Raw genomic sequence first — 57671 nt, 5'->3', positions numbered from 1 at the left:
AAAAATAATTACTTCTCCAGCCTTGAGCAGACCCGCAGGTATTGCTCTTCCGGATGTCCGGGGGTTCTTGGCGTCACTGATCCGGTCAATTAACCGGTTAAGACCCATGGCTGCGCTGCGTGCACCGAACATGGCGATAACGATCCAGCCGATCTGGCTCCAAGAGGGTAATGCGCCAAACATAACGACTGAGCCAAGCAAGGCGCCCATAAAAGCAAATGGCAATGCAAAAACCGTATGTTCAAACTTGATCATTTGTAGAAAGATGCCCATTTTCTTAAACATCCAATTTCTCCTTGAGTCCAATATGTAATGCCGCGATGCCTCCGGTCAAGGGAAATGACTCCACTCTCTGCAGTCCGGTTTCACGAAATACTGCTTCTAGCTCCAGCCTGCCCGGAAAAAGTGCAAGGGATTCGGGAAGCCATTTATATTGCTCATAACTCTTCGCGAACAGCTTGCCCAGCATAGGCAGTACGCGCTGAAAATAGAAATAATAAATTCCTTTGAAGGGTTGAACCGTGGGTTTGGACAATTCTAGACAGACGACCATACCCCCTGGTCTAACCACACGTTTCATTTCTTTCAAGACTTGAACCAAATCCGGTACATTGCGGAGCCCAAAGCCGATAGTCGCATAATCAAAGGAATTGTCGCCGAAAGGAAGACTCATCGCATTGCCCTGCACCAGAGTGATTTGTTCCTCTAACCCACGTGCTTCAATTTTACGTCTTCCGACGTCGAGCATTCCGGGACTGAAGTCAAGGCCCACTACTGATCCGCTGCCCGTGGTCTCCGCCATGGTAATACTCCAATCACAGGTACCGCAGCACAGATCAACTGCTGTGTTACCGTGCTTCATGGACATTTTCTTCATCGCGAAATTCCGCCAGGCTTTATGACGGCGAAAGCTTAAAATATCGTTCATTCGGTCATAGTTCCCAGCAATCTTTTCGAATACGGAATGTACGTATTGTTCTTTTGGCTGTACGTTGTTCTCAGAGACGGCTGTTGTTTTTTCGATTGTCATGATTAACCCTCCCCGGCAGCTTGTCCTGAAATTTTCGTCTGCAGGAGAAAACGGTCTAATGCAGCACTTAGTTCTTTAATGAGACTCTCGTCCTTGATGCCTTGCAGCAGCCCCTGAATGGACTCGACAGACTTATGCAGCTTGTCCCGCAGAATGGATTCACATCTGTATTTCATATTGAGTTTCTTCCACTCTTTGAGGTCCATGTTGCGCTCTCGCAACTGCTGCTTCTCTTCTTCGGCCGCCGACTCCAGCAAATGCCAGTAGCAGTACCCGTCCAATGCCGCTGTAGGCTCCCCGTTTCGTCGCAGCTCAAGCGCCACTGTTTCACATTCACTAAACTCTCTCAGCAGATTATGCCATAGATCTACAAGCGGCTCCTGGATCATCGGTGTAAAAGAAAGAAACAGCCGCATATTCAGCTGTACCGTGTGCCGCAGATATTGTTCCGCAGAGAGAAGCATCCCTCTCATTCTGCTGAACAGATTGGCTTTCATCACGTTCACCTCAGCAATTGCCGTGCTAAGAGTGCCGACCATTTCAATTTCTCCATGTTTGGCCAGAAGCTGGTAGAACCAACTGCTGAAGTAATCTCCTGCAAGCACTTTAAGCTGCCGGGATCTCATCAAATCTCCTCCGGGATCACCGGCAGAGCGTTCAATATCTTCATGGGTATCAAGACCCATTTGTACCAATGCTGTTACTAAAGTAAATAACTCGCTATTTCGCTGTATTGCCGTTGTTCCATGATTCAGAAAGATATATAACAAAGTCCCGCGGACATCAGGAAACGGCGGCAATTCCGCATGCCGCTGAATCATGTCGTAGTCGGTATAAGGTTTAGCTAGCTGTGCTATGCGGTACGGTTTCATTTCAGCCTCCGAGCGAGTGACATTATGACAATATCTTTGTTCACAATCTTGTCTATTATATCACATGTTTTTTGGTCACGCACCGTGGATGGTCCTAGTTTCTTTTACCCTAATCAGGGAGTGGTGAACTGCTTTTTCCACAGATCGCTTTCACTGATCCTGAAACCGATCCTTAGCCGGTCTGGCAGCATAACGTCCCCCGTAGTTTCCAGATCCTGCAGTGAGTGCAGTGTCCATTCTGTCCTTCTGATATCTCCTGCCAGCAGCATACGTCGGCTGCCGATCCACTTATCCTCAGCGATGATCCGAAGGAGAAGCTGGTTAACATTGGTGGTATCCTGAAATGCAAAAGAAATGGCAAGTGCCATATCCTTGTAAATCTGCTGAGGCTCGAGATCATTACTGGTGACCCGCAGGTCCAATGATAGAACACTATTGTTCCAGCCGACATTATCAATCGTCAGTGTAAACGGCAAAGCACCCAGCAAATCTACGAGGTTGTTCTCATTAAGCGTTCTGGACTTATCGCCTCTAAAGGTCTCTACCACACCAGGCCCCTGCCGCATGACGGAATCCAGGTCTGCCAGCCTTGGCAGCACCACAGCAGATGCTGCGCTAAGCAGCAGTACAGCTCCTACCCACCATGCCCGCTCCATGGAACTTCCCCCTCAATTTCAGCGTAACCGCGCCATTGTATCTTTATACGGATTGTTATGACAACGTAATTCGTAATATCTGCTTCGGGTTTATGCCCATAACTCTTACTTCAGTTATATTTCAAAAAAAAGCAGGCTATGCCTGCTTTTCAGCTTTCACTTTCCAATTGTCCGTGCTTCGTGAATATTTCAGCTTTACCACGTATTTTCATCGCCGAGGTATGGTCGGTGAATTGTGCGATCAGAACCTCGCCCTTGTCCAGCTTTTCCGTATGGTGAAACCGGGTGTCGTGCCCTCGGGTCAACCCAATTACCTGTACCCCGTTTTCTTTCGCCTTGACCACAATGTAATCACTGCCAGTGGAAGCGGTACTGCCGGAATTATTGTTCATGCCCATCATTGTTCCTCCTCTGAATGAATTGGAATATCCCGGATATGCCCTTCAAAAAACAAATGCCGCCTTGAAGGGCGGCATAATTGTCTAAATGATTGATGATGTAAGTATGTAGAAATCTTTATTTGATTCCGTCTTTAAGCGCTTTGCCGGGTTTGAATGCCGGAACTTTGCTGGAAGGAATTTCGATTTCTTCACCGGTTTGTGGATTACGACCTTTACGTGCGGAACGCTCGCGCACTTCAAAGTTACCAAATCCAACCAATTGCACTTTGTCACCGCCTTGTAGTGCTCCTGTGATCGCTTCGAACACAGCATCTACAGCTTTAGTAACATCCTTCTTGGGAAGCTCAGTTGCTTCCGTTACCGCGTTGATCAAATCTGATTTGTTCATGTCTTCTCACCTCCCCGTCCAATCTGTCTCAATATCACTCACTGTTTCCGTTTCAGCGTAAAATATACGTGATAATCCCGCTACTAGCAAGACTTTGGTGCCCAATCGCCCCTGAAGCGCAACAAACTTATAGTAATACAGCCTATCCATAATTTCAAGGCGTTACTTAAAAAAGAGCAGAAAGTAGTATCTTTCCCCGTAAAAACAACTGATTTTCCAGACCTATTGTAACGTAAATAGCACTATTAAACGCAAAAACCGGAAAGCCGCCGTTACTTCCGGTGACTTTCCGATAGAATTGAAAGGGGTAACTCGCCCCATTTTCCTTATAGAATTATTGCGATTAAACCGCCCGAGCCTTCATTAATAATCCGTCCCAGGGTTTCTTGAAGCTTGTAACGGGCATTATCCGGCATCATGGCTATCTTGCCTTGGATGCCTTCACGAACGATGGAATGAAGTGATCTTCCGAAGATATCAGACTCCCAGATCTTGATCGGATCGTTCTCGAAATCCTGCATCAGATAACGTACCAGCTCTTCGCTTTGTTTCTCCGTACCGATGATTGGCGAGAATTCCGACTCGACATCTACTCGGATCATGTGAATGGACGGGGCAGTTGCTTTCAATCTGACCCCGAAACGAGAGCCCTGCCGGATCAGTTCAGGCTCATCCAAAGCCATTTCCGCAAGTGAAGGTGCGGCAATACCGTAACCGGTTGTCTTAACCATCTCGAGAGCTTCTGAGAAACGGTCATATTCCCGTTTAGCATGCGAGAATTCCTGCATCAGCTGCAGCAGATGATCCTTGCCGCGGATCTCTACCCCAACCACTTCCATTAGCACCTGATCATAGAGCTCTTCCGGTGCGTACAGGTCAATTTCAGCCACACCCTGGCCCATATTCATTCCGCTGAGGCCGGCACGGTCAATGAAATCGTATTCCGTGAACTGCGCCACCAGCCGGTCAACATCGCGTAAGCGGCGGATATCCTTAACCGTATCCCGAACTGAATTCTCGTAGCTGCTGCGCAGCCAGTGGTTCTCATCCAGCACCATAACCCAGCTTGGAAGATTAACATTGACCTCATGAACAGGAAATTCATAGAGAACCTCTCTTAAAACACCGGTTACATCATCTTCGCTCATGCTAGCTGCACTAAGAGTCATAACTGGAATATCATACTTGGCGGCCAATTCACCGCGCAGAATCTGTGCTTCCTCACTGCGGGGACGGGTGGAGTTAATCACTAGAACGAACGGCTTGCCGACTTCCTTCAGCTCGGCGATCACACGCTCCTCGGAATCCACATAAGAGCTGCGCGGGATTTCAGCGATCGTTCCGTCGGTAGTGACTACGACACCAAGTGTAGAGTGCTCCTGTATCACTTTTCTTGTGCCGATTTCAGCCGCTTCCTGAAATGGAATTGGCTCTTCAAACCACGGAGTTGAAATCATACGTGGTCCGTTCTCATCTTCGTAGCCTTTAGCGCCGTCAACGGCGTAGCCTACACAATCCACCAGCCGTACATTTACCTCAAGTCCCTCCGCCACTTTGATTTGAACGGCGTTGTTAGGGACAAATTTAGGCTCGGTTGTCATGATGGTTTTACCTGCTGCGCTTTGAGGAAGCTCATCAATCGCCCGAATGCGGTCGGATTCACTAGTGATGTTGGGCAATACAATGGTTTCCATAAATCGTTTAATGAATGTTGATTTCCCCGTGCGGACAGCGCCGACGACTCCAAGATAGATGTCTCCGCCGGTTCGCTCGGCAATGTCCTTGAAAATATCCACTTTTTCCAAAAGAGATCCCCTCCTCATATACTTCCGAAGAAAAAATGCCTGAAGAGCATCGACTTCGCGTTCCGCCGGGTCATGACCCTTGCAGGACATTACCGGACTTGTTGTATGTCCGCGCTAAACCCCGAATGCTCGGACATGCATTTGGACTAGTATCATCATATGTATCCAGAATGAATTTATGACCTGCCTTACGCATTTTGATTATTGATTTCCCAATAAAGAATCTGCGCACCGCAAATGTCCGGCATCCGGAAGCTCTCTCATCAAGCATATGAGGACGGGGTTTTGAAAAGAACTACGAAATATCCGTTAATATATAAAAAAACGCCTTTCTTCACCTGGAGCTTTCCTCCATTTGAACAAAGGCGATATTGATGGATGGACATTCAATTCGGAGCCTGAGGCACCGGCTGACTATTGATCCAATGGTAAGGCAAAGATTTAACCGGAACAAAGTAGGATGCCTGCTCCAATTGAATCCTAAGGTCAGTACCCTCCTCAGGGACAACTTCATTCTTGTCGATAGCCGCCATAATATCAAAAGCATAGTCGACATAGACATTACCACTCTTATCCACCAAATACGGAATGGATTGACCGGAATAGATACTTTCCAGCTCACCGGAGATGCCGCCAGCCTTCCTGGAATCTATACTGAACAAACCCGGGTACAGTTCGTCACCAGACGGAAGCCCACCTTGATGTGCGGCTTTATAACGCTGAACTTTAAGCTGAATATCATTTACCTTCTGGACAGTGATTAGATCCATTACCTTAACTTCAGGATCGGTCTCCTCATTTAAAAGCAGAAAGTATACACTCCCCCCCATTTCGAATGCTGTGGAAGGAATCTCATCGATATACCCTTTTTTGCGCAGCAGATCGAGATCAATCCGGAATTTCTCGTACCGGGGAGTGGATGTATCCGCATTAAGGATCGGCAGCAGTCCCACTTCCTTCTGATAATCGTCTACCGCAGATTGAATCCGCTGGATACTCTCCCTGTAGCTTACATTATTTGAATGGCTATTAGCCTCTGGATACAGACAGCTGGAGAGCATACAGGCAAAGGAGATCAGCACAATCGGCATCATTATCATTCTTAGCTGTTGAATAGGCTTATTCAGGCGCGTCACTCTCTTCTGATCCCTCCGTATCGATATTTCACAGGTCTACCAGAGTTCTTCCTCCCCGCCCCGTCTGGCTGCTTCCAGTCTGCGGCGGACCGCAGCTTTAAGCGGATCTTCAGGGACAATGACTGTAACATCATTGAGAATAGCGGTTTGGCAGGCAAGCCTTACACCCTTTTGAAGGAGACTACCCAGCTTGCGACGTTCAACTTCTCCCGGCGGGCGCACCGATTGCTCCTCTGTGATTTCCACAGTCACCTTGCACATCAGGCACCCAGCTTTACCACCGCATCGCGTAGAAATTGTCAGACCTGCTCTGCGGGCTGCCTCCAGCACTGTAACACCACTTGGTACTGTCGCACTTCGTCCGTCTGGCAGGAATACCGCCGTAACTCCCTTATGCGTTCTCATGTTGTCCCTGTCCCTTTCTATACATGAAGCAATGGAGTCTCCATTAAATCTTCAAATTGAGTGATGTGTTCAAGCTCCAGTGAATTGCGTTTAATTAAAGATTGTAATAATGGCAGATGCTTTGTTTTATTTGCTCTCATTACGGATGCAATCCGTTCATAACGGTCTCTCCGGCCACGAAGGACATTAAATACAAACTCATGAGCCAGCGGCATCAGCCGGAAGCACCCTAAATTTTCAACAATTTGAACCGGTGCATCCATAAGCAGCAGATTTGTCTCTACAGTATATCGTGATTGACCGCAGCAAATCCTAAAGCCGCTGACCAAATCCACAGGATAAGCGCCGATCCGGTAATGACTCATGAGTGAGTAGCAACCGCGGCTCCAGTCCTCCGCCGGCTTGTCCAGCGCCCACCCGCTTAATGCCCCGTGAAGAACATGGGCTTCACCTAAATCTGAATATAGATCGATATCTCGGGGCTCAGCAGTTAGGGGGACACCATGCAGAAGCAGCCCGCAGCTCCCTCCCAGCAGCCATAAAGGTGGATCTTCTTCTTGTTCAAAGCTTAGCAGCCTACTTAAACTTCCCAATGCTTCACGCAGTTCGATTGGCATATGTATTCCAGCCATCGGCACACGCTCCATTTCAGCAAAATTGGAGTACGATCGTTAAGCTGAAGGTTTCACTTAGAAGTAAGTTTTGTTTCTTGCGGTTATGGAGCCTGTGTTGTTGAGAACAGCCTGACAGGCCAGCCGGTACCCTTCCTCCAGCTCTTCCGGATCTAAACGCAGCTCCTCAGCTTTCGTAGGCCTTCCCAGATTCTCTGCTCCCGATTCGATATAACACCGGCATCTGGCGCAGGTACCGCGTGTACAGAGATTCTGAAAGTCCACGCCATTCTCCAGGGCATGCTCAAGCAATGTCTTCCCCACACGAGGAGTAACCTGCTTGGTAATGCTTCTCCCTTGCAATGTAAGCAATGTCTCCATGTCTGCCGCCTTCCAGGATATCAACATTTAATGCAACTCTTACATAATGGATGCGATTCCACCCAGCAACCCGATAATCATGATCACGAAAGCAACTAGCGACAGCATTAATCTAACCAGTCCTTTGGTCCGGCTGCGTGCGAAAGTAATCAAAAAAACAGATATTCCCATGATCAGAATCGCAATCAGGGACAACCACATTTTTGTCATCGGATCCACGTCTGTTCTCCCCCATCAGCATGCTGTATTGGCAACATTATAGCATTCATACCGCAAAAAAAAAGAGCAAAAGCAGCGAAGCCATTACGCTCCACCACTTTGCTCTTAACTTTGAATGCTCCGAACTATTTTTTCAGCATCATTTTCATCAGCATTTCCATTGTACCGGTATTTGCTCCGCCTTTTTTAACCGTATTGACAATCTCCTGTATCGTCTCTTCGCTCACAGGCACTTTCGCCATCGCTGACACCTGTTTGATCAACTGGCGGAGCTGGGTTTCATTCTGGGTTGTTCCCGGCTTGACCGTACTGGCCAGCTTTTTGATGGCGCCTTCGGAAATGTTCTTGCCCACCTTTTTATTAATGGCGCTGAGTGCATCCTTGGGTATATTTTTGCTCACCTTTCATCCCTCCTCCGTCAATCCCCAATACAACATATGAGGATTTCAGGTAAAAGGTGAAAAAGCTCAGGAATGCCACTGCTCCCATGTCTCCTGTGAAATGGCTTCCATTTCTGTCTTCCGGTCACGACCCATCAGTGCTTCCACGGCGTTTCGGGGACTTCTTCCCTGAAACAGCACATGGTAGATCTGATCGGTGATTGGCATCTGGACACCGAGTTCGGCAGAAATTGCATAGGCAGCCTGGGTTGTACGAATGCCTTCCACGACCATACCCATAGAGTCAAGCACATCCTGAAGCGGTTTGCCTTTACCCAGCATGGAGCCTGCCCGCCAATTTCTGCTGTGCTGGCTGGTAGCTGTAACCACAAGATCACCTATACCCGCAAGTCCCGAGAAAGTTAGCGGATTGGCGCCCATTTCGACACCGACCCGGGAAATTTCCGCTAGTCCGCGTGTAAGCAGAGCTGCCTTGGCATTATCCCCAAACCCGAGACCGTCCGACAGCCCGGCACCTAAGGCAATAATGTTCTTAAGTGCTCCTGCAAGCTCAACACCAATTAGGTCACGATTCGTATACACCCGAAAATCATTATTAATGAAGAGTTCCTGGGCTGCCTCCGCAGCCGCATCGTTAGGAGAGGCAACCACAACCGTTGTAGGACAGTGGCGGACCACTTCCTCCGCATGGCTGGGTCCAGAAAGCACAACAATATTACTCTCTGATATGCCGAGTTCTTCAGAGATTACGGTCGACATCCGCTTCATTGTTTCGGTTTCAAAGCCTTTGGTCGCATGCACACACAGCATGTCTTCCCGCCAATACTTCTTCAGGGAGCCTGCAATTTGCCGCATTCCTGAAGAAGGAGCAACAATCACCACTGCCTTCGAACCGGCTACAGCCAGCTCCATATCCGTTGTAGCAATAATGTTGGAAGCCAGTTGAATCTCAGGCAGATAGTGATGATTGGTATGGGAACCATTAATCTCCGCGGCCTGTTCAGGATTTCGCGTCCAAAGATAAACTTCCGAGTGGTTGGAGGCAAGCACAGTGGCCAGCGCAGTTCCCCAACTGCCCGCGACCAGTACGGTAACTTTATCAGACAACGCGGTTTCCTCCTTTAGCCTTGGAACCGATTTTATTCTCACGGCCCTCAAGGATCTTCACGATATTGGTGCGGTGCCGCCAGAAGGCAAACACAGCAATCAGAATACTGCAGAGTAGAACCGGAATCTCATATCCCCCGGCAAGAACCATAAATACTGGTGTCAACACAACAAAAATAAGTGAACCCAGTGAAACATAACGGGTAATCACAATGGAGACGATCGCAACAATTCCAGCAATTAATGCAGGCCAAAAACATAATGTTGCCATCACGCCGATTGTCGTGGCGATTCCCTTACCTCCCCGGAAATGAAAGTAAAGTGGCCAATTGTGGCCTATAATCGCCGCGATGCCGCAGGCTGCTGCAATCCAAGATCCCCAGCCGTCGGCCCAGGTGCCTAACCATACTGCAGCAATTCCCTTCAACACATCCAATAACAGCACCGTAATTGCGGGTCCCTTCCCCAGAATCCGCAATGTATTCGTAGCACCAGCATTTCCGCTGCCGTATTGACGGATATCAATTCCTTTTAAAAGCTTGGCAAGCAGTACGCTGAAGCTGACAGAGCCTAGCAAATAACTTGCAATGATAACCAGAAGTCGTTCAAGCGCCACAGTGATTCTCCCCTAACCCTCGTCGGATTTACGCCGCGTAAAGATACGAATCGGCGTCCCTTCAAAATTAAACGCTGCGCGGATTTTATTCTCCAGGTAACGTTCGTAGGAGAAATGCATCAGCGACGGATCGTTAACAAACACCACAATCGTAGGCGGCTTAACCGCGACCTGTGTAACATAGTTAATGCGCAGACGTCGGCCTTTATCCGTTGGCGGAGGATTGATAGCTACTGCATCAGACACTACATCATTAACCAAGTGAGTCGTAATACGCAGAGCATGTTGCTGGGCGACATGCTGCACTACTGGAAGCAGCTTTTGCAGACGTTGTTTAGTTAATGCAGACAGGAAGACTACAGGCGCATAGGTCATAAACAAGAAATGGTCACGGATATTATTTTCGAAGTTCTGCATGGTCTTGTCGTCTTTTTCAACTGCATCCCATTTGTTGACCACGAAGATTGCCGCTTTACCCGCGTCATGCGCATATCCTGCGATATGCTTGTCTTGATCAATGATACCTTCTTCACCGTTAATCACTACGAGTACTACATCAGCGCGTTCGATGGCACGCATAGCACGCATCACGCTGTATTTCTCCGTAGTCTCATAGACCTTGCCTTTTTTACGCATGCCGGCAGTATCAATCAGTACATACCGCTGGCCGTCACGTTCGAAAGGAGTATCAATTGCATCGCGTGTGGTTCCAGCTACGTCACTGACAATTACACGTTCTTCCCCCAGAATCGCGTTCACCAGGGAGGACTTGCCGACATTCGGACGTCCGATCAGCGCTACCCGGATCACATCTTCGTCGTATTCCTCATCCTTTGGCTCAGGCAGACGCTCAGTAACCGCATCCAGTAGATCACCAAGTCCTGTGCCGTGGCTGCCGGAGATGCCAATCGGATCACCAAACCCAAGGCTGTAGAACTCATAAATATCATCGGAACGCCGCATATTATCCACCTTATTGATGGCTAATACAACCGGTTTGCCGGAGCGGAACAGGATTTGAGCTACTTCTTCGTCTGAGTTCGTAAGTCCTGCTTTCGCCTCGCACATAAAGATGATGACATCTGCTTCATTAATCGCTAGTTCAGCCTGAACCCGAATCGATTTCAGAATAAAATCTTCACCATCAATTTCAATACCACCGGTATCAATAACGCTAAATGACTTGCCGTTCCAGTCCGATACCCCGTAAATCCGGTCACGGGTAATTCCCGGCTTGTCTTCTACAATGGCCAATCTATCACCAATCAGCCGATTAAATATCGTCGATTTCCCGACATTTGGCCTCCCTACAATCGCCACAACGGGCCTTGCCATATTCATTCCTCCTGTCATTCTTACGATTCTCATCATAGCAAAAAATATTTCAAATGGCTAACATTGCCGGTTACCGGCAGCTCCGCAAAAACACAATCGGCGAACCCCCGAATTGAGGGTCCGCCGATTACTTTACCCGTATGTTTGGTAAGGGATTAGTTATTACCCTTGAATTTGTCCAGCTTGTCGCCGAAACGTTCAGCCAGTGTGAAGCTAAGACCTTCATTGCTGAGTGAAACGTTAGGATTGTTCAGCACTTCTTTAGGAGCTTTGTCTCTGCTGTTCGACCGTTCTGGTCTTGGAGCAGGTGCAGGAGCTTCTTCTGTTTCTTTAATGCTGAGGCTAACACGTTTTTCAGAAGGGTTGAAGTCCAGAACTTTCACTTGAACCTCTTGTCCTTCTTTCAGTACTTCGTGCGGTGTACCGATATGTTTGTGGGAAATTTGGGAAATGTGTACAAGTCCTTCAACACCCGGAAGCAATTCAACGAATGCACCGAAGTTAACCAGACGTTTAACTTCACCTGTAACGATATCACCAATGTTGATTTTATCGCCGGCAGAGTCCCAAGGACCTGGTGCAGCAGCTTTGATGCTCAGGCTGATTTTGCCCTTTTCAGGATCAACTTTAAGAACCTTCACACGTACTTTGTCGCCTTCGGATACAACGTCGGATGGTTTATCCACGTGGTTCCAAGCGATTTCGGATACATGCACCAGTCCGTCAACACCGCCAACATCAACAAATGCGCCGAATTGGGTCAAACGTTGTACAGTTCCTTCAATAATTTGTCCTTCGGAAAGCTCGGACATAATTTTAACCTTGTTTGCTTCGAATTCTTCTTCAAGAACTTCTTTAGCAGAAAGGATAACCTTGCTGTTCTCACGATCCAGTTCTTTCACTTTGACGCGAAGAGTGCGTCCTTTGTAATCGCTGAAATCTTCAACAAAATGACGCTCAACCATGGAAGCCGGAATAAATCCGCGTGCGCCTACATCAGCTACCAGACCGCCTTTTACAACGTCTGCAACGGTAACTTCAAAGGTTTCTTGGGAAGCAAAGAATTTCTCAAGATCCTCCCAAGATTTTTCGCTGTCGATCGCACGTTTGGAGAGTACAAGGCTTTCCTTGTTGTCGTTGATGCTAACAACCTTGCATTCCACTTCTTGTCCAACTTCAACTGCTTCAGCCGCGTTGTCCAATTGTACGGAAGACAATTCGCGAATCGGAATCACGCCGTCGTATTTATATCCAATGCTTACATAAGCTTGGTTATCTTCGATTTTGACGATCGTTCCTTTCACGGTGTCGCCCTTTTTCACGGAAACGATAACTTCCAAATCCTCTTGACTTGCCGATTCTTCTTCATTACCGGCAACTTCAGCCACAGGTGATTCAACAGTTTCCGTAGTTTCTGCAGTCTCGTTGTTCTCAACATTCTCTGCAGCTTCCTGGTTTCTAATTTCTTCAGACATGTGATTACCCTCCTCGATTCAAAACCCCATTTATTTAAACCTGCGTATAGCAGAGTTCAAAACAAGCCCACCCTTCAGAAGCAGGCAGCAATCCATTTGAATAGTATGTTCCAAAATATAGCGGCTATGCCGTAATTTACACTTACATATTACTTACTGCTAGGTTTGCCGCTTGCGAGCATCTCACGGATTCGATCCATGATCACATCAGTTACAGCTTCCAGCGATTCACTGCCGGCACCTGCAAATTCACTGAGATCAATTGGTGCTCCGTAGATAATAGTCATCCGGCGAAAAAGCTTGTAGCGCCCGATGATTGCAGCCGGAACAACAGCAGCACCACTGCGAAGTGCAAAACTCGCTGCACCCTTCTTGGCCACCCCAACATCAGAGTTCCGCGTACCTTCCGGGAAAATTCCCATCACGTCGCCGCCGCGAAGTGTTTGTAACGCCGTTTTAATGGATTCCTTGCTTACGCCACCGCGTTTCACAGGAAATGCGCCCAATTGTCTGACAAGCCAGCCAAGGACGGGAACGGTGAACAGTTCCGCTTTAGCCATATATTTCACTTGACGTTTCAGCTTGATGCCCATTGTGATGGGATCCAGCAGGCTAATGTGATTCGCGCAGAGCAGCACTCCGCCTTCTTTCGGCACATTCTCCCTGCCCACAACTTTAAGCGGGAAAATAATAGCGTAAATACAGCGCAGCAATCCTCGGCAAATAACATAAATCATAAATGATTTCTCTCCCCGTCAACATGAGCTCGGCAGTATGACACTATAGCATCCACAACTTGATGGATATTCATCGACGTCGTGTCCAGAAGAATAGCATCTTCTGCACGGCGAAGCGGCGAAATTTCCCGACTCTCATCAAGCCGGTCACGCTCGGCGATATCTTTCTCAAGCTGTTCCAGCGTTACTGTCTCCCCTTCACTCAATTCCTTGTAACGGCGGAGCGCCCGTTCTTCAACGCTTGCCGTCATGAATATTTTCACTTCGGCATCCGGCAGCACGGTTGTACCTATGTCGCGGCCATCCATAACTACTCCCTTACGTAACGCCATCTGGCGCTGCAAATGACTAAGTCTGGATCTTACGCCTTCCAATTTGGAATACTGCGACACGAGGCTGTTAACCTTAAGACTGCGAATATACGGGGTTACATCCTCCCCATTAATCAGCACCTTCTGCACATCTTTCTCCGGTATTAATTCAATCACCATATCGTGCACCTTTTGACACACCAAATCGTAATTTTCCGGCTCGATGCCTTTACGGATCATATACCAGGTTATTGCCCGGTACATCGCTCCCGTATCAACATAGATATAAGACAGCTGCTGTGCTACCAATCGGGCTACGGTGCTCTTTCCTGCCCCAGCAGGTCCGTCGATGGCGACGTTAATTCTGTCGTTAATATGTGTACCCTGCCTATCCAACGGGGCATTCCTCCTCAAGAAAAAAGCAGGCATTGCCTGCGACTTTTAAAATTATACCACAGTTTGTACGTCAGTGCAAAAGCGCACACTGTAAAAAAATATTAAAAACAGAGCTTTACCGGTTCCGAAAATCAAACTGGCGCTCAAAACAGTACCGGATTATTTTTTGCCGCTCACTATCAGAAATAGAGGCGAATTTCAGCATGATTAAATTTTTTTTATTCTCCAACGTTTTGACCCTGACAACTTCACCTTCAAAATTAACATGCTCCATACTTCCGTTGCGGTAAGGGATAAGAAGCCAGCATGACAACTTGTCATTGGTCACTAACCGGACACCGGGGTCTGCAATAAACGCGACTCCCCCGCCTCCTACATCATCAGTCCGTACAAGAATGCGGCTCTCATTGCCAAGTTTGACTGCAAGCTCCAGTTCAGCGCTGACACGCAAGAAACTTCGTCTCTGTATTTTGAATATGGAATCCACAGCCGGCTTACGTACCCGTACCATCTTGATCACATCTTCTTTAAATCCGAGCACATGGGTATAAAAATAATTTTTGATACCGCCTTCACTCATGAAATATACAGAAAGCTCGTCCCCTACAAACAGCTTTTTGAGTCTGCCGTTACTCTCCTGCATCGGGATTTCAATTAAAAAAGAGTCGTCCTCCAGCTCGGCAATTCGTGATCTGTATTCAATTTCTGCCTCAGATGCGTCACTTGAAGCAATTTGAATGTACAAATAGTCATTTATTTTCGGATACAAGCTTTTCACCGCCACATATGTATTGAGGTAATCTATCGATCATTATAACATGGCAGGAGCTGACTCAGTTATAAATAATAACAGTTCAATAATTACTGCAACATGCCTAAAAGGACAACACCCGGAGGATGTGCCCTTGGCCAAAGCATTACATCAATTGAACTCCGCTCACATCTCGTATCACTGGGAGGAAGTTCGTATCTCCTCAACTGCTTCTTCATTGCCATCTGTAGCATTTAAAAAAATGCGATACTGGGAGCCGTTAATTTTGCCGCCGAATTCGTAGGTAAGGAGCTCCTGGGCGTCTTCATTTTCGATCCATGCCATCCGGTTATACATCTCTTTAAACTCCGGATTGAGTTTCTTTTTGGCCTCTGACAGGCTCAAACCCGGCTTCGGTATCACACGCTTGTCCTTATGCTCGTTCACATAGTCGCTGGCTTGCAATCCTGTAACCTCGCCAGTATCCAATCCTACCCGGACAGTCATTTTTTCCGGATAGATCAGCACGGAATCCTGTTCCGTCACAAAGGTCAGATTCCCCATGTTATCAAAACGGTCTGCCCGGACGGCAGTCATATGCGGATACCCCTTTTGTTCGAGAAACTGTTGGGCTTTGTTTACCGCTTCCTTCATGGAAACCCGGGCAGGCCCGGTCTCTCTGTTATCCGTATAAGAGATCAGGCGACCTCCATTCTTAGTGAAATCCATACTAATCGGAGCCTTTTTGTTCGATCCGGCGACAGTGGCAGTGTATGATTCCCACTCTGTGCCTTTACCATTCTCTCGCACATCAATTTGCGCACCGCTTCCAGCTTCTGCGAACCGTGCCGCCTTGGCTTTGATATCCTCAACTGAAACCGGTGACCCTCCAAGTTTCTTAACCGTACGCTTGTCATAAATGCTGGCTACAGAAGGTCCCCAATCCAGTTCAGGATACTCAGACACCCTCTTATCTACTGTCTTAAATCCGTCGATGATGGTGTTATCCTTCGCCTCCTCCTCTGTTGCCAGGGCTGATTCCACATCCATCCAGCGCAGGCGGTTTTCAATTACTTTGTTCTGAACTTTCTGCAGATCCTTGGAGATCTCACCCGAGTTTTTATAAAGCTCCTTTAAATTCTTCAATTCCCCGTCGGTCAAGGGCTTTTTCGTAAAATCACGTACTGCGGCTTTATAAGAGAAATTGGAAATCTTCGAAAGAAACTCTTCTGTTTCACTGAAAGGCAAGAGCGTAAGAGGAAGCTGGTTAATTTCATTTTGTGCCTCACTGGTAAGGCGCCAAACGTTAACCAACCCTTTGCGGTGCACCCCATTCGAACTTGAATTCACCGCAAGGGTATTGCCCAGCTCTCCATGAAGACGCTCCACATGATAAGACAGATCATGGAAAGCCCGTTGATACTGATTCTCTGCTTTGATCAGAATTGAATTCTTCTCCTGGTTCTCCTGATACCCCCACAATAACGCCCCTATCAGCAGCAGTGCAGTAACCGGAAACATTATGGCACTTAATCGTCTGTACATAAGGCTGCAAAACTCCCTTCCATTACTTATTGCCGTTAGTTTGACAATAACAATGGCGTCTTATGCACTCAAATCCCCGTCAGATCCGCTCTTCAATTTCGAAACCGCTGCTGTTGCTGCATAGGCACTGTTTGAAGCCCGTTTGAATCACACCCTGCTCTTTGTTTCCTCTTAATATGTAGGATTCGCCACACTGCTTGCAGACAATTCGGACTTTCACACGCAAAAAAAGACACCCTCCTCCTGACTGGAATTCCTTGTTCTCGGAACTACCCTTCAAGTGTAAGTGTGTCCATCTGAATTACAGGTTAATCTCTTCCTCCCGCTTCAAAAACCTGAAGGGTGAACGGTTGTTGGCCCTGGTAACCTTCCCCATGCCCCCATACCACAACACAGCCATAAGCGGAATAATGAACCATATCCAATAATTCGCGGTTGAATTTAGCAGGAAATCATAGATTCCATGCCACAGCCAAGGGAGAAACAACGATAGGAACAAAATCCAGCGCGTTCTAATCCCTTGTGAGAATTTCGCACGCCCCATATGGTATCCCATAACCACACCAAACATAGCATGTCCAGAAACAGGCAGCAGCGCACGAATCAGCATAGGGCCAAATGAAGCTTGGCTATACCAGGCGTACATCACATTCTCTATCGTTGCAAAGCCTAGCGAAATCGCTACGGCATATAGTATTCCATCGTATGGCTCATCAAACTCGGTATGATTGTAGATCATATGATACAGCACAAACCACTTCAGGCATTCCTCCACACCTGCCGAGATAAGAAAAGAACTGACATATGGGCCTCCATCCAAACCGAGTACCAGGCCTCTCTGAATAATCATTACCGGAAAAACAATCAAAAAGCCCAGCAAAAACACTTTAATCACCATATGAAGCGGCTCTTGATCATATTTGTCTTTCAAATAAAAATAAGTCAGCAAAGCGAGTCCCGGTGCTACTGCTGACGAAATGACCGATAACAAAAGCACCGAATAACCTCCCTGCACAGGCCGCTTACAGCGCCCGGATTACAAGCTATGGTCCCGCCGTGCCCAGGGCCGGAGATGATCCGGCCCGAAAGACGGCCTGTTGTTATTCTTGACGTTTAAAATGATTGCACAGCAGCTGTACCGCACTCTCCGGCATAACGACCTTACCATATTCACCAAGAACCGCCTCAGTTACGGGTGATGATTCACCAAATTCCGAAAGTACGGCAATAAGACCGAGCAGAGCCGGTTCCTCAAATTCCTTCGGATCGAAGTACAGGAACCATTTATCGTTATAAGAATACAGCTTTCCCTCGGAAGTAATATTGCCGATGAGCACATGAGCCGCTTCAACCAACATCTCGAAATCGCGGAATGCGTACACAATGGAGTCGCTTTGTTCAAGGGTAACTTCCATTTCGTAAATCTCTTCTGGCAATTCTTCTTCCCCGGTTACACCGTACTGATGGTGATCATATTTACCCCGAGTTACAATTACGACCATGCCTTGGGCGGGTAGAGCAAACACTTCAACGGCAAGCGGACCCGTTGCATCAAATCCCAGTTCACTATACGCCTGGTCCATCATTTCCGTAAAAAGATCGTGTACCTTAGGTACTTCCTGCCACATGTCTTCCTTCTGGATTCCCCGCTCGCTCAGGTCGTCAAAAGTGAGGAAAATCCGTATCTTATCTTGACTTAAACGCTCTATTCTCATGACAGGATCCTCCTTTGCAAGCTCAATTTATTATAATGTATGATGAGTCCCGAGTAATGAGCCAAAAATGGTTACTATGTATGTATGTTATCATTTCAAGAGGACAAATGCACGAAAATTAATATACAAAAAAAGAATCATTTTGGTGATAATTGCATCTCCAAAATGATTCTGAAGGAGCTGAATAAAGTTACAAACCCGGAATGGCGGTATGTGTCTCTTTCAGGATTTGTTCCACTTCATGCTTAACCTCAGGATTACTGCGGATAAAATCCTTCAGCATCTTCAGGTTAGACTCCTTTGACTTCACCGGAGATTCAGAATTGGTTTCATGTTTGCTGATATGGTTATTATTCTCTCCTGCGGTGGTACTTCCAAATCCGGTCGCTGCCATACCCATAATTTTGTCCTTGGCCTTCTCACCCATTACGCCGCTTGACAACCCCATAGAGGACATCATAGCTCTCCGTTTTTTGGACATCATCATACTTGCAGCCGCACCCATAACCACTCCAAATAAAAATGACGAAGTATTCACATCTCTAACCTCCTTGTATGGTAAAATCATGACTAGTGTTCGCGTAAAGATACTGGCTCATACAGCCTAATAAAAGGAAAGAGAGTTGAACAACTTGGGTAAACAGACAGCAGTGCTGCTTCTGGCTTCCATGCTGCTGGCTTCGTGCAGCGGAGGCGGAAACAGCGGGAATTCGGCCAATCAGGCAAATGTACAGTCTCCCCCACCAGCCTCACAGGAAATTAAAGCATCTCCTTCCCCTGTGTCGACGGCTTCCACTTCTCCATCACCTGAAGCAACGGCAACAGCAGGAATAAGTGCTTCTCCAAGTCCTGCCGCAGACAGCGGTGCCGCTTCAGATTCTCCTGTTGCAGACGGGAACGAAGTTCAGTTCTTGTACCATATGAATAAAAATTACGACATTATCCCAAATGAGGAAGGCACACCCAAAAAAGTGGTACTCCTAACCTTTGATGACGGTCCCAAAGACCCTGTCATGATTAACTCGTTAATGGATACACTGGATAAGCATAAAGCTAAAGCTATATTTTTTGTTAACGGCTACCGCGTCAAGGAACACCCTGAACTGCTGAAACTTATCCATGAGCGCGGCGGCATCATCGGCAACCACAGCTGGGATCACATTATTCTAAAAGATAAGTCTGAAGCTGAAGTGAAAAAGCAAATCGAGAGTGTTCAGGATATTGTTAAGGAAGTTACCGGAGACGTTCCGGTATTCTTTCGCCCCCCTCACGGTGCCGGGGGCGATGTAGGAAAGAAAATAGCCGCAGCAAACGACATGTTATATATGACATGGTCTGTTGGATCCCTGGACTGGGAAATGAAAGAACAGGAAGCCGGTAAAACCGGGAAGTTGCTCCAGAATGTTAAGGATCAGCTACACTCCGGAAGCAACATTCTAATGCATGAGCTTCCCTGGACGGTTGAAGCCTTAGATACGCTGTTGACTACTCTAGAGGGCAAAGGATACAGCTTTGTTGATCCGCGGAGTATAGAGTTGAAGATGCGGTGATGAGAGGTTGAAAGTATTTCAGCGGGAGCCCACTACTTCAAACCCTCTGGAATGAGGAGAATTATAGGCCCGTGGCCATTATGCTCCATGGGCGAATATAAAACAGCACGCTCTGATTAATCAGAAGCGTGCTGTTTGGGGTTGCGGCGGAGGGTGATGATATGCATCTCGGCGGGGCTGCCCCAACGCAAGGGGAGATGGGATGTGCCGAAGCCGCGGCTGATCAGCACCTTGGCGAAACCCCCGCCTTTTTGGGGCCACTGGAACATCCCGGCATCGTAGGCGCGATAGAACCTTTCAACGTGCCTTTTACCGATTAAAGGAAGTACGATCTGTCCGCCATGCGTGTGTCCGGCGAGAACCAGATCTGCAGGTACTTCAGAATTCAATGCCAACCAGAACGGATCATGTACCAATAGAAGGCGGAATACAGATTGTGTATTGTCAGGAAGAGGAGGTAGAGAAGCATAAGGTCTCTTTCCTCCACTGTGCGGATAATCGACACCTGTTAGCCATATAGCGGCATCCTCTCTATAGAGGGGCACATGCTCATTCAACAGCACATGTCCGCCCTTGCCCCGGATGATGTCGTCTATGAGGACTGTTGCAGCATTATAATCATGGTTGCCATACACTACATAAAGAGGTGCAATTGAAGCAAGCAAAGTCATATTATCGCCAAGCCGCTGTAAAGGGCTGTTACGTTCAGTAAGATCACCACCAACAAGGACAACATCAACCTTCCCCTTCAGAACAGATAATTTAGTTGAAGGAAGACGCCGGCGATGAATGTCTGTGATAAACAAAACCCGAAATCCGTCAAACGGTTGCGGAAGTGTATCCAGAACTATTTCCTCGGCAATAATTCTGCTCCCAAAGGCCTGTATCATCATCGCTACTATGAATGAAACAGCACCAATAACCAAGACAACACCAAGCGTAGTAAGCATTATCGCCACAATGTCCTCAGCTCCGGAGCACCTTCAATACCCCACCAAAGGAGCAGAATAAGCAGTGTGACAAATAAAAATATAAGCGAGTTAACGAACATTTTACTCAGTCGCACCCGCTCCGAGGTATAGGTTTTGGAACGGGACGGTGGCATTTCGCCATCCGCCCCATTATTTTTCCGCTGCATGACCGCTTGTTCAGCTTTATCCGATTTGGATTGTACCTTTGACCGGTTTCTCCTTGAGAGAATTCCGGTGTCCTGAGTTCCAGTCTCTATTGTACTCTTCTCAATTTGTTCATCTTTTTGTGCTTTGACAGAAGGCTGCTCTTCGACCTTATACTGTTTCTTGCGGGATTTCACCCGGCTGAGTTCCTCGCTCATGATTCCCTCCTGTAGCGGATTATCAATCCTGAGATCAGATCAATGATGAAATGGCATAAAATCGGGGCCCACAGGCTTCCCGAATGAATATAGATGTATCCGAGCCCGTAACTGCTTAAGAATACCCATCCGGTGGGGATCCAATGGCGTAAATAACGGACATGAATTACTGCGAACAAGATACTTGTCCAGTAGGGACCAAAGGAATGTTGAATGGCACCCCGGAATAACAGTTCCTCGCAAATGGAGACCACTGCCGCTATAAGCACAATATGCCAAAACGGTCGTCCGCGGAACAATAGTTGGTTAATGCCTCCATCATCCATACTCTCTTCGGGAACAATATAGGTCAAAAAGAAGTCCACAACCAGCATAATTCCGGCCAACCCTAAACCCCATGCCACAAAATGTCCACTGTCCGGAAAATTTAATACTGTTAATGGGTTTCTTTTCTGAAATAAAATCCAGATCAAGCCGATAAATAGTGTAAGACCCTGTGTAAAATACAGATTTACCAAAAGCAAGCGCTCTGTTAAGTTCTGAGGCGATACTTTTTTTATTTTTATTTCGTCAAATTTAAATTTTTTCATCATAACCTGCCTGTTCTTGATATTTATTTGTATAAAGCTAATTCCCCATAGATAAAGGAGCACTTATTATGAAGAGCCGTACCTCCCGCACTCAAATGTTATACTCTTTAGGTTTTTTATTCTTTCTCATCTCAGCATTCGCGGCCTTTTTTACCGGTGTGAAGGTAGGCGCAGACAAAATGGAGACCAAATACACTCGCTTAAATGCTGAAGCAGCCGAAGAATTTTCAGGGTCATATCAGCAGCAAGATCTCGTTACGTTCTATCATAACGTATTTTTGCCTTACCGGGAATTCAAGCGTGATTGGAATGATGAGGTGGATAAGCTCTCGCGCACTTCAGATTCTCGTGAAAATAAAGCCATCCTCAAGAATCTCGGCATTCTTGCAGACAAGCAGTATAAGAAAGTAAATCAGGATTCCATCTTTAAAAATTCACCATTGTTGCAGGAATCACAGCTAAACATACTGAAAAGTTTGACGCTCTTCTCTCAGGCATCCGATAAAGTAACAGCAGGAGCCACGGGCTCCGAAACGGCAAAATTACTGAAAAGTAATACCTTTACGACCAACGCGATGAAGTATGGACTTCAGGCCCAAAAGGATTTCTATGTATCCATGCTGAAATGGGGTTCAAAAACCAACAGCAAAATTCCGTCACAGCTTACCGAAGCCAAGTCCCTCAACTTTATCGAGTGGAAGAAAATGCCTCTGCTCCTCAAGAATGCGACAATCGCTAATTTGATGATGAACCATGATATTTACGCTGGATATGATCCGCAGGATATTACGGCCAAAATTGACGACCTAATCTATTCAGGTACCGCCAGCAGTCTGAACCTCAAGGATGTGCAATCCTCGGTTTCACTGCTGATCTCCACCGGTGCAATACAGGAACAAGATTTCATCAAATGGCGGGATCAGTACTACGGCAAGGAAACCGTTCCCCAGCTTCCGTTCTTCTACGAGTAGCGCCAGTTATTGCATCATAACGAAAAATGAAGGTCACTTCAAGCATACACTCCGGCCTCAAAGCTGGAGTATTTAACCTATTGACATATCTTGCGCCACCATGTTACATTATGAAAAATTAATCACAACAAACCGATGATGGAACAAAGAAACTGAAGGTCCTCAGAGAGCCGGTGGTTGGTGCAAACCGGTGGCGGACAGTTTTCTTTAGCGCTCTTGAGATATTGTGCCGAACTTACAGTAGGTGCAATCGGATCATCTCCGTTACCAGTGCGGCCTTTGTAGGCCGATGAGGCTGCGATGTTATCGCAGTGAATTAGGGTGGTACCACGACGACTCTCGTCCCTTACTATGGCATTAGTATGGGGTGTGGGTCTTTTTGTTGTATTTAACACTCTCACGGCTGCTGGTATGAAGCAACCTTTGACTACCAGACAATGAATAAGGCTCTTTGCTACGAGGAAGCCAGGCTTCTCAGCCGATACCCGGCCCTTGTCCACCTCTTTTCTTTTGCGCGGCACCGCGTTGAATCAACGTTTAATTGCCATTTTGTTACGAACATCAGCATGAACATTCCTTTTTGGTACTGTGGAGAGTCCTATCAGGGCATCCTCAACATATTATGCTTTTTAATTTAAGGAGGAAAAGAGAACATGTTCAAAGTATTGGTATCGGATCCGATTAGCGATTTGGGTATTCAGAAGCTTATGGATGCAAGTGACGTGACGGTAGACAAAAAAACGGGGCTCAGCGAAGATGAACTCATTGCGATCATCGGGGAATACGACGGTTTGCTGGTACGCAGTCAAACCACAGTTACGGATAAAATTATTGAAGCTGGGGAGAAGCTGAAAGTCATTGGACGCGCAGGCGTCGGTGTTGACAATATTAAACTAGAGGCTGCTACTAAACGCGGTATTGTTGTAATCAATGCGCCGGACGGCAATACCATTACAACGTGCGAGCATGCTTTTGCTATGATGATGGCTCTAGCCCGTCATATTCCTCAAGCTTACGCTAAAACGATCAGTGGAACCTGGGATAAGAAATCATTTCTTGGCGTTGAGCTGCGCGGCAAAACATTAGGTGTGCTGGGAATGGGACGGATCGGCAGTGAAGTTGCCAAACGTGCAAAAGCATTCGGCATGGACATTCTGGCTTATGACCCGTTCCTCACAGCAGACCGTGCAGAGAAAATGGAAGTTCAACTAGCCTCTGTGGATGACATTGTCCGCAATGCGGATTTCATCACCGTCCATACACCTTTGACTCCTGAGACGAAACATATGATCTCGCGTCCGCAATTTGAGGTAATGAAAAAAGGAATGCGCATCATCAACTGTGCCCGTGGCGGCGTCATCGACGAGTTGGCCCTCGTTGAAGCCATCGATAGCGGCATTGTTGCAGGAGCTGCATTCGACGTATTTGAGAAGGAGCCGCCTGAAGCGGATCACCCATTCCTGTCCCATCCGAAGATCATTGTGACACCTCACCTTGGAGCATCCACAGTAGAAGCGCAGGAGAACGTTGCGATCGATGTATCGGAGCAGGTACTTCACATTCTGCGGAATGAGCCGTTCATCAACGCCGTGAACATCCCGCCGGTTGCTCCGGCCGTCATGAAGAAGCTTCAACCTTACTTTACTCTGGGAGAGAAGCTCGGCAGTTTCGTAACGCAGATTACAGAAGGTGCCATCAATGAAATTCATGTGAACTATGCGGGCGATCTCTCTGATGTCGATACTCAGCCGTTGACCCGATACATTGTGAAGGGTGTGCTATCCCGTCATTTTGCCGGTGACGTTAACATCGTCAACTCCATGCATCTTGCGAAGACACGGGACGTTAATGTAGTTGTGTCCAAGGCATCCAAGACACAGGGCTTCACCAATCTGTTGACGGTTACCCTGAAGACAGAGAGCGGCGAGGAACAGCTCGTAGCCGGCACACTGCTTCAAGGCTATGGAGAGCGTATTGTACAGCTGAACAAATTCCCTGTAGATATCGCTCCGGAAGGTCATCAAATCTTCATCTCCCACAACGATAAGCCAGGTATCATCGGTCTTGTGGGAACATTGCTCGGCCAGAACGATGTCAACATTGCATCCATGCAGGTGGGACGGAAGATCGTCGGAGGTGCCGCTATCATGCTGCTGACTGTCGATAAGGCAGTACCGGCGGATGTGCTGAACAGCCTGGCCAGCCTGCCACAAGTTAATAATGCGGAAGAAGTTATTCTGCTGTAACCTAAACATTGTATGAGAAAAAACATGGGGTGCCCGCTAGCTGCAATCAGCTGGCAGGGCACCCCATTCTATTACCACAGCTATTTAGGACTACTCCGGAATTTTGAATACCGGAACCTGTCTTCCGTCAATATCGGTGAAACCATATTCTATGGCAAGCACCCCAACCTGCTGAGGATGTCCGGACTTGATCAGGTTTGACGGATCAGCAGCCAGTGCGCAGACCGCTCGTCCGATGTAGTGTGTAGACTCGGAGCTATGCAGCTCCTCCACCTCACGCCAATGTTCTTCATCGGTATTTAGGCTTCTCAATACAAGCTCCGTCCGCATCCAGCCTGGCGATAATGGGATAACGGCGATACCATCTGCTCTCAGTTCCTCCGACAACCCAAATGCCATGCGCACCAGTGCATTTTTAGACAGATCATAATAAAAGTTACCGATGTACTTGTAATCATCCCAGTAAGTAGTATGGATAATGATTCCGCCCTCAGAATTGCGGCGCATAAGCGGTATGGCGTAATAATTGGTCATGAGCTGACCACGAACTCCTGAAGTGAACATATTGTCCCAGTGCGCGACAGGCTGTTCCCAGAACGGCTTAATATCGATGCTCAGCTCATTACCCCCCCACACATTGTTGACCAGAATATCCAGTCTGCCCCGCTCTGCTTCAATTTGCCGGATAACCCGCTCTGTCTCCACATCTATGGTATGGTCACAGCGGATGGCAGTACCTTCACCCCCTTCATCATGAATCTCCCGTATGGTACTGTCTATGTCGCCTGCATTTCGGATGGCCGCCTCGGCTGCGGTCGTTCGGCCAGTGACATACACATATGCGCCCGCCTTCGCAAGTTCCAGGGCGATACCTCTGCCCGCTCCCCTGCTTCCTCCGGTGACCAGCGCGGTCTTACCTTGGAGTGACTTCATCTTCCTACCTCTTTTCCTGAATTTAATCGTTCATATCTCAAGTATACGGATTATATATGTCATCAACTGTCATATTAATATGATACACTTAAAATAGTTAAAATATTTATCCTATGATTATAAGGAGTGGATACTGTTGCGGGCTGACCGTTTGTTAACCTTGCTGCTGCTGCTGCAAACCCGCGGAAAAATGACCTCCAAAGAACTCGCTGAGCTCTTGGAAACGTCAGAACGGACGATTTTCAGGGATATGGAAGCCTTGAGTGCCGTAGGAATTCCAGTTCTGGCTGAACGCGGAAGACAGGGCGGCTGGATGCTGACGGAGGGTTACCGCACCTCACTGACCGGCATGAAGCCCAAAGAAATGGCTTCCCTGCTTCTATCAGCTGATCCTGCGATCCTTAAGGATCTCGGCATTCAGGAGGAATTCATGGCTGCTGCACAAAAGCTGGATGCTGCCTCCTCCGGCGGCAAGAGCTTCTCCGCGAGTTATTTCAGCCAGCGTATCCATGTGGACGGGGAAGGCTGGCTTTCGTCCGGGGAATCCTTTCCTTATCTTTCTTTGCTGCAGGATGCCCTTTGGGAAGATCGAAAAGTTAACATAACCTATCACAGAAACGGTGAGAGCAAGGAAAGGCTTATTGGACTGCTCGGACTGGTAGTCAAGCGCGGGGTTTGGTATGCCGTCGGTCTGCATGATGACCAGTTCAGGAGTTACCGGGTATCCAGAATTCTCAATGCGGTTATCTCGGAGGAAGTTTTTGTACGTCCGGATGGATTTGATCTCCCCAGCTATTGGGAGTCTTCTAAAATATCCTTTAAGTCGACACTCCCCCGTTATCAGGCCAACATTTCGATAAAAACAACTTCTTTTCAGGATTTGAGTCATGAACGTTATGTAACGGTTCTCTCCAAAGCTGAATCTACCGGATCCGGATGGGTGAATGCGGAGGTTGAGTTCAACACACAGGAGTACGCCTGCCGAATCCTGTTATCCTACGGTCCGAATGTAATCATCAACTCTCCGGATGAACTGCACGCCGAGGTGTTGAATGCAGCTCTACAAACAGTCTTACTGGGTCTTAGCCGCACTATAGACTCCAACTAAAAACCAGCAAGCCTCCATTACTTCGGAGACTTGCTGGTTTGATGTTATTGAAGATTGTACATCTTATAGATCATTACAGCTGCCTCTGCCCGGGTAGCATTCCCCAGCGGATTCACGCGGGTACCGTTACCGGATATGATGCCGGTCTTGACTAGGGTGGCAACACTTTCTACAGCGTATGGAGCTATTTGAGAAGCATCACTAAATCCTTTCAGATTTTCAGAAGTCCCCTCTTCCAGCCCGATCTTAGCAGTATCGAGTGCTCTTGCAGCCAGTGCCATCATTTCTTGTCTCGTGATGTTTGCCTCAGGTTCGAAGACATTACCGCCTTTTCCCTGAACAATCCCGAGCTTCTTGGCGATGCCGACAGCATCAGAGTAATAGGCTGAAGATTTAACATCGGTAAAATTTCCGTCTGCTGTTCCTGTGATGCCAAGCGCCTTCACCAATAACAGAATGAAGTCTGCTCTTTTGATTTGAGCATCCGGGGTAAACGCAGTGTCGGATGTACCGCTGATTACCCCTTTGGAAGCCATCACTTCAATCGCCTCTTTGGCCCATCCGAATTTGCCGATATCTGCAAACGATTTGTTGACATAAGCTACTGCGTATTGACTGAAGTGTGTCGTGGTAAAGGTCACTGTTCCAGCTTTGTCGTCATAGCGGCCGCTCGGAACGGGTACCAGATTCCCCTGACCATCAATATACCAGACGGTGATATGTCCACTGTTGGCAAATTCTGCTGCCGTTGGTTTGTAAGGAATGGACACGGTAACCGGTGCCTCTGCATTATTCCATGCTATGGTTTGATTGCCGGCTCTCAAAGTCAGCTCAATAACCGGACGCTGTCCAAGCTGATCTAGAGTCGCAGGATCAAGTTTCTTAGTGTCCGCTGCCTGAATGGTCACTCCAACGTTGGCGGCACCAGCCAGAGCTGCGCCTTCAAGCATATTGCTTGGTAACACGATCACCCCAATGCCTGTAACAATTTCAAGGTTTGCTGTTAAGCTGCTGCCGGACAAATTAGCGGAAGGAAGAATAATCTCGTATGCATTTTGTCCAGGAAGCTCTGCGATTTCGATAGAGACTGTCTTAACTCCCCGGTCCGTAGGTTTCGCCGCATCAAGAGCGCTGTTTAGATCAGCTCCTGCTATCGTTGATGTGGCATGACCTGTGGCCGGATTTAAGACAGGCTGTGGAGCTTTGATCACTGGCTTCTGCCCGTTATCGGCTGATACTGTACCTGTATTCGAACTTTGATTCGTTCCCTGGTTACCGCCCGGGCTGGCAATCGTGTATACAAACTCGCCGACATCGCTATGGTTCATGCCGTCTTTGATGGCAATCGCTTTAACGATAGTGTCAGAATTCACGGAAATAGGTCCTGAATATAAGGTGCTTGATGTTGTCGGCGCAGTACCGTCCACCGTAAAATAAATGGCCGCCCCTGCCGTTTTGCTGGTCAGATTTACGCTAATCCGATTGTTGTAAGTTCCAGTACCCGGACTAGCCTTCGGTGGTGCCGTTGCTGCTGCAGAGAAGGAGATATAGCTGTCCGCCATCCCTTCCACAACCGTAATAGCCCGAAGGACCTTTGACGGTGAAATGGTAACCGGACCGGAGTACCTTATGCTATCCTTTGTCGGCAGAGTTCCATCTGTGGTGTAATAGATCTTGGCGCCAGCGATACTGGAACCAAGTGTAATGATTTGCTCGTCACCCTTTTGGCCCGCTTCATGGGATACACGGGGAGCTGCAGCCTTATCAAGTACAGGTGAGGGAACGAAATTCGTCTTGACCAGTTGGAACTTATCCAGATTCGCCCCGTCACCGTTAAGGACAAGCCGAATGATTGGTGTTCCGGCTTCCAAATGAACGACCGATGCCACACTTGCATAGCTGCCCCAGCCTCCGGTGCTTGGCAGACTTGTTACTCCTTTAGCCTGATTATCAGAGAGAAGTGATACAGAGACTCCTCCTTGTGTGGTGGCATAGCTGTATTTCACCTGATAGTATCCAGTTTCCGCAATGGTAAGCGGGTACTCCATATAAGTTCCTGCGACCGTGTAACCAAGATTGGAGATCGTATCACCAACCTGAATGACATTCTGCCCGGCTTTGATAAAGCTCTCCGCCTCTACCAGCAAAATTCCATCCACCCCAGCCGTAAGCGGGGCAACCTCATCTACTTTGATATTCTGCATTTCGAAGATCCCATTGCTGCCGGCTATCCTGAAGATCTGTTCTCCGGCTTTCAAATCTGCCGAGGTACGAATATGATTCCAATTGTTGGGTCCAGATGGAATATTGAACGTGGCCAGCGCAGTATCAGCCGATTTCAGCTGGAACGAGCTGCCTCCACCACTTAGCACCACAGCATTCAGAGTAAGAGTATATTGGCCGTCTTTCGGTACATTCACCTTGAAATCAATCCAGTCGCCCGGGCCAATATCCGTAAACTTCCACCCATCCGTAAAGTTCACTCCTGAGAACCGGTAATATTGAGCCGAATTGACCATTCCAGGCAAATCGGCAGCCGGTGTTGCGGTTCCTGTTCCTGTAAGCTTCACCTCTGCTGAAAGCGTCTTGCCGCTGGCAGAATCAGAATAGGCTGAAGGGGGAACATTCACCTTGAGACTCAAATCGTTGTAATATGGAGTTCCATCCCAGCCGAGTTTTACTTTAACTGTATCAGGGTTGTAAGTTGCATAGGTAACCGTGGTTACCGTTACTCCCTTCGCAGCCGCCGTTCCAGAGATCGAAATATCCTCCACATTGTCACTGTTAAACTTGCCACCACTTAGGTTCAACGTAATTTCTTGGTCATTCACATCATAATCCACAATCGACGGTGTCACGCTGAGCACCTGATCATTCCCCGGGTTACTCTGAATCTCACGATTCCACCGGTAGGTTGCGACGGATTTAGGGGCCAGTGTTCCCGCTATCTGTGTACCGTCACTGACAAGCTTAAACGTTTGCGGTGAAGTGGTTTGATTGATTACAACTGTAACGATCGTTTGCTCGTCAGGACTCATGAAGGATACATTCGTTACATGATCCTTATCTCCATAGTTACTATCGATACGGGTGTAGCCCGGCTCCAAGAACTTTGTAAAATGACCCATGAAATAATACTCCGGTGTCAGCCAATAATTATCCACGTTCGATGAATCCTGAATTAACATGGTCGGATCAGGGGTGCCAATCCATTGATGGGTTGCAATATCGCTATCCAGCATAAGCACCCATGAATTATAGCTTCGTGCCCAATTGCGGAAGTACTGTGCCATCCGGTCCGTTCCGGAGGTGCCCCAAACCGCACGTTCGGTCAAAAACACATCCTTCTCCGGATACATATTATGCAGCTCCGTCATCAGCCCTAAATCTCCGCCGTAGTCATGGAAAGCCGTTCCGTCTATCGCTGCGTAGTTATCACCAACAGCGAGCATAGGCGCCGGATATGACATGGTATCACTTGGGTTATGGTCGAAGATCCATAGCTTCACACCCAGATCAGCTTCGGCAAGCTTCTGCTTCAGCAGCTTGGCAAGCTCAGCTTCCTGCTGCCAAGGCATTTTCGTGCTTGGGTACTCGATCTCCAACAGAGGCTCATTCTGCAGTGTCATTGCTTCGATTGTAATTCCTTGCTTCTTATACTCTTGTATGAATTTCACATAGTAGTCAGCTAGCACAGGCAGATATTCATCCTTAACCTGCCCTTTAACCATGCTGTCCGTAGTCTTCATCCAGCCCGGCGGACTCCATGGAGATGCGAAAAATTTAATCTGCGGGTTGATCTGTGTAAGTTTCTGCAAAGCCGGAATAATACCGTAATCGATATCTTTCTGGATCGAGAAATGGCTCAGGCTTTCATCTGTCTGCCCTGCGGGCATATCATCGTAGGTATAGAATTTCTGAGCGGTAAAATCAGCAGTCCCGATGGTTACGCGCATCATACTCATCCCGATACCTTCGGACTTGCTGGCCAGCTTCTTCAGCACTTCATCCTGTTTCGCAGATGACATCTTCACCAGGTTGTGAATCGTCGATTCTTCCATTGAAGATCCAATCCCCATCAGTGACTGGTACTTCTTATTAGGGTTAATGTTAATAGTCGTTACATTCGTTTCTACAGCCGGTCCGGCCTTAGTGATATCCAGATTTGTTTGCTGTTCGAGCTTCTTATCGCCCTCCTGCCAGCGTGGCGCGTAATACCATCCGATATCTGCGGAATCCCGTTCTGTGGTGACCCAATTCTCCACAGCCTTCGGCTTTATAATTTCTTGTTCGGCAACAGTACCGGCTTCCCCGGCGGGCTTGGCAGCAGGTGAGAAACCACTCGACCCAAACCAGTTGAAGTTAATTCCCCCTGCTTTGAGCACCAGCCTGATTTTTTGGATGCCAGCCTCAAGCGGCACTCCTTTAACCGTGGTTGTCTTCCAGTTCTGCCACGCACCTGTGCTGTTTACCGATAATTCACCGATTTGAGCTCCAGCCGCATTGAGAATATTAAATCCGGTATTATTTCCTTCCCCCGCATGGCGGAAATCAATATTAAAGGAACCGGCTGCAGGAACATCAATCAGATATTCCATCCAGTCACCCGCTTCTGTCCAGCCAATGTTTTGGCCTCCGCCGGTATCCTGGGTGTTCTCCGACTGAATGCCTTGTTGCGCTGTAAAACTTTCAGCCTCAACTTTCACATAGGACGGATTGCCCGGCTTCGCCGGAACTTCAGGCAATTCAGGTGTAGTCTGGGTTTTGCTCAATCCATACCCGTAATTAAACAGAATATATTTCTGTTCCAGATTGCTGGTACCTGCTTTAGGTGTAGTATAAGCTTCCGTATAGAACGGCCAACGAACCGGCAGTTTCCCCGTGAAGTCGTAGTTGCCAAACAGGACATCAGCAACACCCTGCCCCTCTGTTCCTGGCAGCCATGCTTCTACGAGACCTGCCCAGTCGCCCAGCTGATCATTTATCATAAGCGGTCTGCCGGAGACGAGAACTACAATGGCCGGTATGCCCGAATCTCGGATATTCTTTAACGTAGCGATGTCTTCCTTATCCAGCTTCAGACTGTTCAAGTTATCGCCGTTACTCTCCGCATACGGTTTTTCACCGATAACGACAATTGCTACATCATTGCCCGCTGCACCGCGCCCATGCTTATTGTAAGTAACCGTCTTCGATCCTTGAACCGTGTTCTTGATCCCTTGCAGAATCGTTGTGCCTTGTGTGATTTTTCCGGTCTGTCCCTGCCAGGTAATGGACCATCCGCCGGATTGAATGCCGATATCATCAGCACTTTTGCCTGCGACAAAGATCTTGCTCATATTCTTAAGCTGGGAGAGAATGGGCTGTCCGTTCACCTCGTCGTTCTTGAGCAGGACAAGTGATTCGCGAACGGCCTGCTGCGCAAGACTGCGGTGGGAAGCTGAGCCGAAAGTGGCTTCAAGACTTTGATCCGTCATTGGATGCTCAAATACACCTGACTCGAATTTCACCCGTAAAATTCGCGTGACCGCGTCGTCGATGCGTTCCTGCGAAATCTCACCTTTTTCCGCAAGAGCCTTGAGATGCTCCATGGTGATTTTCCAGTCGGATGGCATCATCAGCATATCAACGCCTGCATTTACGGCAGTCTTGATCTGATTCTTCAGTCCGCTAACCGCATTACCTTCCCAGTCTTTCGTGATTTGCTGCACGGCATTATAATCCGTAATCACAAATCCTGTGAAGCCAAGCTGCCCCTCCTCTGTCCCTTTCAGCGCATCGGTAAGCAGCCGCTTGTTCGCATGCATTTTTATACCTTGGATGCTGCTGTAAGAGGCCATAACCGTCCGAGCGCCTGCTTCTACCGCCTTCCGGTACATCGGCAGATCCAGAGCAAGAACCTCCGCCTCAGTCATCTCCGACACATTACCCTGGTTGACTCCATTATCGGTGAGGCCTTCCCCGAGAAAGTGCTTAGCCGTTGCGACAACCCGATCACTGTTCTTTAAATCACTAATGGTATCACCCTGCAGGCCCTTAATGTAGGCTGACGCCATTTGCGCTACAAGGGACTGATTGTCACTAAAACCTTCATAGGTGCGACCCCAATTCACATTTTGCGGATCAGCAATGGTTGGCCCAAATGCCCAGTTGGTACCCGAAGCCTTAACCTCCTGTGCTGTCGCAACACCAATCTGCTTAACAAGCTCCACATTCCTTGTGGCACCTAAAGCTATATTATGCGGGAACAACGTTGCCCCAATCAGATTATTCTGACCGTGCACAGCATCAACACCGTATAGAAGCGGAATACCCAGCGGCGTAGATAAAGCACCAGCCTGATAGGCATCCACCATATCTTCCCAATTCGCACGAGTGCTGTCCGATTGTTTGCCATTCGGGAATGAGCCCCCGCCGCTAAGGACAGAACCTAATTTATATTCTTTTACATCCTCCGGTGTAACCGATGCGCGTTCAGCCTGCACCATCTGACCGATCTTCTCATCCATAGACATCCGTCCGAGCAAATCTGCCACACGTTCTTCTACCGGCAAAGAAGCATTGTAATACGGTACAAGTGCTTCTGTTGATGAAGCTGAGACAAGTGATGTTACCGGCAGCATTCCAGCAAGCATAGACCATAGGAGCAGAAAAGCGGTTGCCGAGGATATTGTGCGTTTCAACATTGCATGATTGCCTCCTTCAAATGAGCTTCTGTGTAATCGATTACATTTGTTGTGATAGACTCTTCTGCTAACCCTCCCTTCCTGATAATCAAATGAAGACTAGACCTTGTAAGCGTAGCCATTTAAAATCATTCATCTAGCTTAATTTCAGTGACCGGTTAAATGTAGGGGTCATTTTTTAGATTCTATGTGGTATTTTTCTAAAAAATGATGGTGTTATAAAGTCAGTCCCAGGATTTCTGGTGTAGTCCTGAGCAAATAATTTCAGTTTCACAAAAGATTTATGTCACTTCTTACAATAGACCGTAACTTTCGATAACCCCTATAATATACAATAAACAACAATTTTTTAAGGGGGATCTTATCGTTATGGCCTGGATGAACAAACTTGCATTACAACAAAAAATCATTGCCGCTTGCTACCTAGTTGCTGCCCTTTTTGCAATTCCTGTTTTAGTGGCTTTCATTGTAATGGGCAATATCTTTACGGGTTTGATTCTAGTACTCCTGCTGGCAGGGTTAACTTATCCTCTTTCACGCGCAATAGAGAGAGCGCTTACATCTTCATTCGATGACATATCCAACGTGACACACAGCATTGCTAAAGGAGACTTCACAAGCAGAGCCGATGAATCAGGATCGATGGGTGACATCAGCCGCTCCTTCAACAGTATGATCGACAAGCTGAAGAAAATATTGACCGAAGCCTCCCATTTGACAAGACAGGTTACGGACGCGAGCCGGGGGATCGAGAACAAGAACCAAAGCTTAAAGATTGTAATGTCCCAGGTTGCTTCCTCCTCAAGTGAGCTGGCTCTGGGAGCCAATGAAATTTCCTCCGAGATCGCGGAGATGACTGAATCTATCAGAGATATCGAAATCAAGGTTTCCAATTATACAAACTCAACCAAGGAAATGAATAAACGTTCGATACATACGCTGGACCTTGTGGAAAAAGGTAATCAATCTGTAGAAACCCAAGCAGACGGCATGCGCAAAAATATTGAAGCCACGAAAAAGGTGGCTGAAACCATTGATGCCCTGTCCTTGAATGCCAAAGGAATTACAATGATCGCCAAAACAATTACTGAAATTGCTGAGCAGACCAACCTGTTGTCGTTGAATGCTTCGATCGAAGCGGCACGGGCCGGAGAGCATGGACGCGGCTTCGCCGTAGTTGCCCAGGAGGTTCGCAAATTAGCGGAAGAATCAACCGCATCTACCAAGGAAGTATTCAACCTGGTGCGCAGCATTGAAAATGATATCAAGGAAGCCGCCCAAAATATCGCGATCAACGAAGAAGTCGTACAGGTTCAGAATGCAATGATCGCTGAAACCGCCCAAATCTTCAGCCAGATCGTGCAAAGCGTCCAATATATTACGGAGCAGATCTCCGCATTCTCCGCTGAAAGTGATATCATGCTTGAAAGTGCGCAAAAGATCTCCGGTGCCATTCAGAATATATCCGCGATCACACAACAAACTGCAGCCGGTACCCAGGAAGTATCTGCGGCGATGAATGAACAAATCGCTGCCCTGCAATTAGTTGCGGATGAATCAGAAATCATGACCAATTCCGTGTTCCAACTCCAAAAGACAATCCATGTATTCAAATTCTAAGGTATAATAGCAAAAACAGCCTTCCCTGCTTGAGGGAAGGCTGTTTTTTTATTCAGAAACGTCAATTAGAGTATCACTCTTACTAGCTCTCAGCACACTTACCGCTCTTCATGCTTCTCCCAGCCCATGGTGCGCGAGACTGCATCCTGCCATGCGGAATACCTCTGTTCACGCTCTTCCATATCCATTAAAGGGGTAAACACCTTCTCCGCCTTGTTGAAGTTCTGCAACTGCTCCCGGGTCCATATGCCGGAGGTGAGTCCCGCGAGCAGAGCAGCACCGAGTGCTGTCGTTTCTGCATAAGCCGTCCGGGTGACACCGCTGCCCAGAATATCCGCCTGGAACTGCATGAGCAGATCATTACGCGTGGCTCCACCATCTACCCGAAGTTCCGTGAGCGGCATACCTGCATCCTTCTCCATAGCGCCGATCACATCCCTTGATTGAAAAGCCAGCGATTCCAGCGTAGCCCGCACTAAATGTGCCGAGGTCGTTCCCCGGGTCAGCCCAAATATAGCTCCTCGTGCGTACATATCCCAATATGGCGCACCGAGTCCGGTGAATGCCGGAACCACAACTACGCCTTCACTGTCCTCCACCTCGCCCGCCTTAAGCTCCGAATCTGCTGGCCCGCTGATGAGTCCCAGCCCCTCCTGAAGCCACTGTACGGCTGCTCCGGCTACGAATACGCTGCCTTCAAGCGCGTAGTACATTTCGTCTCCGATTCCCCAAGCTACCGTCGTCAGGAGACCATGACGTGATACGACAGCTTCGCTTCCGGTGTTCATCAGAATAAAGCAGCCTGTACCATACGTATTTTTGGCGCTGCCTGCTTCCAGACAGGTATGACCGAACAACGCGGCCTGCTGGTCCCCAAGTACAGAGTTGATCGGGATAGGTGCACCGAACCACTCGGCTTCTGACATGCCAAACTGGCTTCCGGACATCTTGATTTCAGGAAGAACCGCTCTCGGGATATTTAGCAGCGTAAGCAACGTATCATCCCAAGCCCTGAAATGGAGATTGAACAGCATCGTCCGTGATGCGTTCGTCACATCGGTAGCATGAACCCTTCCTCCGGTCAGTTTCCAGATTAACCAGCTGTCTACAGTACCTGCCAGCAGCTCGCCTCTCTCCGCCCGTTCCCGGGCGCCTTCCACATGATCGAGAATCCAGGCAATTTTTGTTGCCGAGAAATACGCATCCACGACAAGACCTGTTTTGGCCCCGATTTCTTCCTCAAGCCCCTTATCCTTAAGTTCCTCGCAAAGATCTGCGGTCCGCCGGTCCTGCCAGACAATTGCCGGGTATATAGGCTCTCCAGTTGCTTTATCCCACACGAGAGCTGTCTCTCGCTGATTGGTAATGCCAATGGCTGCAATTTGCTCCGGGCGAACGCCGCTTCGCGAAATCGCATCTCTGCCTGCCGCCAGCTGAGTCTCCCAAATTTGCCCCGGATCATGCTCTACCCAGCCCGGACGGGGAAAAGATTGTCTGATCTCGTATTGCCCCTGGGCAATAGTCCCCGCTTCCCTGTCGAACAGAATCGCCCGTGAACTGGTTGTCCCCTGGTCCAGTGCAAGAATGTATTCTGTCATAGATGAACCCCACCTGTTAAGTTGATCATTGAACGCCCTCCCAGAGCTTTGTTCCACGTTGAACAAGATTAATGTGTCTGTTTCAACAAAAAGCACCTCTGCTATCAGAGGCGCTGTCATGCTTAGTGTGGAATTACTGTTTTTCGACAGGCAGCCGCAGCGTAAAGCTTGCACCTTCACCTAGCTTGCTCATTGCTGTAATAGATCCGTGGTGTGCTTCTACGATATTCTTGACGATAGCAAGTCCAAGTCCTGTTCCGCCAGAATCGCCTCGCAAGCGGGCTTTATCGGCTTTATAGAACCTCTCAAAGATATAAGGCAAATCCTCAGGAGGAATCCCGACTCCTTCGTCGGTGATCTGAACCTCGACAAACGATAGTCCGTCGATTTCAATCGTACCCGCTGAAATGATAATGGCCTTACCTGAAGGTGTATGGCGAAATGCATTATCCAGAAGATTGGTGAGCACCTGTTCCAGCTTGTCTTCGTCCGCTGCGTGAAGTAGTAGGCCATCGCCCAGCTTACGGTACTGCAATTGGATATCCCGCTCTTTGGCTCTAACCAGAAACTTGCGGTACATCCGATCCAGCAGTTCATCCATACTAACCTGAATCTTCAGCACATCGGTATGTCCCGCTTCCATCCGGGCAAGATCAAGCAGATCCTTGACCAGCCTTCCCATGCGCAGTGACTCGTCATGAATGACCTGCACCAGCTCGCTGCTCTCTTCAGGAGACGAAGCCATCCCGTCCAGAAGTGCCTCACTGTAACCCTGCATCATGGATAACGGTGTACGGATTTCATGTGATACATTGGCTACAAAGTCCCGGCGCATTTTCTCCAACGACACTTCTTCAGTAACATCCCGCAGTACCGCTACAGCACCGCGAATATGTTCCTCGGAATAAAGCGGTGCCATATGCACGGACCATACACCTTGCAGGACATGTACGTTGGATCGCTGGTCGCCATCATTTCTTAGGGTACTTTGGAATAAAGGCAGCAGAGGTGGAGGCACATCGCCCGTGACATCCGAATCGGACTCGGCATCCTGATCCCATGTCAAACTGCTCCAGGACTCGAGCAAAGCTTGTCCATGTGGATTCGTAAGGATAATCCGGCCTTCAATATCAAAGGTAATCACAGCGTCGCTCATGCTGCGCAGCACGCTCGACAGATGGCCTTTCTCATGATTAAGGCTGCGGATATTCTCCTCTAGCTCCTCTGCCATATGATTGAAGGACGTTGCCAGTACCCCGATCTCATCGCTGGTCACGAGCTTAAGCCTAGTCCCATATTTACCACGCCGGATATTGTTAGCAGCCTCAATTACCTGCTGCATCGGTTGCGTAATCTTGGTAAACAGAAAAAGCGCAAAAAAAGTGGTTAACGAAAAACCTATCATACAGGTGTACATAAACAAACGTTTTATTGCTCCGGAATTGGTAAAGTTACTGTCGATGTAGGGCAGCAAAAAGAGTCCCAGTGTCATGAGTACGACAGCAACAAGGCAAATGATCGTAACCCACAGCTTTCCGACAAGACTTCTCCAGAAGTTCACGTTATTTAGGCACCTCTAACTTGTAGCCCACACCCCATACGGTGGTAATCATCGCTGCCGATTCCGGTGATACTTTATTCAGTTTCTCACGGAGCCTCTTCACGTGCGTATCTACGGTACGCAAGTCGCCAAAGAACTCATAGTTCCAAACATCCTTCAGAAGCTCTTCACGGGAAAATACCTTGTCCGGTGAAATCGCCAAATAATGCAGCAGCTCGTATTCTTTCGGAGTCAGACTGACTTCCTGACCTCCAGCCGTAACACGGTGGGCGTCATGTTCTATGATAAGATGCGGGAACACAATGTTATTGCTGGAATTGCTTTCTTTTGACAAGAACGCAGTGGCGGATGAACGGCGCATAATCGCCTTCACCCGGTAAATGACCTCACGCGGGCTAAAAGGCTTCACCACGTAGTCGTCCGCACCCATCTCAAAGCCCTGCACCCGGTTGATTTCTTCACCCTTGGCAGTAAGCATCAGCACAGGAGTAGATTTCACACCCCTCAGCCTTGTAAGCACTTCAATTCCATCGATGCCTGGCAGCATTACATCCAGTAAAATCAGGCCGTAATCATTGGCCGTAGCTTTGCGGAGGGCAATTTCCCCATCTTCCGCTTCATCGATTTCGTACCCTTCTTTTTCGAGATACATCTTAAGCAGGCGGCGGATACGCTCTTCGTCATCCACCACCAGAATTCTGTTCAAATGCTCTGCCATCTCACAACAACCCCTTCATCAATTACAGTAAAACCAATACTGCTATTCATGCCTGCTTCTGCAGCCATTCAATACTTCACTCATTGATCAATCCGTACCGGCATAGGAATGTAATCCGGCAATCACCAGATTCACGCCTACCAGTGTAAACATTACTACCAGAAATCCAAGCACGGCAAGCCATGCAGACTTCCTTCCCTGCCAGCCGCGGGCCAGCCGCAAATGCAGATAAGCGCTGTAGAACAGCCATGTTACCAGTGCCCATACTTCCTTCGGATCCCATCCCCAGAATCTTCCCCATGCTACCTGTGCCCAGATCATTGCAAAGATCAGCGCTCCCAATGTGAAAATAGGGAAGCCAATCGCAATCGCCCGGTAGGTGATCTCATCCAGATCATCGGCGTCAATGCCATCCATCAGAGGATGGAGTGCCTTGCCAAGAGGCTTGCGGGCAAAAAGCCGGAGAATACCATAAAGAATAAGACCCGATATCACTGACCAAATTACAGTGTTGAATTTTCTTCCGGCGTTTACACCGTTCATCCATGAGGGTGCCTCAAAGAGCGGTTTATTTATGCCAAGAAACGACTGGAAGCTCTCTGTTTCGCTATCGTAAGGTGCCACAAGGGGTGGCATTTTATAACTCACTTTCTCTATTGTACTATTTTCCTGCCCGGGGCTGTCAATCGTTACGTTAGGTCTGATGAAAACAGTTTCGTATCCTGCACCCCGGAAAGCAAATACCGAGCCCAAAAAGCCTACAATAACAAGGATTGAGAAGAGCGTGAACTCCACCAGACGCTGCTGCTTTCTGTCACTGCTTGCCGAACTGTCGAAGCTTACCGTCCGAAGCAGGTACATGAGACCGGCTGCAAATCCGACGGCGAAGAAGGACTCCCCAAGTGCAGCAAGGGTCACATGAATCTTAAGATAATTAGAGGTCAGCGAAGGAATCAGCGGCTGTACCTCCTGTGGAAATACTGCAGCATAGGCCATAATTACAATAGAGACAGGAACTGCGAAGAGCCCGAGTGCGATTTTGCGGTAAATGGCGAAGATGACTGTAAAAGCCACCATTACCATCATTGATAAAAAGGACATGAATTCATACATATTACTGACGGGGATATGTCCGCCGCCGGCCCAGCGTGTGAAGAAGTAGAGCAAATGTCCAATGAGTCCAACCGAAGAGACGATAAAGGCGGTTCTGCCCCAGCGTGCCGTATGCTCTTCAGGCTTCCGACCGGACCACTTGCGTCCCATAATGGCGATGGTAAATAACATAAAAGCTGCACTGTATAAAAGAAAAGCGGCGATAAAGGCGTCATTGCTGAAGTCAAGCATACTCATGATAGACCTCCCCCGTTATCGAGTGATTTTTCATCTACGGTCATGTCCATCTTCCCCAGGACTGCTGCTATTTCACGGCGGAAACCAAACCAATTCTTATTCGTATGTGCTCCGAGCGTCAGTTCCCCGTCTTCGAGAGTCAGCCAGATGCGTCTATGCTGCCAATAAAATCCAAGCACAAGGCCTAGCATGATTATCCCGGCACCGATCCAGATAAAGGGCATGACACGGTCCACGCGGATATTAAGGTACGTAGTAGACTCAGAGAAATCGACGTCCGCCATACCGGCAACCTCAAATTCAAGGAATCGTCCGCTTCCCCCAAGCTTATCGTTGATCTCCGCCTGTTGGAACTTCTGCTGATCTACCTGCTTCGGAAAATAGAGATACTGCTGGCCTTCTTCCGGCAGGTCCGGACCTTTAATCAGAAATAAAAATGCCGGCGCATTCGGATAGGGTGACTTCGAAACAGGCCGACCCTCTTCATTCAGGCCGAAATCCATGTATTTCTCCTTCAGTTCAAGCACATAAGGCCCGATAGTGAACTCCCTTTGCGGGTTCTTCATATTCAGCTTGAACTTGCCGAAAGATTCCCCTGTAATGGTATTCACCAGATTAGGCTGCACTGAACGCAGCACCGGAGTAAGATCATAATCAAATTGATACGCTTTCAGACCTTTATAATTCAAAGGATGATTAACCCGTATATCATGCTTTGCCACTTCGCGAAGCTTAGGTTCCTTAAAAGGATCGCCGCACTCAGCTGTGCATTCATACAGCACCGCCTTGGTTTCATACAGCTTCGGCAGAACTTTGGTGCCGCGGAATTGTTCCGGCATCTCATCCTCAGTGTAGAACTCAACGGTAAATTTCTCGTTTTTCAGATAATAAGAAGTCTCTGGAATCTGCACTGCTTCCCCCTGCGGAAAGGCTAAATGCTGGTCCATATTGAGTCCCGGCAGCCCTCTGGCGAGTACAGCGAGCAGAAATATAATAAGCCCGATATGTATTACATAGGGTCCCCATCGGCTAAAGCGGTGTTTCTCAGCAAGTAGAGCGCCTCCATCTGAAATGACACGGTAACCCTTCTTCTTAAGCGGCTGAATGATCTCCGAAATCCAGACTTCCGGATCCTGTTCGACCTTGGTAACGAGCACAATCTTCTGTCGGGTCAAGAACTGGCGGTGCTTGCGAATCTTCTGTCTGCTTAATGCCTTATATAGCGGGAGCACCCGGTCAAGACTGCAGATAACCAGAGAAGCTCCAATCATAACCAGCAGGGTTACAAACCACCAGGATTCATACGTATGGGAAAGACCCAGCTTGTAGTAGATCTCTCCCGCCACTCCATACTCTTCCTTATAATGGGTGGACGGGTCAATATTAAGAAACGTGCTCTCTTGCGGAAAAATGGTGCCGAGCATAGAACCAAGCAACGTTAAGACAATAAGATAAATCGCTATTTTTACGGAAGAAAAGAAATTCCATACGAGGTCAATGATCCCCGGGTTTGCCCTCTGCGATCTGCGGGCTACACCGTCGTATCGCATTTCAAGATGATCGGTCAACGTCCCTTCATCACCCAGCGGTTTGCCGCATGCTTCACAAAGTACGGTTCCGACTGGATTCTGATGACCGCAATCACATTTAGTATTTGTAATAAAAGGCGTGCGTTCACTCATGGTTTCACCAGCTTCCCGATTACGTCATCTAGTGTGCTGAGATCAAGCTGGCCGATATGTATGCTGTCGACCCTGCCTATGGAGTTGATAAAAAAGGTAGTAGGCATCGGTGAGATACCATAGCTGCGTACCGCACTTCGATTCGGATCCATCAGAATTGGAAAATCAATATCCATATCTGCGATAAAGTTCTCCACCGTCATTTGATCCTCACCCACGTTGATGCCGACAACCACAACTCCCTTATCGCGCCATTTCTCCCACTGGGCTTGAAGCGCTGGCATTTCCTTCACGCAAGGCGTGCACCAGGAGCCCCAGAAATTGAGTACGATAGCCTTGCCTTTATATTCACTCAGAGTATGATTTTGGCCGTCCAGACCCATTAATTCAAAGGAAGGCGCTTTACTTCCTTCTCCAGGCTTGCCGTCCCCTTTAAAGATCGAGGTCCCGATGGCGTATCCACCGAGGATGACAACGAGCAACAAAATAACGATTTGGACCGGTTTTCTAGCTTTGCCCACACGAAAACCCCCTTCTATGACGTAACGCATAACTTCGTTGTTAGGTGTGAACATCCTATGAACATTATAACGAATATTGTTACGATATTAGGGGGTTATTTTGTGAACTTTATGTGTCCTTGCGTGGCGTTCTTGTCTTCATCAGTCCGGCCATGGCAATTTGCTGCAGATGATTAATCTCATCCTTTGTTAAATGCCGGTAGGAGCCGCGTTTCAAATTTTGCAGTGAGATATCACCGAACGACACTCTTTTCAATCGGGTTACGGGATGAGATATCGCATCGAACATACGGCGCACCTGACGGTTACGGCCTTCATGAATCGTTATGCTGATCACTGCTTCCTTATTCACTTCATCGATATCCTTGTATTCGACTTCGGCAGGAGCCGTCATGCCATCTTCCAGCTTAACGCCTTCCTTCAGCTTGTCCAACGCCGTGCCATGCGGAATTCCCTTTACCGTGGCATGGTACGTCTTAGGTACGTGATGCTTAGGGTGAGTCAGCAGATTGGCAAACTCTCCGTCATTCGTCAGCAGCAGCAGCCCTTCGGTATCATAATCCAGACGGCCTACAGGATAGACACGCTCGTTGATCCCTTTCAGGTAATCTGTTACTACCTTGCGTCCTTTATCATCAGAAGCACTCGTAATGACGCCTTTTGGCTTATTGAACATAATATAGATTTTATTCTCGCCTCGGATCGTTCTGCCGGAAACTGTTATTGTATCCTTATCCGGATCGGCTTTGGTTCCAAGTGTAGTTACAACCTCACCATTCACTTCAACCTTACCGGCCAAAATCATTTCTTCACATTTACGTCTGGATGCTACACCGGCTTGCGCCAGAATTTTTTGTAATCTTTCCATTTTCGACTAGTCACCTCAGATTAATGATAACCATCAGAGGGATAAATCACAAGCTCATTCCAAGGAAAAAAAGTTCCGGGGCAAGAATTCCCGTGCGGTTCAACGATTAAAGGGGAGATTTGATACCGTGTGGCCAGCTCCAAAATCAGCCTTCCGGCAGAAAACAACTGATCTTTTCTTCCGGACCCGGATGCCGTCGTATCTTTAAGATTGAAGTCACCCTCCAAACAAATATGAATATAATCGGGATCCGTCAACATCGGCGCTGCAAAAAACATGCCTTCCGGGTCCACCCAGAAGTCAAAGCCTTTACCGTTGATGGATGTACAGTCCGAATGGTGAATGACGAACCCTTTGTATGGCATGACTAACGCCTCCCTTCTAGCTGAAATAGCATATGAGGAGAGAGGCGGCAGGGTGACGCCTCTTGACGATTATCTGTTTGTTGGGGGATTGGAGATTTTGGCGGGGTGTTGACGAAGGGCGTAACTGCGGGGAGTGTTTGGGCCTTCGATCGCTGTTGTCAACGGGTACCCCTGAAACCCCAAACCCGACCAAACAGAGAATCTTTAAAAACCTCACCCAAAAGCCAGCATACAGATTGCGATGGCGGCGACGAAGCCGACGATATCGGAGAAGAGGCCTACCTTTAAAGCGTAGCGGCCGTTGCGGATGCCTACGGCGCCGAAGTACACCGTCAAGACGTAGAGGGTGGTGTCGGTGCTGCCTTGAATGGTCGAAGCAATCATGCCGATCAGAGAGTCAGGGCCATGGGTACGGATTAGCTCGGTGGTATAGGCAAGTGAGCCCGTACCGGTAAGGGGTCTCAGAAGTCCAAGAGGCAGCACCTCTGACGGAACGCCAAGACGACTCATCCAAGGGGAGATGAAGCTCATCATATAATCAAGCGCTCCTGATGCTCGAAATACACTGATAGCTACCATCATACCGACCAAATGCGGAATGATGGCTATGGCTGTACCGAATCCTTCCTTCGCTCCCTCCACAAAAGAATCATAGACGGGAACCTTGCGTGTATAGGCGTATAGAGGGATAAAGGTAATAAGGACGGGAATGGCCCAAGCGGAAATGAGACTGATCAGATGCAGCACTGTGTATCACCCTTTCACTGAAGGATGGGAAAGGGGGCCACGCCGGATTGCAGAATCAGATTTCCCCGATGCGGGTGGGAGAGGTGGTCTGCGCCGTAGCGTCAGGCGGCGGAATATTCGGTCTGCAGCAATGGCAGCCAATGTTGCTACTGCGGTTGCTGCAAGTGTAGTACCCACGATACCGGCAGGGTCGGAGGAGCCATAGGTCAATCGGATCGCAATCAGTGTGGCTGGAATGAGGGTAATACTTGCCGTGTTTAACGCCAGCAAAGTGCACATCGCCGGAGTAGCTGTCTCCTTGTCCGGATTCAAGGTCTGCAACTCCTGCATGGCCTTGATTCCCATGGGTGTCGCCGCATTGCCAAGACCGAGCAGATTGGCACTCATGTTGGACAGGATATATCCGAGTGCCGGGTGTCCCTTGGGTACATCAGGAAATAGAAAAGAGACCACCGGACCCAGCAGACGGGCAATTTTACGAAGTATACCGGCATCCTCCGCAATACGCATAATTCCAAGCCAGAACACGAGCACACTAATGAGTCCAAAGCTAACCGTTACACCATTCTTGGCCCCGTCAAAAATAGCAGCAGTGAGTTCGTCCATTCTGCCATTAACTGCCGCGAACAGGAAGCCGATGACGATCATCCCCAGCCAGATGAGATTAATCATGACTTTCTCCCCCTCCTCCTGTCTGGAATAGCGCCTTCAACGCACTCCCTACTGCCTGAAGCCAGGTGTCCGCAGGATAAATAGCCGAACTTGTGGTACTTAGATGCTTACCGTATGCGGGCTGCTCGGGAGGCAATTGATCGGGGGAATACAGTGGCACTCTGCCGATCTCTTTTCCTCCAAGCTGCAGCAGCAGCACTCCCTTTAGCCCAAAATCGGCACCGCGCACAGCAGCCTTGTTTGAAGCAGTTGCCGGAGTTAGAACCATTTTGGTCACCAGACGTTCTTGTTCTCCGGCACCCAGGGGATAACTGAAATTTATGCCGGTCACCAGCTCATAGCCACTCACTTTATCCCCTTTTTCGATCAGCGGTTTGAGGGGATAGTGATTAAATCCGAAGTTCAACAGTGAGGCATGGTCGTTCCAGTCATTTCCGTCGTTTAGGGTGACGGCGACAAGCTGCTGCCCATTTCGTGTTGCGGAACTGACCAGACACCGGAGGGATTTCTTGGTATATCCTGTCTTCACTCCATCCGCCCCATCGTACAGCCTAAGCATCTTGTTCTTATTGCTCCATTTGTAATCCCACTTCTCGTACGGATTGTCCGCAGTCTTCACTTGGGTCTGTACGATCTCCTTAAACACGGGATTATGAAGCGCGTACGCGGTAAGAACAGCCAAATCATTGGAACTCGAATAATGACCTTCTGCGTCGAGGCCATGCGGATTCATAAAATGGGTATGATTGAGCGAAAGCTGTTCCGCCTTCGCATTCATCAGATACACGAAACCTTCCTCTGAACCTCCGACATGTTCGGCAATAGCTGTCGCGGCGTCGTTACCGGAGCGGAGCATAAGCCCATAAAGCATATTTTCCAGAGTCATTTCTTCACCCTGCTTTAAAAAAAGCGAGGAGCCTTCCTTGGCAAAGGCATTTTTACTCACCTTCACCATACTCTCCAAATCTCCGTTCTCGATGGCTACAATCGCCGTCATAATCTTAGTCAGGCTGGCAATCAGCATTGGTTCATCTCCGCGGCTGCTGTACAGAATCCTTCCAGATTCCACATCGATAAGCGTAGCGGCTCTGGCATGCGTCGTAATGGTCTTGTTCTCGGCCCGGATACTTTGCAGAGGAACCAGAAGCAGGAGCAAGGTGCAGAAAACTATGCTAATGGGCCACTTATACATTCTACTCTTCATGATTATCCTCCGGCTTCTTATGTAATATTGGATTCATTTGTTTTGTACAAGTGTATGCGGCTGCAGGGAAGGGTATGTCCTTCAAGAGCTACATCCCTATCACACAAAAAAAGACGGCCCTCGCGGTGACAAGGGCCCTCCCATAATTGCAGCAGGTGATCTAGTGGTGTGATGGATTCGGATCTTTAACCGGTGGTGCTGTATATGCTGCAGAAGGAACAGCTTCCGTTGCAATACCGTTGTTTTGTGGGAACATCGTTTGGATTTTGTCAATGAGGCCTGGTGTGGCATCAATGATTTTCTCAAACAGATGGGTCTGATTATCAAGTGGTACAATATGTACCCCTTCCTTCCCCACAACCAGAAAAGCAATCGGACGAATCGATACCCCGCCGCCGCTGCCGCCCCCGAACGGAAGCATTTTGATACCAGAATGTCCGTTTTTCCCATTCTCTTGGTTTCCGGGACTGACCCGTCCCTCATCTTCTACCCGAAAATCACTGCCCCCTGCTGCAAAACCAAACGCTACCTTACTGATAGGCAGAATAATGCTGCCGTCCGGAGTTTCAACAGCATCGCCAACGATGGTATTCACATCGACCATGCCCTTGATATTTTCCATAGCAGTCTGCATTAACCCTTGAATCGGGTGGTCACTCATCTTGTTATCCTCCTTCGGCAATTAATGAATACTCGTCTTCTACAGCCTTATATTCCCCCGATTGATTCTTTAGTATGTAAAGGCAACGTGATGAAGTTATCGTCTTCCGGTTTGCCGGTCATCCCTGTTAAACAGCAGTTCCCTCCACAATTGAAATCCTCCTTCTACTTTATAAGTCCGGACAACAAGCCGGAGCCCTGCCATGCATACATGCAGCACCGAGATTTTCCCCTTACAGACAATCTCTGTTGCATAGCTGAGTTCATCTTCAAACACCGGTTTCACAAACAGCTTCGGCTCTTGTTGAAGCCTGATCCACTGTGATGCCCATCCCACGATACTCCACTTCAGTCCCCACAACGCTCCTGCTGCAGTAGCCGTTCCAGCTGCATCGCCAAGCGAGAAATCCGTCGACCAATCGAGCGTGGTGATTTTGAGATGAGAGAGAGTATCTTTGAGCAATTGTTTAAGTCCCTCAGTGGCTCTCAGTGCTTTTTTAAAGTTCGCCAGCCAGTTATCTACGACGTCCTTATCAATATTTTCTTCTGCATCCTTATCTTTCTGTATATTCGGCGCTATTCCACTCTCCTCTAATTTAACCTTGATACCTTGTGTCATCCCCTCATAGACAACAGATGGAAGCACATAGTGAAGTTTAACAAGTCTATGTAGAAATGAAATGTCGAGCACAATACGATCATTCTTATCCAGCTTACTAAGCCGGAAATCAAAAGCAATGGAAGAAGAAATAATCACAACGATAGCCACAAGCAGCACTGCGAGCGGTATTACTAGCCATAACGTCACATTCTTACCTCCAACCGACCATAATTATTTGGGAACCTTTGGATTAGTATGGCAAGATCTGCCGAAAATCATGCGATTGTCCTGAAATTAAGCATAAAAAAACAAGCCCGCCGTTTACCGGCAGACTTGTCGTTTCAACTCATACTCAGAGTCTTGTGTATTATTAGGTTTCTTCCACTTCATCAATTGTCAATTGACGGGTATCAAGCTTATTAAACAGCAGCTGTGTTTCTTCTTCCAGATTATCTGCGCTTTCAAAGCTGGAAGGCTCTGGAAGTTCCTTCAGGTTCGCCAGCCCAAAGCTTTCAAGGAAGGTCTTGGTTGTTCCATATAAAATAGGTCGTCCCACGGCCTCAGCCCGGCCAACCTCCTGAATCAGATCCTTGTTGCCTAGTGTGTGAATGGCGCGTTCGGATTTAACTCCGCGGATCTCCTCAATCTCCACCCGGGTAATCGGCTGACGATAGGCAACAATAGCCAATGTCTCCAAGGCCGCCTGTGACAAGGTAGACCGTGAAGGTGAATAAGCCAGCCGCTCAAAATATGGTGCATGATCGGGCAGTGTGGCCAGCCGGTAATTACCAGCGATCTCTATCACCTGAAGACCGCGGTTCTGCGAGACACAATCTTCACGCATTTCTTTCAGCGCGCGCGATATCAGATCGTTCCGCTGCTCTGTAATTTCAGCAATTTGCCGGACGGAAATTCCTTCGTCACCAGACAGAAACAGCAGTCCCTCAATAATTGATTTCAGATTCTTGTAATCCATTGAAGTGTTCTTCTCCTCTCCACTCCATTACGATATCATCGAATAATTTCTCTTGGTAGCATACGATTGCTTTCATCTTCATAAGCTCCAGAATCGCTAGGAAGGTTACGACAATCTCATGGCGGGCCATCTCATCGTCAAGAAGTGCGGAGAACCGCAGCTTACCGCCTTTGCCATTCCGCCTTAGCGCTGCTGTCACATCTCTAATTCTGTCCTTCACCGAGATTTCATCCCGGGTAATTCTTTGATAAGAGGAGCGTTTAGCAGCTTTGCCGAGGGCCTTACGGAATGCGGCGATAAGATCGGCTGTATGTAACCCCTTCAGCGTATTATCAACCTCAACCGGAACGAAAGGCCCCAAATCCTCAGGCTCCTTGGTGAAGATCAGGCTGCGTTCGCTTTCCATATCCATGAGTTGTATTGCAATGCTCTTGAATTTGCGGTACTCAATCAGACGCTGCACCAGCTCTGCACGAGGATCGTGTTCGTCTTCATCATAAAATTCGAAATCGTCCAGCTCAATCACCGGCGGCTTAGGAAGCAGCATCTTGCTTTTGATCGACAGCAGCGTTGCAGCCATGACAAGGAATTCGCTGGTAATATCCAGCTCTAGCTCCTGCATGCTGCGCAAATACTCCATATACTGTTCGGTGATCTCGCTGACCGGAATATCCTGGATGTCTATTTCCGCCTTATCGATCAAGTGTAAGAGCAAATCCAGCGGACCCTCAAACGTCTCCAGCTTATACAATACAGTCACGAGATAACCTCCTGCTTAAAAAAGTAAAGTGCAGCGCCGCTACGGACGCTACACAAGTAGAAAGATTCTTATACTTCATGCTTTCTTCTTATACATATAAATAAGCACGATTTATGGACTTTCGTCAATAGGTGACTTATTTGAACATCTTGTTCAGATTAGCCATTTCAATCGCAGCATTGGCAGCATCCCAGCCTTTGTTGCCCGCTTTGGTTCCGGAACGCTCAATAGCCTGCTCGATATTCTCGGTAGTAACTACGCCGAAGATGGTTGGAACACCTGTCTTCAGGTTGATGGCTGCTACCCCTTTAGCTACTTCATTACATACATAATCATAATGTGTCGTAGATCCGCGAATAACAGTACCCAATGTAATAACAGCATCATATTTGCCGCTTTCGGCCATTTTTTGTGCGATCAGCGGAATTTCGAATACGCCTGGAACCCAAGCCACGTCAACTTCCTCATCTTTAACGCCATGACGCTTGAATGCATCCAGTGCACCCGACAACAATTTGCTGGTAATAAACTCATTGAAACGTCCTACAACTACACCATATCTAAGTCCCTCGGAAACTAAATGTCCTTCAAAATAATTCGGCATGCTCATTCATCAACCTTTCATTTGTGAGTTAATTGGGTTTAAACTTCTGTTTTTTCGTTTTGTTCGATGGTATCGAATGTCAGCAAATGACCCAGTTTGGACTGCTTGGTGTGCAGATATTTACTGTTATCCTCATTCTCCGGCATTTGAATCGCTACACGCTCCACAACTTCAAGTCCATACCCTTCCAGACCCTTGATCTTGCGCGGGTTATTGGTCATCAGGCGGATTTGGCGAACCCCAAGGTCCTTGAGAATCTGTGCACCGATACCGTAATCGCGTAGATCAGCCGGGAAGCCCAGTTCAAGATTGGCATCTACAGTATCCAGCCCTTGCTCCTGCAGCTTGTAAGCCCGCAATTTATTAATCAGGCCAATGCCTCTGCCCTCTTGACGCATATAGAGCAGAACCCCTTTGCCGGCTTCTTCGATCTGGCGCAGCGCGGCTTCAAATTGCGGTCCGCAATCACAGCGGTGGGAATGGAATACATCACCGGTCAAGCATTCCGAGTGCACACGCACAAGAACCGGCTCATCTCCGGAAATGTCACCTTTTACAAGGGCAACATGTTCTTTATCATCCACTTCATTGGTGTATGCAATCGTCTGGAATACGCCAAAATCGGTAGGGATACGCACGGATACTTCGCGGTTCACAAGCTTTTCCTTCTCGTTGCGGTAGTGAATCAGATCCTGGATGCTGATCAGCTTCAGGTCATGCTTCTTAGCAATCTCGATCAAATCAGGCAGGCGGGCCATAGAACCGTCTTCCTTGATAATTTCGCAGATTACACTTGCAGGGTAAGCGCCGCACATGCGGGCCAGATCAACAGCGGCTTCCGTATGCCCAGAACGGCGCAATACCCCACCCTTCTTGGCTACCAGCGGGAACATATGTCCCGGTCTGCGGAAATCGGAAGGTTTGGCATTCGGATCCATAATTGCTTTCACGGTCATCGAACGCTCACCGGCGGAAATACCGGTTGTAGTGTCTTTATGGTCAATGGATACCGTAAAGGCGGTTCCGTGAAAATCGGTATTCTGGCTGACCATCGGCTTCAGATCAAGTTCCTCGGCACGTTCAGCGGTAATCGGCAGACAGACCAAACCCCGGCCCTGAGTAATCATAAAATTAATGACTTCAGGTGTTGCTTTTTCAGCCAGAGCAATAAAATCGCCTTCATTCTCGCGGTCTTCATCATCTACTACGATGATTACTTTACCACGCATCAAATCATAAATGGCTTCTTCAATCGGGTCGAGCACAGTTTCTTGCTTCGATGCTTCGCTCATGATTAATCCTCCTAAAAATACTTGTGATTACACAAAACCGTTAGCTGCCAGAAAATCGCGGCTGATACCGGATGGTTTCTCTTCTTCGTTCTGCGCGGATGAGCGATAATGCAGCAGGTGATCCACGTATTTGCCCAGCACGTCACATTCAATATTAACATGATCCCCATTCCGCTTATGGGCGAGCACTGTCTCGCCTAGGGTATGAGGGATAATGGACACTGTAAAGGATGAAGCGGATGTATTTACCACCGTCAGGCTGATCCCGTCAATCGTGATCGAACCTTTGGGAATGATGTATTTGAACAAAGAACTGCGTTCAGGGCTAATTTCGAATACGACTGCATTCTGATCCCGCTTCATGCTTTTGATGGTCCCAGTACCATCCACATGCCCCTGTACAATATGACCTCCAAATCGCCCGCCTGATGCCATAGCACGTTCCAGGTTCATTTTGCTGCCGCTGCTCAATTCCTTCAGTGTACTGTTGCGGTAAGTTTGAGGCATCACATCTACGGTGAAGAAACCGTCACCGATCGAAGTCGCAGTCAGACAGACGCCGTTCACCGCAACGCTATCGCCGATTTTGAGGTCATCCATAATGAGCGAGGCTGCAATTTTAAGCACCATGGCTTCCCCACCGGTTGACACTCCGCGCAGAACCCCTAATTCTTCGACTAATCCTGTGAACATAATGCACCTCCTCTAAAATCTTTCAGGAGCGGAAATCCCATCAAGAGCGTTACCGGCAAGAACGGGTGTCCCGCTGATACACACATTATCCCCGAGGATTTCAACTTCCACTCCGTCAAGGGCAATGGCGTCCTTCATCAAATCCGCACCCGGGAAATTGAAAGTACCAGGAGCAGCCATGCCCCCTCCAGCAATTTTCGGAGCAAAAAACAGCACTACACGGTCAACCAAACCGCTCTCCAGCATGGCCCCGTTAAGGGTTCCTCCACCCTCAAGAAGAATTGAACCGATCTCCTGCTCACCAAGTTTCACCATAGCTTCCTGCAGATCAACCCGCGGCCCAGTGCCGCACACCAGAATCTGGACCCCAGCCGCAAGCAATGCCTCTGACTTGTGTGAATCGGCCGCTTCAGTGGTTATGATGATGGTAGATGCCTGACCGTCTGCAACAACTGCAGAATCCAGCGGAATGCGCAGTGAAGAATCGACAATAATCCGCACCGGGTTGATTCCAGGCACTGACATCCTGGTAGTTAATGAGGGATTGTCGGCAATCACCGTATTAACCCCAACCATAATCCCCATGTGACGATGCCTCAGCGTATGTACGATTTCTCTGGCTTCGCCATTGGAGATCCACTTGCTGTCTCCAGTCCGGGTTGCAATCTTGCCGTCCAGCGTACTGGCGCTTTTCAACGTAACAAATGGCTTTTTCGTCAAAATATACTTAATGAATTTATCATTCAACCTTAGTGCACGCTCTTGCAGAAGTCCGACCTCTACTTCAATGCCCCGATCCCTTAGCATCTTAACGCCGCGTCCAGCAACCTGGGGATTGGGGTCCTCGCAGGCAATGACCACTCTGCTTACACCTTCTGCGATCAGCCGTTCACTGCAAGGCGGTGTCTTCCCATAATGGCTGCAAGGTTCAAGAGTTACATAGGCAGTGCTTCCAGCTGCTTGGCCGGCGGCCATATTCAGTGCATGCACTTCCGCATGGCCCCCTCCTCTCTGCAGGTGGGTTCCAAGTCCAATCATCACACCATCTTTAACGATGACGCATCCCACAACCGGGTTAATACTGGTTTGTCCCTGGGCGCGTTCAGCCATATCAAGAGCAAGCGACATGTAAAATTCGTCATTCATCTTATCCATTTCGACCTCCAATCTGCAACTGCAAGTACATTAGAATAACACGCTATACGCAGAAAAACCCATCTCAGCTCTCCAAGGAGAAAGGGATGGGTTAAAATGAGAGTTTGCGGCAGTCAAAATAAAGTGCGCGCCTTGTGAAATAACGCACATAATATTGAAAAAAACTGCAGTTCACCTGTTCATAGATAAACAAGCGTCATTCTCTCCCTCTTCCATCCAGACTATACTGTCGGTCCCGGAATTGCACCAGGTCCACCGTCTGTATCAAACTTAACTACAGCCGGGTAGCGGACTAAGCACTGCTTAAATCGCAGCAACATCACCGCCGGTAGGGAATTTCACCCTGCCCTGAAGGATCAAATCAAATATGAAATTAAGAACTAATAAACTAAAATTAACATTTACAAAACCAAATTGCAAGTGTAAATAAATAATTAACTTTATTTAAGTAACTTAGATGTTTCGGAGTCAAATATAAATTTCTTTTTACATTTTATCGGCTCTACTTGCTTTCAACAAATCACGGATTTCTGCAAGCAGTAACAAATCAGGTGACGGGGCCGGAATTTCCTCCACTTTAACCGCCTCTTTACGTTTGAATTTGCCCGCAAGCTTGATAAACAGGAATATCGAGAAGGCAATTATAAAGAAATCAACAACTGATTGCAGGAACAAGCCATAACCTATTACTGATTTCCCGTAACTGTAAGTTAGATCTTTCAAGTCGATACCGCCGCCAATGATCCCGACAATCGGCATAATAATATCATTCACAAGTGAAGTGACGATTTTCCCGAAAGCTGCTCCAATTACGACTGCAATAGCAAGATCAAGGACGTTACCTTTAAGTGCAAATTTTTTGAATTCTGACCACACTGTAAACATCTCCCCCGTCATTTAATTAGCATTAGTATACCCGGTAACAATGAAACCGGCACGCCTCCGTCTAGCAGGAGACATGCCGGTTGGTGAAAAAATCACATCATATGATTACTCTGAACGTTTATTGCGTTTAAACAAGCGGTTTAGCACAAAACCTCCGGCGATCAAAGCCATACCGGCCACATAGAGCGGCATTGGACTTGCTTCACCTGTTTTAGGCAACTGTTGGACAGTTCCTGCTGGAACTTCATCATCTACCACATCTACAGTTCCAAGTGGAACCTCATCGTCAGGCAATTCCTGTACAACCGGAGGAGTAGGCTGAACTTCAGGAGTCCCTGGACCTGCCGGTACCACAGGTTCATCGATTACGACTTCACCAGGTATAGTTGAAGGCGTCGGTGTCGGTTCGGATGATGGCGGTGTCGATGGCCCTGTTGACGCCGATGGTGAAGGTTCTATTGAAGGCGTCGGAATCACCTGTTTATTATTTGTAGCTGTTATTTGAATATTGGCTCCAGGACTCAAGGTCACTGGCCGTTCCTTTGAATCAAGGACGTAGCCGTCCGGCGCAGCCGTTTCTATCAGAATATAACTACCTGACAGGATATTGCTGAATACTGCCGTTCCACTCGGTCCTGTAGTCTGGGTATCAAGCAGTTGAGGCTCCTCACCGCCAACGCGGTACAGATTGAATTTAGCCCCGCTCAGCACTAGGGAATTATTCTCTGCATCAACCTTCTTGACCGTAAGCGTACTTCTCTCCCCGGTACCGGTGCCTGAACCGCTGGATACTCCTACAATCATAATCTTGGTTGTATCCTTGGTCACAGTAACTACGTTGTCACCCTTAAGACTGGCAGTATTGGTTAATTGCTCGCCGTTACTTGCCGTAATTAGGGTTTCATAGGTCAAGACAGAAGTTGTACGGATATCCTTATTAAACTTCAGGATAAAGATTTGCTTGCCCGTACTATCCTCAGTAATGTCGATGGTATAATCTTTATCCGCACCCCTCACCCATTCCTCTGTAGAGGTCGTTGGTACTCCGGAGACCGGAATATTCGTTTTATACAAATGGAAGGTATCACTGAGTATGATCTGGTTTGGACTAGGAGTATCCGTAATTACCACATTTTTCAGGTAAGATTGTGTCCGGTTAATGTTGACTGTCCATTTAATCTTGTCACCATTCTGCACACCTGTTTTATCCAGAAGTTCTCCTCCATAAGGAATCTTGACCGAAGCCGTCAAATCCTTGGAGACCGGGTTCAATCCGTCATACAGTTTAGCTGTATTGTCCACCTTCGAATCAATGATCTGACCCTCCAGACCGGTTGTGAAAATAACATAGTACGGACCATTGATCGAACCTAGATTCAGCGTTAGCACTTTGTCTTCCAAAGGTACATTACCGTCTAGGATGTACGTATATAATGCTGAACTGACTTCACTCCCAATTGAAGGTGTTCCGTCTACAGCAATATTCATATGGTATACCTTTAAAGAGCCATCTTTTAAAGTCTGCGGTGCCTTAATCCAATCTTTCAGCGTGGCATTTTCAAGCGTTTTCCCGTTATAGTTGAAGCCAATCCTCCATGTAATTTCTTTTCTAATTGCATTATAAGATCCGGACTTTATTCCATTGTATTTCTCTTCGAATCGCGGATTAAACAGACCTTTGGCCTCCGCGCTGTGTACAACGAAATCCGGATCCTCCATATCTACCCAGAATACGGTCGCGGTATTATGGAATTGATCCGTATTTCCGGTTATCCAGTCATTATTGAATTCTACTGAGTAATTGATCGTGTGAGTTCCATAAATTGGAGAGTGGAAAGTAACTGTGAAGCCTGCTAATCCCGAAGGATCGTATTGCAAATCGTACTCCGAGGCATCCACCGTCTCACCAGCACTGTTCTTGATGATAAATGTACCCGGAATAAACTTGAGACCTCCATAAGGAAATACATCTGTAACTTTGACGTTACTCATTGGTGCGTCATCGCCATTAAATGTGATTTTCCAATCGGCGGTTTTAGTCTGGTAATTCACACTTCCAAGGTTCTTGTATATAACGGTCGTGCGGATCTGTTGATATGCTTCATCACGATACGTGCCATCTGTTACCGTATTCGTGATAATGGTATCGTGAGTAACCCTTTCAATAGCCGTTGTCTTGTATTCAATAAGATAAGGTGAAGTAATTGCGTTATTGAATTGTAGCTTAAACCCTTTTTTATTAGCAGCTGTCTCAGTGGTTACCGTATACGCACTAGGGTCGAGAGCCGTCTGTTTGGTCGCTGTTCCCGAAGAATCAATAGTTACGGGATACACAACAAGTGAGCCATTAATCAGTTTCTGAGTATCCGTGAAGAGATCTGTGAAATGGGCATTCACCTTGGCAATCTCTTTCTCATTGTAGTTATACTTGATGCTCCAGGTGATGGTTTGATCACCCCAATTGTACGTTGACGTTTTATCAAGAGTTACGCCCCGTGCAACAGTTACAGTTGCCGATGAACTTACTGGTGCCAGATTATCACCTTTGAATGTTGCCGTGTTGGTAAACTTAGTCAAGGCCTCATTCGTAATTAAGGTATCATACTCAATACGATAAGCCTTATTGATCGTTGAGTTAAACTGGAGGTTAAGTGTACTTCCAGTAATTTCAGCCGAGTAATTCAGTGGATCTACAAGACTTCCCTTAGTAGCTGTGCCATCCAGGGCGACATTAAGCTCGTATACCGCAATATCATTAGCATTCAGGGTCAATCCGGCTGGTATCGGGTCGGTGACAACTGCATTGCTTACAGCCGCCAAGCTTTTGTTAACATCGACTGTCCAGTGAATGGATTTGGCATTAAACCCGTCGGGAACACCTGATTTTTGGATCGTTAAGCCCGTAGGTTTGAATATGATCGGATAGGCCACCATGGTCCCGTTTATCGGGAAGAGGATCTCTTGCGTTGTACTTCCTTTGATCACCTGTACATCAAATTTGGTGGAAATACGGAGTGTACCGTGCACATTGTCATGTTCCTTGATAAAGTCGTTAAACGTCATGACAACCTCGTGTGTTGCCTGACTTACGGTAAATGTTCCGACCGGCCCGGAGTCAGACTCCAGGGAACCATGAACATCGTTGAAGAGCTTAAACTCCGCGGGCAGTGTAAAAGTAAAGTAGTAGTCTCCAGGTTTATAGTCATACCCGTTCGGTATCGCCCATGTGAAATCCAATTGCACATTTGAACCCTGCTCAAATACAGGCCCCGGATCCGGTTGTCCGTCCGCATTGTATACCGATAAGGTAACACTGGTCATTATATCCTGGTCGAATTCATATACAGCTTCTGTAACGGTCAATTCTGGATCGAATACACTGGCAGTCAACATAGAACTATCACCATATGCAGCAGCAGAGACACTGGT

56 protein-coding genes, 1 riboswitch and 1 other annotated feature (2 of these 58 cut by a window edge) are annotated in these 57671 nt (G+C 47.8%); of the genes, 5 read left to right on the top strand and 51 right to left on the bottom strand.

The features are described from left to right. From ACAN55_RS05440 to ACAN55_RS05320, 25 genes are all read right to left on the bottom strand, one after another. Positions 1-285, bottom strand: partial view of a UbiA-like polyprenyltransferase gene (locus ACAN55_RS05440; RefSeq protein WP_379129185.1) — the beginning only. It extends 591 nt beyond the left edge of the window; 285 of the gene's 876 nt are visible here — the first part of the coding sequence; it begins with the start codon at positions 283-285; its stop codon lies beyond the left edge, outside the window. After that, a complete protein-coding gene (locus ACAN55_RS05435) occupies positions 278-1030 on the bottom strand; it encodes a demethylmenaquinone methyltransferase (protein WP_379129182.1) in 753 nt (250 codons plus the stop codon). Before ACAN55_RS05435 ends, ACAN55_RS05440 begins: the two co-directional genes overlap by 8 nt. A 2-nt stretch (positions 1031-1032) precedes the next feature. After that, the gene (locus ACAN55_RS05430) at positions 1033-1902 is read right to left on the bottom strand and encodes a heptaprenyl diphosphate synthase component 1 (protein WP_379129179.1); all 870 of its coding nucleotides are present in this window, start codon (positions 1900-1902) and stop codon (positions 1033-1035) included. A gap of 113 nt (positions 1903-2015) precedes the next feature. Further along, positions 2016-2558 carry a hypothetical protein gene (locus ACAN55_RS05425; RefSeq protein ID WP_379129176.1) on the bottom strand — a complete coding sequence of 181 codons (543 nt, stop codon included), beginning with the start codon at positions 2556-2558 and terminating at the stop codon, positions 2016-2018. Between the two features lie 149 nt (positions 2559-2707). After that, positions 2708-2956, bottom strand: a complete 249-nt coding sequence (mtrB, locus tag ACAN55_RS05420; protein WP_379129173.1) for a trp RNA-binding attenuation protein MtrB — start codon at positions 2954-2956, stop codon at positions 2708-2710. A 118-nt stretch (positions 2957-3074) separates the two neighbouring features. Beyond that, positions 3075-3347: an HU family DNA-binding protein gene (locus ACAN55_RS05415; RefSeq protein ID WP_036657196.1), complete on the bottom strand. Its 273-nt coding sequence runs from the start codon at positions 3345-3347 to the stop codon at positions 3075-3077. 326 nt (positions 3348-3673) lie between these two features. Beyond that, entirely contained in the window at positions 3674-5152 is a 1479-nt protein-coding gene (gene spoIVA, locus ACAN55_RS05410; RefSeq protein WP_379129169.1) for a stage IV sporulation protein A, read from the bottom strand. A 386-nt stretch (positions 5153-5538) separates the two neighbouring features. Next, on the bottom strand, positions 5539-6252 hold the full coding sequence (locus ACAN55_RS05405; RefSeq protein ID WP_379129167.1) for a DUF3939 domain-containing protein: 714 nt from the start codon (positions 6250-6252) through the stop codon (positions 5539-5541). A gap of 72 nt (positions 6253-6324) precedes the next feature. Next, positions 6325-6693 (bottom strand): 2Fe-2S iron-sulfur cluster-binding protein, encoded by a 369-nt coding sequence (locus ACAN55_RS05400; protein ID WP_379129164.1) that lies wholly within the window; start codon positions 6691-6693, stop codon positions 6325-6327. 17 nt (positions 6694-6710) lie between these two features. Beyond that, complete coding sequence (locus ACAN55_RS05395; RefSeq protein ID WP_379129161.1) at positions 6711-7325, bottom strand: hypothetical protein; 615 nt, start codon at positions 7323-7325, stop codon at positions 6711-6713. A 57-nt stretch (positions 7326-7382) separates the two neighbouring features. Then, on the bottom strand, positions 7383-7712 hold the full coding sequence (locus tag ACAN55_RS05390) for a 2Fe-2S iron-sulfur cluster-binding protein (protein WP_379129158.1): 330 nt from the start codon (positions 7710-7712) through the stop codon (positions 7383-7385). A gap of 12 nt (positions 7713-7724) precedes the next feature. After that, complete coding sequence (locus ACAN55_RS05385) at positions 7725-7895, bottom strand: DUF2768 family protein (protein WP_379129843.1); 171 nt, start codon at positions 7893-7895, stop codon at positions 7725-7727. Between the two features lie 134 nt (positions 7896-8029). Further along, the gene (locus tag ACAN55_RS05380; RefSeq protein WP_379129156.1) at positions 8030-8305 is read right to left on the bottom strand and encodes a stage VI sporulation protein F; all 276 of its coding nucleotides are present in this window, start codon (positions 8303-8305) and stop codon (positions 8030-8032) included. Positions 8306-8371: 66 nt separating this feature from the next. Further along, entirely contained in the window at positions 8372-9412 is a 1041-nt protein-coding gene (locus tag ACAN55_RS05375) for an NAD(P)H-dependent glycerol-3-phosphate dehydrogenase (RefSeq protein WP_379129154.1), read from the bottom strand. Next, complete coding sequence (gene plsY, locus ACAN55_RS05370) at positions 9405-10028, bottom strand: glycerol-3-phosphate 1-O-acyltransferase PlsY (protein WP_379129151.1); 624 nt, start codon at positions 10026-10028, stop codon at positions 9405-9407. The genes ACAN55_RS05375 and plsY overlap by 8 nt, the downstream gene beginning before the upstream one ends. Before the next feature lie 12 nt (positions 10029-10040). Continuing rightward, the gene (der, locus tag ACAN55_RS05365; protein WP_379129147.1) at positions 10041-11363 is read right to left on the bottom strand and encodes a ribosome biogenesis GTPase Der; all 1323 of its coding nucleotides are present in this window, start codon (positions 11361-11363) and stop codon (positions 10041-10043) included. Between the two features lie 155 nt (positions 11364-11518). Beyond that, positions 11519-12838 (bottom strand): 30S ribosomal protein S1, encoded by a 1320-nt coding sequence (gene rpsA, locus ACAN55_RS05360; protein WP_379129144.1) that lies wholly within the window; start codon positions 12836-12838, stop codon positions 11519-11521. Between the two features lie 149 nt (positions 12839-12987). Next, complete coding sequence (locus ACAN55_RS05355; protein WP_379129142.1) at positions 12988-13575, bottom strand: lysophospholipid acyltransferase family protein; 588 nt, start codon at positions 13573-13575, stop codon at positions 12988-12990. Beyond that, on the bottom strand, positions 13572-14282 hold the full coding sequence (gene cmk / locus ACAN55_RS05350) for a (d)CMP kinase (protein WP_379129139.1): 711 nt from the start codon (positions 14280-14282) through the stop codon (positions 13572-13574). Before cmk ends, ACAN55_RS05355 begins: the two co-directional genes overlap by 4 nt. A 115-nt stretch (positions 14283-14397) precedes the next feature. Next, a complete protein-coding gene (locus ACAN55_RS05345) occupies positions 14398-15051 on the bottom strand; it encodes a flagellar brake protein (protein WP_379129136.1) in 654 nt (217 codons plus the stop codon). 180 nt (positions 15052-15231) lie between these two features. Then, positions 15232-16578 carry a germination protein YpeB gene (ypeB, locus tag ACAN55_RS05340; RefSeq protein WP_379129134.1) on the bottom strand — a complete coding sequence of 449 codons (1347 nt, stop codon included), beginning with the start codon at positions 16576-16578 and terminating at the stop codon, positions 15232-15234. 79 nt (positions 16579-16657) lie between these two features. Continuing rightward, entirely contained in the window at positions 16658-16804 is a 147-nt protein-coding gene (locus ACAN55_RS05335; RefSeq protein WP_379129132.1) for a hypothetical protein, read from the bottom strand. Positions 16805-16879: 75 nt separating this feature from the next. Continuing rightward, on the bottom strand, positions 16880-17575 hold the full coding sequence (gene prsW / locus ACAN55_RS05330) for a glutamic-type intramembrane protease PrsW (protein ID WP_379129130.1): 696 nt from the start codon (positions 17573-17575) through the stop codon (positions 16880-16882). 103 nt (positions 17576-17678) lie between these two features. After that, complete coding sequence (locus ACAN55_RS05325) at positions 17679-18293, bottom strand: genetic competence negative regulator (RefSeq protein ID WP_379129128.1); 615 nt, start codon at positions 18291-18293, stop codon at positions 17679-17681. A gap of 190 nt (positions 18294-18483) precedes the next feature. Beyond that, positions 18484-18831, bottom strand: coding sequence for a hypothetical protein (locus ACAN55_RS05320; RefSeq protein ID WP_379129125.1), 348 nt, complete (start codon positions 18829-18831; stop codon positions 18484-18486). A gap of 94 nt (positions 18832-18925) precedes the next feature. On the opposite strand from ACAN55_RS05320, the gene ACAN55_RS05315 reads away from it, so the two are divergent. Beyond that, positions 18926-19843 (top strand): polysaccharide deacetylase family protein, encoded by a 918-nt coding sequence (locus tag ACAN55_RS05315; protein ID WP_379129122.1) that lies wholly within the window; start codon positions 18926-18928, stop codon positions 19841-19843. A 116-nt stretch (positions 19844-19959) separates the two neighbouring features. On the opposite strand, the gene ACAN55_RS05310 is transcribed toward ACAN55_RS05315, so the two are convergent. From ACAN55_RS05310 to ACAN55_RS05300, 3 genes are read right to left on the bottom strand one after another with little or no spacing between them, the layout of a single operon-like run. Continuing rightward, positions 19960-20793, bottom strand: coding sequence for a metallophosphoesterase (locus ACAN55_RS05310; protein ID WP_379129840.1), 834 nt, complete (start codon positions 20791-20793; stop codon positions 19960-19962). Next, positions 20793-21176, bottom strand: coding sequence for a hypothetical protein (locus ACAN55_RS05305; RefSeq protein WP_379129120.1), 384 nt, complete (start codon positions 21174-21176; stop codon positions 20793-20795). The genes ACAN55_RS05310 and ACAN55_RS05305 overlap by 1 nt, the downstream gene beginning before the upstream one ends. Continuing rightward, positions 21173-21766, bottom strand: coding sequence for a CPBP family glutamic-type intramembrane protease (locus ACAN55_RS05300; protein WP_379129118.1), 594 nt, complete (start codon positions 21764-21766; stop codon positions 21173-21175). Before ACAN55_RS05300 ends, ACAN55_RS05305 begins: the two co-directional genes overlap by 4 nt. A 68-nt stretch (positions 21767-21834) precedes the next feature. On the opposite strand from ACAN55_RS05300, the gene ACAN55_RS05295 reads away from it, so the two are divergent. Both ACAN55_RS05295 and serA read left to right on the top strand, forming a co-directional pair. Further along, on the top strand, positions 21835-22737 hold the full coding sequence (locus ACAN55_RS05295; protein ID WP_379129116.1) for a hypothetical protein: 903 nt from the start codon (positions 21835-21837) through the stop codon (positions 22735-22737). Positions 22738-22863: 126 nt separating this feature from the next. After that, positions 22864-23087, top strand: a binding site (T-box leader). A 303-nt stretch (positions 23088-23390) separates the two neighbouring features. Continuing rightward, complete coding sequence (serA, locus tag ACAN55_RS05290) at positions 23391-24983, top strand: phosphoglycerate dehydrogenase (RefSeq protein ID WP_379129114.1); 1593 nt, start codon at positions 23391-23393, stop codon at positions 24981-24983. A 90-nt stretch (positions 24984-25073) separates the two neighbouring features. Here the strand turns inward: serA and ACAN55_RS05285 are convergent, their stop codons facing one another. After that, complete coding sequence (locus tag ACAN55_RS05285; RefSeq protein WP_379129111.1) at positions 25074-25916, bottom strand: SDR family NAD(P)-dependent oxidoreductase; 843 nt, start codon at positions 25914-25916, stop codon at positions 25074-25076. Positions 25917-26052: 136 nt separating this feature from the next. Between ACAN55_RS05285 and ACAN55_RS05280 the strand changes: the two genes are divergently transcribed. Then, positions 26053-27024: a helix-turn-helix transcriptional regulator gene (locus ACAN55_RS05280; protein ID WP_379129108.1), complete on the top strand. Its 972-nt coding sequence runs from the start codon at positions 26053-26055 to the stop codon at positions 27022-27024. A gap of 44 nt (positions 27025-27068) precedes the next feature. On the opposite strand, the gene ACAN55_RS05275 is transcribed toward ACAN55_RS05280, so the two are convergent. After that, positions 27069-33710 (bottom strand): glycoside hydrolase family 3 N-terminal domain-containing protein, encoded by a 6642-nt coding sequence (locus tag ACAN55_RS05275; protein WP_379129104.1) that lies wholly within the window; start codon positions 33708-33710, stop codon positions 27069-27071. Positions 33711-34079: 369 nt separating this feature from the next. Between ACAN55_RS05275 and ACAN55_RS05270 the strand changes: the two genes are divergently transcribed. Further along, complete coding sequence (locus ACAN55_RS05270; RefSeq protein WP_379129101.1) at positions 34080-35330, top strand: methyl-accepting chemotaxis protein; 1251 nt, start codon at positions 34080-34082, stop codon at positions 35328-35330. A gap of 98 nt (positions 35331-35428) precedes the next feature. Here ACAN55_RS05270 and glpK read toward each other — a convergent pair whose 3' ends face one another. The 21 genes from glpK to ACAN55_RS05165 all read right to left on the bottom strand — a co-directional run. Next, on the bottom strand, positions 35429-36928 hold the full coding sequence (gene glpK, locus ACAN55_RS05265) for a glycerol kinase GlpK (RefSeq protein WP_379129097.1): 1500 nt from the start codon (positions 36926-36928) through the stop codon (positions 35429-35431). Between the two features lie 133 nt (positions 36929-37061). After that, complete coding sequence (locus tag ACAN55_RS05260) at positions 37062-38489, bottom strand: HAMP domain-containing sensor histidine kinase (protein WP_379129095.1); 1428 nt, start codon at positions 38487-38489, stop codon at positions 37062-37064. A 1-nt stretch (position 38490) separates the two neighbouring features. After that, the gene (locus ACAN55_RS05255) at positions 38491-39207 is read right to left on the bottom strand and encodes a response regulator transcription factor (RefSeq protein WP_020427515.1); all 717 of its coding nucleotides are present in this window, start codon (positions 39205-39207) and stop codon (positions 38491-38493) included. 87 nt (positions 39208-39294) lie between these two features. Then, a complete protein-coding gene (gene ccsA / locus ACAN55_RS05250) occupies positions 39295-40557 on the bottom strand; it encodes a cytochrome c biogenesis protein CcsA (RefSeq protein ID WP_379129089.1) in 1263 nt (420 codons plus the stop codon). Continuing rightward, positions 40554-42239: a cytochrome c biogenesis protein ResB gene (gene resB / locus ACAN55_RS05245; protein ID WP_379129086.1), complete on the bottom strand. Its 1686-nt coding sequence runs from the start codon at positions 42237-42239 to the stop codon at positions 40554-40556. Before resB ends, ccsA begins: the two co-directional genes overlap by 4 nt. Then, on the bottom strand, positions 42236-42760 hold the full coding sequence (locus ACAN55_RS05240; RefSeq protein WP_379129083.1) for a redoxin domain-containing protein: 525 nt from the start codon (positions 42758-42760) through the stop codon (positions 42236-42238). The genes resB and ACAN55_RS05240 overlap by 4 nt, the downstream gene beginning before the upstream one ends. Before the next feature lie 109 nt (positions 42761-42869). Continuing rightward, entirely contained in the window at positions 42870-43628 is a 759-nt protein-coding gene (locus ACAN55_RS05235; protein ID WP_379129081.1) for a pseudouridine synthase, read from the bottom strand. 20 nt (positions 43629-43648) lie between these two features. Beyond that, positions 43649-43993 carry an N-acetylmuramoyl-L-alanine amidase gene (locus ACAN55_RS05230; RefSeq protein ID WP_379129078.1) on the bottom strand — a complete coding sequence of 115 codons (345 nt, stop codon included), beginning with the start codon at positions 43991-43993 and terminating at the stop codon, positions 43649-43651. 213 nt (positions 43994-44206) lie between these two features. Further along, entirely contained in the window at positions 44207-44740 is a 534-nt protein-coding gene (locus ACAN55_RS05225; RefSeq protein WP_379129075.1) for a spore maturation protein, read from the bottom strand. Between the two features lie 6 nt (positions 44741-44746). Next, the gene (locus tag ACAN55_RS05220; protein ID WP_379129072.1) at positions 44747-45412 is read right to left on the bottom strand and encodes a nucleoside recognition domain-containing protein; all 666 of its coding nucleotides are present in this window, start codon (positions 45410-45412) and stop codon (positions 44747-44749) included. Continuing rightward, positions 45405-46616 (bottom strand): D-alanyl-D-alanine carboxypeptidase family protein, encoded by a 1212-nt coding sequence (locus ACAN55_RS05215; RefSeq protein WP_379129070.1) that lies wholly within the window; start codon positions 46614-46616, stop codon positions 45405-45407. Before ACAN55_RS05215 ends, ACAN55_RS05220 begins: the two co-directional genes overlap by 8 nt. Positions 46617-46776: 160 nt before the next feature. After that, positions 46777-47277 (bottom strand): GerW family sporulation protein, encoded by a 501-nt coding sequence (gene ytfJ, locus ACAN55_RS05210; protein ID WP_379129067.1) that lies wholly within the window; start codon positions 47275-47277, stop codon positions 46777-46779. Positions 47278-47373: 96 nt separating this feature from the next. Further along, positions 47374-48084, bottom strand: a complete 711-nt coding sequence (locus tag ACAN55_RS05205) for a DUF2953 domain-containing protein (RefSeq protein ID WP_379129064.1) — start codon at positions 48082-48084, stop codon at positions 47374-47376. A gap of 163 nt (positions 48085-48247) precedes the next feature. Next, positions 48248-48853 carry an SMC-Scp complex subunit ScpB gene (gene scpB / locus ACAN55_RS05200; protein ID WP_379129061.1) on the bottom strand — a complete coding sequence of 202 codons (606 nt, stop codon included), beginning with the start codon at positions 48851-48853 and terminating at the stop codon, positions 48248-48250. Beyond that, on the bottom strand, positions 48822-49613 hold the full coding sequence (locus ACAN55_RS05195; protein WP_379129058.1) for a segregation and condensation protein A: 792 nt from the start codon (positions 49611-49613) through the stop codon (positions 48822-48824). The genes scpB and ACAN55_RS05195 overlap by 32 nt, the downstream gene beginning before the upstream one ends. 136 nt (positions 49614-49749) lie before the next feature. Next, complete coding sequence (gene ribH / locus ACAN55_RS05190) at positions 49750-50217, bottom strand: 6,7-dimethyl-8-ribityllumazine synthase (RefSeq protein WP_379129055.1); 468 nt, start codon at positions 50215-50217, stop codon at positions 49750-49752. Positions 50218-50255: 38 nt separating this feature from the next. Then, a complete protein-coding gene (locus ACAN55_RS05185; protein ID WP_379129052.1) occupies positions 50256-51509 on the bottom strand; it encodes a bifunctional 3,4-dihydroxy-2-butanone-4-phosphate synthase/GTP cyclohydrolase II in 1254 nt (417 codons plus the stop codon). A 27-nt stretch (positions 51510-51536) separates the two neighbouring features. Further along, a complete protein-coding gene (locus ACAN55_RS05180) occupies positions 51537-52202 on the bottom strand; it encodes a riboflavin synthase (protein WP_379129049.1) in 666 nt (221 codons plus the stop codon). A 12-nt stretch (positions 52203-52214) separates the two neighbouring features. Next, positions 52215-53357, bottom strand: coding sequence for a bifunctional diaminohydroxyphosphoribosylaminopyrimidine deaminase/5-amino-6-(5-phosphoribosylamino)uracil reductase RibD (ribD, locus tag ACAN55_RS05175; protein ID WP_379129045.1), 1143 nt, complete (start codon positions 53355-53357; stop codon positions 52215-52217). Positions 53358-53557: 200 nt separating this feature from the next. Beyond that, a riboswitch (FMN riboswitch) is annotated at positions 53558-53717 on the bottom strand. 126 nt (positions 53718-53843) lie between these two features. Continuing rightward, positions 53844-54233, bottom strand: coding sequence for a large-conductance mechanosensitive channel protein MscL (gene mscL / locus ACAN55_RS05170; protein WP_379129042.1), 390 nt, complete (start codon positions 54231-54233; stop codon positions 53844-53846). 114 nt (positions 54234-54347) lie between these two features. Beyond that, on the bottom strand, positions 54348-57671 hold the 3' portion of the coding sequence (locus tag ACAN55_RS05165) for a collagen binding domain-containing protein (protein ID WP_379129040.1). It continues 111 nt past the right edge of the window; 3324 of the gene's 3435 nt are visible here — the last part of the coding sequence; its start codon lies off the right edge, out of view; it ends in the stop codon at positions 54348-54350.

It is taken from the genome of Paenibacillus oryziterrae, from assembly GCF_042610485.1.
Classification (GTDB): Bacteria; Bacillota; Bacilli; order Paenibacillales; family Paenibacillaceae; genus Paenibacillus_AQ.
This window is presented reverse-complemented; position numbering and strand designations above follow the sequence as displayed.

What these genes read in the sequence shown, in the direction of transcription:
- ribH (WP_379129055.1), bottom strand. Translation starts at nt 50,217, where the DNA reads ATGCCGAATTATTTTGAAGGACATTTAGTTTCCGAGGGACTTAGATAT.
- ACAN55_RS05230 (WP_379129078.1), bottom strand. Translation starts at nt 43,993, where the DNA reads ATGCCATACAAAGGGTTCGTCATTCACCATTCGGACTGTACATCCATC.
- ACAN55_RS05270 (WP_379129101.1), top strand. Translation starts at nt 34,080, where the DNA reads ATGGCCTGGATGAACAAACTTGCATTACAACAAAAAATCATTGCCGCT.
- ACAN55_RS05215 (WP_379129070.1), bottom strand. Translation starts at nt 46,616, where the DNA reads ATGAAGAGTAGAATGTATAAGTGGCCCATTAGCATAGTTTTCTGCACC.
- rpsA (WP_379129144.1), bottom strand. Translation starts at nt 12,838, where the DNA reads ATGTCTGAAGAAATTAGAAACCAGGAAGCTGCAGAGAATGTTGAGAAC.
- ACAN55_RS05390 (WP_379129158.1), bottom strand. Translation starts at nt 7,712, where the DNA reads ATGTTGATATCCTGGAAGGCGGCAGACATGGAGACATTGCTTACATTG.
- ACAN55_RS05425 (WP_379129176.1), bottom strand. Translation starts at nt 2,558, where the DNA reads ATGGAGCGGGCATGGTGGGTAGGAGCTGTACTGCTGCTTAGCGCAGCA.
- scpB (WP_379129061.1), bottom strand. Translation starts at nt 48,853, where the DNA reads ATGGATTACAAGAATCTGAAATCAATTATTGAGGGACTGCTGTTTCTG.
- ACAN55_RS05415 (WP_036657196.1), bottom strand. Translation starts at nt 3,347, where the DNA reads ATGAACAAATCAGATTTGATCAACGCGGTAACGGAAGCAACTGAGCTT.
- glpK (WP_379129097.1), bottom strand. Translation starts at nt 36,928, where the DNA reads ATGACAGAATACATTCTTGCACTGGACCAGGGGACAACCAGTTCACGG.
- mtrB (WP_379129173.1), bottom strand. Translation starts at nt 2,956, where the DNA reads ATGGGCATGAACAATAATTCCGGCAGTACCGCTTCCACTGGCAGTGAT.
- ACAN55_RS05405 (WP_379129167.1), bottom strand. Translation starts at nt 6,252, where the DNA reads ATGATAATGATGCCGATTGTGCTGATCTCCTTTGCCTGTATGCTCTCC.
- ACAN55_RS05310 (WP_379129840.1), bottom strand. Translation starts at nt 20,793, where the DNA reads ATGCTTACTACGCTTGGTGTTGTCTTGGTTATTGGTGCTGTTTCATTC.
- ACAN55_RS05275 (WP_379129104.1), bottom strand. Translation starts at nt 33,710, where the DNA reads ATGTTGAAACGCACAATATCCTCGGCAACCGCTTTTCTGCTCCTATGG.
- ACAN55_RS05295 (WP_379129116.1), top strand. Translation starts at nt 21,835, where the DNA reads ATGAAGAGCCGTACCTCCCGCACTCAAATGTTATACTCTTTAGGTTTT.
- der (WP_379129147.1), bottom strand. Translation starts at nt 11,363, where the DNA reads ATGGCAAGGCCCGTTGTGGCGATTGTAGGGAGGCCAAATGTCGGGAAA.
- ACAN55_RS05325 (WP_379129128.1), bottom strand. Translation starts at nt 18,293, where the DNA reads ATGAGAATAGAGCGTTTAAGTCAAGATAAGATACGGATTTTCCTCACT.
- ytfJ (WP_379129067.1), bottom strand. Translation starts at nt 47,277, where the DNA reads ATGAGTGACCACCCGATTCAAGGGTTAATGCAGACTGCTATGGAAAAT.
- ACAN55_RS05235 (WP_379129081.1), bottom strand. Translation starts at nt 43,628, where the DNA reads ATGGAAAGATTACAAAAAATTCTGGCGCAAGCCGGTGTAGCATCCAGA.
- ACAN55_RS05385 (WP_379129843.1), bottom strand. Translation starts at nt 7,895, where the DNA reads ATGACAAAAATGTGGTTGTCCCTGATTGCGATTCTGATCATGGGAATA.
- ACAN55_RS05305 (WP_379129120.1), bottom strand. Translation starts at nt 21,176, where the DNA reads ATGAGCGAGGAACTCAGCCGGGTGAAATCCCGCAAGAAACAGTATAAG.
- ACAN55_RS05255 (WP_020427515.1), bottom strand. Translation starts at nt 39,207, where the DNA reads ATGGCAGAGCATTTGAACAGAATTCTGGTGGTGGATGACGAAGAGCGT.
- ACAN55_RS05300 (WP_379129118.1), bottom strand. Translation starts at nt 21,766, where the DNA reads ATGAAAAAATTTAAATTTGACGAAATAAAAATAAAAAAAGTATCGCCT.
- serA (WP_379129114.1), top strand. Translation starts at nt 23,391, where the DNA reads ATGTTCAAAGTATTGGTATCGGATCCGATTAGCGATTTGGGTATTCAG.
- resB (WP_379129086.1), bottom strand. Translation starts at nt 42,239, where the DNA reads ATGAGTGAACGCACGCCTTTTATTACAAATACTAAATGTGATTGCGGT.
- ACAN55_RS05400 (WP_379129164.1), bottom strand. Translation starts at nt 6,693, where the DNA reads ATGAGAACGCATAAGGGAGTTACGGCGGTATTCCTGCCAGACGGACGA.
- ACAN55_RS05430 (WP_379129179.1), bottom strand. Translation starts at nt 1,902, where the DNA reads ATGAAACCGTACCGCATAGCACAGCTAGCTAAACCTTATACCGACTAC.
- ACAN55_RS05435 (WP_379129182.1), bottom strand. Translation starts at nt 1,030, where the DNA reads ATGACAATCGAAAAAACAACAGCCGTCTCTGAGAACAACGTACAGCCA.
- ccsA (WP_379129089.1), bottom strand. Translation starts at nt 40,557, where the DNA reads ATGAGTATGCTTGACTTCAGCAATGACGCCTTTATCGCCGCTTTTCTT.
- ACAN55_RS05285 (WP_379129111.1), bottom strand. Translation starts at nt 25,916, where the DNA reads ATGAAGTCACTCCAAGGTAAGACCGCGCTGGTCACCGGAGGAAGCAGG.
- ACAN55_RS05220 (WP_379129072.1), bottom strand. Translation starts at nt 45,412, where the DNA reads ATGATTAATCTCATCTGGCTGGGGATGATCGTCATCGGCTTCCTGTTC.
- ACAN55_RS05395 (WP_379129161.1), bottom strand. Translation starts at nt 7,325, where the DNA reads ATGGCTGGAATACATATGCCAATCGAACTGCGTGAAGCATTGGGAAGT.
- ypeB (WP_379129134.1), bottom strand. Translation starts at nt 16,578, where the DNA reads ATGTACAGACGATTAAGTGCCATAATGTTTCCGGTTACTGCACTGCTG.
- ribD (WP_379129045.1), bottom strand. Translation starts at nt 53,357, where the DNA reads ATGGATAAGATGAATGACGAATTTTACATGTCGCTTGCTCTTGATATG.
- ACAN55_RS05180 (WP_379129049.1), bottom strand. Translation starts at nt 52,202, where the DNA reads ATGTTCACAGGATTAGTCGAAGAATTAGGGGTTCTGCGCGGAGTGTCA.
- ACAN55_RS05355 (WP_379129142.1), bottom strand. Translation starts at nt 13,575, where the DNA reads ATGATTTATGTTATTTGCCGAGGATTGCTGCGCTGTATTTACGCTATT.
- ACAN55_RS05185 (WP_379129052.1), bottom strand. Translation starts at nt 51,509, where the DNA reads ATGAGCGAAGCATCGAAGCAAGAAACTGTGCTCGACCCGATTGAAGAA.